This is a genomic window from Pedobacter sp. AJM (assembly GCF_002197755.1).
Lineage (GTDB): Bacteria > Bacteroidota > Bacteroidia > Sphingobacteriales > Sphingobacteriaceae > Pedobacter.
In genome coordinates this window covers 288,358-346,028 of record NZ_NHOT01000001.1, presented here as the reverse complement: position 1 = coordinate 346,028, position 57,671 = coordinate 288,358, and the positions used below count along the sequence as shown (strand labels likewise).

At 37.6% G+C, this 57,671-nt stretch carries 52 protein-coding genes and 3 tRNA genes (1 of these 55 running past the window's edge); 26 read left to right on the top strand and 29 right to left on the bottom strand.

The genetic code is table 11. From position 1 onward, the window contains the following. Positions 1–73 precede the first annotated feature (73 nt). Positions 74–466 (bottom strand): GxxExxY protein, encoded by a 393-nt coding sequence (locus tag CBW18_RS01390; protein ID WP_088299470.1) that lies wholly within the window; start codon positions 464–466, stop codon positions 74–76. 161 nt (positions 467–627) lie between these two features. Between CBW18_RS01390 and CBW18_RS01385 the strand changes: the two genes are divergently transcribed. Together CBW18_RS01385 and CBW18_RS01380 are read left to right on the top strand one after the other, a co-directional pair. Next, complete coding sequence (locus CBW18_RS01385) at positions 628–1,236, top strand: ribonuclease HII (RefSeq protein ID WP_088299469.1); 609 nt, start codon at positions 628–630, stop codon at positions 1,234–1,236. A gap of 22 nt (positions 1,237–1,258) precedes the next feature. Beyond that, positions 1,259–2,461: a glycosyltransferase family 4 protein gene (locus CBW18_RS01380; RefSeq protein ID WP_088299468.1), complete on the top strand. Its 1,203-nt coding sequence runs from the start codon at positions 1,259–1,261 to the stop codon at positions 2,459–2,461. Positions 2,462–2,477: 16 nt separating this feature from the next. On the opposite strand, the gene CBW18_RS01375 is transcribed toward CBW18_RS01380, so the two are convergent. Continuing rightward, entirely contained in the window at positions 2,478–3,041 is a 564-nt protein-coding gene (locus CBW18_RS01375; protein WP_088299467.1) for a DUF4256 domain-containing protein, read from the bottom strand. A gap of 265 nt (positions 3,042–3,306) precedes the next feature. Here CBW18_RS01375 and gcvT point away from each other — a divergent pair, with 265 nt between their 5' ends. After that, the gene (gene gcvT / locus CBW18_RS01370; RefSeq protein ID WP_088299466.1) at positions 3,307–4,386 is read left to right on the top strand and encodes a glycine cleavage system aminomethyltransferase GcvT; all 1,080 of its coding nucleotides are present in this window, start codon (positions 3,307–3,309) and stop codon (positions 4,384–4,386) included. Between the two features lie 80 nt (positions 4,387–4,466). Next, entirely contained in the window at positions 4,467–5,183 is a 717-nt protein-coding gene (locus CBW18_RS01365; RefSeq protein ID WP_088299465.1) for a 2-phosphosulfolactate phosphatase, read from the top strand. Here the strand turns inward: CBW18_RS01365 and CBW18_RS01360 are convergent. The 4 genes from CBW18_RS01360 to gldB all read right to left on the bottom strand — a co-directional run bounded on the left by CBW18_RS01360 (position 5,180) and on the right by gldB (position 9,145). Beyond that, on the bottom strand, positions 5,180–6,109 hold the full coding sequence (locus tag CBW18_RS01360) for a hypothetical protein (protein WP_140418615.1): 930 nt from the start codon (positions 6,107–6,109) through the stop codon (positions 5,180–5,182). The genes CBW18_RS01365 and CBW18_RS01360 overlap by 4 nt on opposite strands. Before the next feature lie 54 nt (positions 6,110–6,163). Beyond that, positions 6,164–6,964, bottom strand: coding sequence for a M12 family metallopeptidase (locus CBW18_RS01355; RefSeq protein ID WP_088299463.1), 801 nt, complete (start codon positions 6,962–6,964; stop codon positions 6,164–6,166). Between the two features lie 282 nt (positions 6,965–7,246). Next, positions 7,247–8,017: a patatin-like phospholipase family protein gene (locus CBW18_RS01350; RefSeq protein WP_088299462.1), complete on the bottom strand. Its 771-nt coding sequence runs from the start codon at positions 8,015–8,017 to the stop codon at positions 7,247–7,249. 93 nt (positions 8,018–8,110) lie between these two features. After that, positions 8,111–9,145 (bottom strand): gliding motility lipoprotein GldB, encoded by a 1,035-nt coding sequence (gene gldB, locus CBW18_RS01345; RefSeq protein ID WP_088299917.1) that lies wholly within the window; start codon positions 9,143–9,145, stop codon positions 8,111–8,113. Between the two features lie 26 nt (positions 9,146–9,171). On the opposite strand from gldB, the gene CBW18_RS01340 reads away from it, so the two are divergent. Then, positions 9,172–9,852 (top strand): porin family protein, encoded by a 681-nt coding sequence (locus CBW18_RS01340; RefSeq protein WP_088299461.1) that lies wholly within the window; start codon positions 9,172–9,174, stop codon positions 9,850–9,852. Positions 9,853–9,867: 15 nt separating this feature from the next. Beyond that, a complete protein-coding gene (locus CBW18_RS01335; protein WP_088299460.1) occupies positions 9,868–11,508 on the top strand; it encodes an NAD+ synthase in 1,641 nt (546 codons plus the stop codon). Positions 11,509–11,631: 123 nt separating this feature from the next. On the opposite strand, the gene CBW18_RS01330 is transcribed toward CBW18_RS01335, so the two are convergent. From CBW18_RS01330 to rsmI, 6 genes are all read right to left on the bottom strand, one after another. Beyond that, positions 11,632–12,048: an OsmC family protein gene (locus CBW18_RS01330; protein ID WP_088299459.1), complete on the bottom strand. Its 417-nt coding sequence runs from the start codon at positions 12,046–12,048 to the stop codon at positions 11,632–11,634. A 204-nt stretch (positions 12,049–12,252) separates the two neighbouring features. Next, positions 12,253–13,002 (bottom strand): M57 family metalloprotease, encoded by a 750-nt coding sequence (locus tag CBW18_RS01325; RefSeq protein ID WP_088299458.1) that lies wholly within the window; start codon positions 13,000–13,002, stop codon positions 12,253–12,255. Between the two features lie 124 nt (positions 13,003–13,126). Continuing rightward, on the bottom strand, positions 13,127–13,636 hold the full coding sequence (gene lspA, locus CBW18_RS01320) for a signal peptidase II (protein WP_088299457.1): 510 nt from the start codon (positions 13,634–13,636) through the stop codon (positions 13,127–13,129). Between the two features lie 148 nt (positions 13,637–13,784). Continuing rightward, a complete protein-coding gene (gene lnt, locus CBW18_RS01315) occupies positions 13,785–15,401 on the bottom strand; it encodes an apolipoprotein N-acyltransferase (RefSeq protein WP_088299456.1) in 1,617 nt (538 codons plus the stop codon). Positions 15,402–15,629: 228 nt separating this feature from the next. Beyond that, the gene (locus CBW18_RS01310) at positions 15,630–16,274 is read right to left on the bottom strand and encodes a PH domain-containing protein (RefSeq protein WP_088299455.1); all 645 of its coding nucleotides are present in this window, start codon (positions 16,272–16,274) and stop codon (positions 15,630–15,632) included. A gap of 24 nt (positions 16,275–16,298) precedes the next feature. Further along, on the bottom strand, positions 16,299–17,009 hold the full coding sequence (rsmI, locus tag CBW18_RS01305) for a 16S rRNA (cytidine(1402)-2'-O)-methyltransferase (protein WP_088299454.1): 711 nt from the start codon (positions 17,007–17,009) through the stop codon (positions 16,299–16,301). A 98-nt stretch (positions 17,010–17,107) separates the two neighbouring features. Here rsmI and serS point away from each other — a divergent pair, with 98 nt between their 5' ends. Then, complete coding sequence (gene serS, locus CBW18_RS01300) at positions 17,108–18,379, top strand: serine--tRNA ligase (protein ID WP_088299453.1); 1,272 nt, start codon at positions 17,108–17,110, stop codon at positions 18,377–18,379. A gap of 130 nt (positions 18,380–18,509) precedes the next feature. On the opposite strand, the gene CBW18_RS01295 is transcribed toward serS, so the two are convergent. The 5 genes from CBW18_RS01295 to fabV form a co-directional block, all read right to left on the bottom strand. After that, on the bottom strand, positions 18,510–18,824 hold the full coding sequence (locus tag CBW18_RS01295) for a hypothetical protein (protein ID WP_088299452.1): 315 nt from the start codon (positions 18,822–18,824) through the stop codon (positions 18,510–18,512). 95 nt (positions 18,825–18,919) lie between these two features. Next, positions 18,920–19,612, bottom strand: coding sequence for an SIMPL domain-containing protein (locus CBW18_RS01290; RefSeq protein WP_088299451.1), 693 nt, complete (start codon positions 19,610–19,612; stop codon positions 18,920–18,922). A 529-nt stretch (positions 19,613–20,141) separates the two neighbouring features. Beyond that, positions 20,142–20,594 carry a cold-shock protein gene (locus tag CBW18_RS01285; RefSeq protein ID WP_088299450.1) on the bottom strand — a complete coding sequence of 151 codons (453 nt, stop codon included), beginning with the start codon at positions 20,592–20,594 and terminating at the stop codon, positions 20,142–20,144. Positions 20,595–20,814: 220 nt separating this feature from the next. After that, entirely contained in the window at positions 20,815–21,348 is a 534-nt protein-coding gene (locus CBW18_RS01280) for a GNAT family N-acetyltransferase (protein WP_088299449.1), read from the bottom strand. A gap of 128 nt (positions 21,349–21,476) precedes the next feature. After that, on the bottom strand, positions 21,477–22,670 hold the full coding sequence (fabV, locus tag CBW18_RS01275; protein ID WP_088299448.1) for an enoyl-ACP reductase FabV: 1,194 nt from the start codon (positions 22,668–22,670) through the stop codon (positions 21,477–21,479). A gap of 240 nt (positions 22,671–22,910) precedes the next feature. On the opposite strand from fabV, the gene CBW18_RS01270 reads away from it, so the two are divergent. Next, the gene (locus tag CBW18_RS01270) at positions 22,911–23,615 is read left to right on the top strand and encodes a DUF2490 domain-containing protein (RefSeq protein ID WP_088299447.1); all 705 of its coding nucleotides are present in this window, start codon (positions 22,911–22,913) and stop codon (positions 23,613–23,615) included. A 96-nt stretch (positions 23,616–23,711) separates the two neighbouring features. Next, positions 23,712–24,602 carry a hypothetical protein gene (locus CBW18_RS01265; RefSeq protein WP_253248930.1) on the top strand — a complete coding sequence of 297 codons (891 nt, stop codon included), beginning with the start codon at positions 23,712–23,714 and terminating at the stop codon, positions 24,600–24,602. Positions 24,603–24,657: 55 nt separating this feature from the next. On the opposite strand, the gene CBW18_RS01260 is transcribed toward CBW18_RS01265, so the two are convergent. The 5 genes from CBW18_RS01260 to CBW18_RS01240 form a co-directional block, all read right to left on the bottom strand. Then, on the bottom strand, positions 24,658–25,107 hold the full coding sequence (locus CBW18_RS01260) for a DUF1572 family protein (protein WP_088299445.1): 450 nt from the start codon (positions 25,105–25,107) through the stop codon (positions 24,658–24,660). Positions 25,108–25,224: 117 nt separating this feature from the next. Continuing rightward, positions 25,225–25,956 carry a head GIN domain-containing protein gene (locus CBW18_RS01255; protein ID WP_088299444.1) on the bottom strand — a complete coding sequence of 244 codons (732 nt, stop codon included), beginning with the start codon at positions 25,954–25,956 and terminating at the stop codon, positions 25,225–25,227. 139 nt (positions 25,957–26,095) lie between these two features. After that, positions 26,096–27,748: a M1 family metallopeptidase gene (locus tag CBW18_RS01250; protein ID WP_088299443.1), complete on the bottom strand. Its 1,653-nt coding sequence runs from the start codon at positions 27,746–27,748 to the stop codon at positions 26,096–26,098. Positions 27,749–27,929: 181 nt separating this feature from the next. Beyond that, a complete protein-coding gene (locus CBW18_RS01245; RefSeq protein WP_088299442.1) occupies positions 27,930–29,795 on the bottom strand; it encodes a CocE/NonD family hydrolase in 1,866 nt (621 codons plus the stop codon). 4 nt (positions 29,796–29,799) lie between these two features. After that, on the bottom strand, positions 29,800–31,665 hold the full coding sequence (locus tag CBW18_RS01240) for a CocE/NonD family hydrolase (protein WP_088299441.1): 1,866 nt from the start codon (positions 31,663–31,665) through the stop codon (positions 29,800–29,802). A gap of 192 nt (positions 31,666–31,857) precedes the next feature. Here CBW18_RS01240 and CBW18_RS01235 point away from each other — a divergent pair, with 192 nt between their 5' ends. The 5 genes from CBW18_RS01235 (at position 31,858) to CBW18_RS01215 (ending at position 37,894) form a co-directional block, all read left to right on the top strand. Then, positions 31,858–32,706 carry a DUF6515 family protein gene (locus CBW18_RS01235; RefSeq protein ID WP_088299440.1) on the top strand — a complete coding sequence of 283 codons (849 nt, stop codon included), beginning with the start codon at positions 31,858–31,860 and terminating at the stop codon, positions 32,704–32,706. 105 nt (positions 32,707–32,811) lie between these two features. Continuing rightward, positions 32,812–34,026, top strand: coding sequence for an esterase-like activity of phytase family protein (locus CBW18_RS01230; RefSeq protein ID WP_088299439.1), 1,215 nt, complete (start codon positions 32,812–32,814; stop codon positions 34,024–34,026). Positions 34,027–34,146: 120 nt separating this feature from the next. After that, on the top strand, positions 34,147–34,812 hold the full coding sequence (locus CBW18_RS01225; protein WP_088299438.1) for an HAD family phosphatase: 666 nt from the start codon (positions 34,147–34,149) through the stop codon (positions 34,810–34,812). 179 nt (positions 34,813–34,991) lie between these two features. After that, complete coding sequence (gene lpdA, locus CBW18_RS01220; RefSeq protein WP_088299437.1) at positions 34,992–36,398, top strand: dihydrolipoyl dehydrogenase; 1,407 nt, start codon at positions 34,992–34,994, stop codon at positions 36,396–36,398. A 296-nt stretch (positions 36,399–36,694) separates the two neighbouring features. Continuing rightward, positions 36,695–37,894 carry an MFS transporter gene (locus CBW18_RS01215; protein ID WP_088299436.1) on the top strand — a complete coding sequence of 400 codons (1,200 nt, stop codon included), beginning with the start codon at positions 36,695–36,697 and terminating at the stop codon, positions 37,892–37,894. On the opposite strand, the gene CBW18_RS01210 is transcribed toward CBW18_RS01215, so the two are convergent. The 5 genes from CBW18_RS01210 to CBW18_RS01190 all read right to left on the bottom strand — a co-directional run bounded on the left by CBW18_RS01210 (position 37,884) and on the right by CBW18_RS01190 (position 45,322). Next, positions 37,884–38,732, bottom strand: a complete 849-nt coding sequence (locus CBW18_RS01210) for a hypothetical protein (protein ID WP_088299435.1) — start codon at positions 38,730–38,732, stop codon at positions 37,884–37,886. The two genes, CBW18_RS01215 and CBW18_RS01210, sit on opposite strands and share 11 nt — an antisense overlap. Positions 38,733–38,904: 172 nt before the next feature. Then, positions 38,905–42,099 (bottom strand): efflux RND transporter permease subunit, encoded by a 3,195-nt coding sequence (locus tag CBW18_RS01205; RefSeq protein WP_088299434.1) that lies wholly within the window; start codon positions 42,097–42,099, stop codon positions 38,905–38,907. A 64-nt stretch (positions 42,100–42,163) separates the two neighbouring features. Continuing rightward, positions 42,164–43,231 (bottom strand): efflux RND transporter periplasmic adaptor subunit, encoded by a 1,068-nt coding sequence (locus CBW18_RS01200; protein WP_088299433.1) that lies wholly within the window; start codon positions 43,229–43,231, stop codon positions 42,164–42,166. A 2-nt stretch (positions 43,232–43,233) separates the two neighbouring features. Beyond that, positions 43,234–44,574, bottom strand: coding sequence for a TolC family protein (locus CBW18_RS01195; RefSeq protein WP_088299916.1), 1,341 nt, complete (start codon positions 44,572–44,574; stop codon positions 43,234–43,236). A 142-nt stretch (positions 44,575–44,716) separates the two neighbouring features. After that, positions 44,717–45,322: a TetR/AcrR family transcriptional regulator gene (locus CBW18_RS01190; RefSeq protein WP_088299432.1), complete on the bottom strand. Its 606-nt coding sequence runs from the start codon at positions 45,320–45,322 to the stop codon at positions 44,717–44,719. 165 nt (positions 45,323–45,487) lie between these two features. Between CBW18_RS01190 and CBW18_RS01185 the strand changes: the two genes are divergently transcribed. From CBW18_RS01185 to CBW18_RS01175, 3 genes are all read left to right on the top strand, one after another. After that, complete coding sequence (locus CBW18_RS01185) at positions 45,488–45,928, top strand: sterol desaturase family protein (protein ID WP_253248929.1); 441 nt, start codon at positions 45,488–45,490, stop codon at positions 45,926–45,928. 74 nt (positions 45,929–46,002) lie between these two features. Next, positions 46,003–47,019 (top strand): UDP-N-acetylmuramate dehydrogenase, encoded by a 1,017-nt coding sequence (murB, locus tag CBW18_RS01180; protein ID WP_088299431.1) that lies wholly within the window; start codon positions 46,003–46,005, stop codon positions 47,017–47,019. Between the two features lie 126 nt (positions 47,020–47,145). Then, positions 47,146–47,676: an RNA polymerase sigma factor gene (locus CBW18_RS01175; protein WP_088299430.1), complete on the top strand. Its 531-nt coding sequence runs from the start codon at positions 47,146–47,148 to the stop codon at positions 47,674–47,676. A 363-nt stretch (positions 47,677–48,039) separates the two neighbouring features. Here the strand turns inward: CBW18_RS01175 and CBW18_RS01170 are convergent, their stop codons facing one another. Further along, a complete protein-coding gene (locus CBW18_RS01170; protein WP_088299429.1) occupies positions 48,040–49,521 on the bottom strand; it encodes an NAD(P)/FAD-dependent oxidoreductase in 1,482 nt (493 codons plus the stop codon). Positions 49,522–49,654: 133 nt separating this feature from the next. On the opposite strand from CBW18_RS01170, the gene CBW18_RS01165 reads away from it, so the two are divergent. From CBW18_RS01165 to CBW18_RS01155, 3 genes are read left to right on the top strand one after another with little or no spacing between them, the layout of a single operon-like run. Then, positions 49,655–50,185 carry a hypothetical protein gene (locus CBW18_RS01165; RefSeq protein ID WP_088299428.1) on the top strand — a complete coding sequence of 177 codons (531 nt, stop codon included), beginning with the start codon at positions 49,655–49,657 and terminating at the stop codon, positions 50,183–50,185. After that, a complete protein-coding gene (locus tag CBW18_RS01160; RefSeq protein ID WP_088299427.1) occupies positions 50,186–50,866 on the top strand; it encodes a lycopene cyclase domain-containing protein in 681 nt (226 codons plus the stop codon). Then, on the top strand, positions 50,866–51,099 hold the full coding sequence (locus CBW18_RS01155) for a cytochrome b5 domain-containing protein (RefSeq protein WP_088299426.1): 234 nt from the start codon (positions 50,866–50,868) through the stop codon (positions 51,097–51,099). Before CBW18_RS01160 ends, CBW18_RS01155 begins: the two co-directional genes overlap by 1 nt. Before the next feature lie 90 nt (positions 51,100–51,189). Here the strand turns inward: CBW18_RS01155 and CBW18_RS01150 are convergent, their stop codons facing one another. After that, complete coding sequence (locus tag CBW18_RS01150; protein ID WP_088299425.1) at positions 51,190–52,110, bottom strand: PfkB family carbohydrate kinase; 921 nt, start codon at positions 52,108–52,110, stop codon at positions 51,190–51,192. Positions 52,111–52,255: 145 nt separating this feature from the next. Between CBW18_RS01150 and CBW18_RS01145 the strand changes: the two genes are divergently transcribed. The 6 genes from CBW18_RS01145 to CBW18_RS01110 form a co-directional block, all read left to right on the top strand. Beyond that, positions 52,256–52,329 (top strand) — tRNA-Asn (locus CBW18_RS01145). An 89-nt stretch (positions 52,330–52,418) separates the two neighbouring features. Next, positions 52,419–52,492, top strand: a tRNA-Asn gene (locus CBW18_RS01140). A 362-nt stretch (positions 52,493–52,854) separates the two neighbouring features. Continuing rightward, a tRNA-Asn gene (locus CBW18_RS01135) sits at positions 52,855–52,928 on the top strand. 1,894 nt (positions 52,929–54,822) lie between these two features. Then, entirely contained in the window at positions 54,823–55,035 is a 213-nt protein-coding gene (locus CBW18_RS01120) for a class I lanthipeptide (RefSeq protein WP_088299422.1), read from the top strand. A 68-nt stretch (positions 55,036–55,103) separates the two neighbouring features. After that, positions 55,104–57,533 carry a TonB-dependent receptor gene (locus CBW18_RS01115; RefSeq protein WP_088299421.1) on the top strand — a complete coding sequence of 810 codons (2,430 nt, stop codon included), beginning with the start codon at positions 55,104–55,106 and terminating at the stop codon, positions 57,531–57,533. A gap of 18 nt (positions 57,534–57,551) precedes the next feature. Beyond that, positions 57,552–57,671, top strand: the beginning of a protein-coding gene (locus CBW18_RS01110) for a lantibiotic dehydratase (RefSeq protein ID WP_088299420.1). Its footprint extends 651 nt past the window's final position; 120 of the gene's 771 nt are visible here — the first part of the coding sequence; its start codon is at positions 57,552–57,554; its stop codon lies off the right edge, out of view.

The following is a 57,671-nucleotide window of genomic DNA, read 5'->3' as shown; positions in this document are numbered from 1 at the left end:
AGTAAGTTATATTTTTTTGATTACTATCATTCAAGATTCAAACACCACTAGTTTAGATCAAAGGGATTTCCAATCATAGTTTTGTGCCTGGTTTCATTACTCGTTTAAACTGCAAACTCCTGCTTCCGAAATTAATTAATAAGCCAACCTTAAAACCCGATGCTTCTAAGTAATTAATTGCTTGAGCCAAATGAGCATCATCCAGTAGAATTACAGCTTTTAATTCAACCATAATTTTATTTTCAATAAACAGATCAACCCGTCGTTTACCTAGAAAGTAGCCTTTGTAATAAATACTCATTTCATGTTCTTGTACGAAATTTATATCCTGACTGTGTAATTCTATAGCGAAAGCTTTTTGATAAATCTTTTCCTGAAAGCCATTACCTAAAGCTTTGTGTACTTCCATTGCACAACCAATTATTTTTCCAGTTAATTCACTTTCAGGATATTGGGTATCAATCATCACTTATTAAATAATAGCTACTACAAATTAGATAAAATATTGCAGGTATTTATTTTTAGGAGTTATCTTTGTATAATAATTGAATCATACTAAGTATGATTTAATCATAGTCCTCATTTAATCATAGTCCTCATAGTATTGAATCATAATAATCATAGTAGATGTTGTTGAGTTGTTATCAGGAAGAATTTTTGGAAGCGGGTTGTGATGAAGCTGGAAGAGGTTGCCTGGCCGGGCCAGTTTTTGCTGCTGCCGTCATTTTACCTAAAGGCTTTGTGCTGGAAGGTTTAAACGATTCCAAACAATTATCGCATAAACAAAGAGATTTATTACGCCCGATTATAGAGAAAGAGGCACTGGCCTGGGCGGTTGCTTCTTGCGATCATGAAGAGATTGATCAGATTAATATTCTGAATGCATCTTTTTTAGCAATGCACCGTGCGATAGAAAAACTACATACGCCACCACAGTACCTGGTTATTGATGGTAACCGGTTTAAAGCTTACCCTCAAATTCCACACTGCTGCATTATTAAAGGTGATGGTAAATATTTAAATATTGCAGCTGCTTCGATATTGGCCAAAACACATCGTGATGAATTTATGACCAATTTACATTATGATTATCCGCATTATAACTGGCAGAAAAATAAAGGCTACCCGACCATTGCACATCGTAAAGCGGTAATGGAAATCGGACTTTCTCCGTTTCACCGTAAAACTTTTAATGTTCGTGATCCGCAATTAGATTTGTTTTCTAAAAACGTTTAAAATTTAGTATTTTCACAGCATTGTGAAGATTTTGTTAATAACTAAGCGGGTTCCTTTTCCGCCAAATAGTGGTTATCCAATTGTGGTTTATAATACCATGAAAGGTTTGCTGCATCATGGTGCGGATATTACTTTGTTTAGTTTAAATCCTTCAAAAGGAAGGATTGATGTGGAAGACATTTATGATCCAGTTTTCGAACAGATAAAGCATCATAACGTTGATCTGGATACCGACGTGAATGTATGGTCTGCCTTTTTTAATATTTTCACCAATCAATCTTACAATGTTTCCCGGTTTTACAATGACGAGGCCGCCCGTCAGCTGGAGAATATTCTTCGTGAGAATGTTTTCGATATCATTCAGTTTGAAGGACTTTTTGTTGTTCCCTATCTGGATATTGTTAAAGCAAACAGCAATGCTAAACTGATTTACAGGGCACACAATATTGAGTTTACTTTGTGGGAACGTCTTGCGCATTCCGAAACTTTTTTACTGCGCAGAAAATATCTTGCTTTCCTGGCGCAGCGGTTAAAGGCTTATGAAACGGATCAGATTAATCGCTTTCATCAGATTTTTGCCATCAGCGAGCCCGACAGGCAGAGTATCCTCCGGTTTGGTTGTGAGGTGCCCATGACGGTTTTTCCGGTAGCTATTGATTTGGACAGGTATAAGGTAGATAAAACTAAAACCAGTTTCCCAACATTATTTCATCTTGGTGCAATGGATTGGCGGCCTAATCAGGAAGGTCTCGAATGGTTTCTGGATGATATCTGGCCTGATATTGAAAAACTGAATAAGGATTTGCGTTTTTATATTGCAGGCAAAAATATGCAAAAGCATTTTTTCGAATATGACTCAGAAAACCTGATTGTGGAAGGAGAGGTATTTGATGCAGTAGATTTTATGAATTCTAAAGCGATCATGATTGTACCCTTAATTTCCGGAACGGGAATGCGCGTAAAAATTATTGAGGGCATGGCCATGAAAAAATGCATTATAGCCACTACTACCGCGGCTGAAGGTATTAACTGTAAGCATGGTTATGATATTCTGATTGCAGATTCTGCAGATGAATTTTATCGCTCAATTTTACAATGTATCATTAATCCTAAACGCTGGATGGAAATTGGAGAAAATGCGCGTAAAACCGTAGAAACCGATCATAGTGTTTATTCAATTTCATCCGGAATGCTTCAGATTTACCAGGAACTGGCGAACACTTAAAAGGTTTATGTAATCATTAAACTTTTAAACATCCTCGAAAAGCCCGTGCTGCGTAATAAGACTGTGCGCCATTATGGTAAATAAAAACGGTATTGTAGCGAAAATCTGCAAAAAGTGCTCCTCCAAGTCCCCTGATGCATTCTGGTGTTTTAATCCAGCTTGATGTTTTCTCATCAAACTTGCCCAGCGTTTGTAAAAAACGGTATTGTTCTTCCGTTAAAAGTTCAATTCCCATTTCTGAAGCCAGATCAGTCACATTATGATGAGGCTTGTTTTCTTTTCTCGCGTCAAGTGCATCACGGTCATAACATAAACTCCGGCGGCCTTTCGGACTTTCAGCTGAGCAATCCATAAAATGGTATTCACCTGAGGCACTATCCAGCAAAACTACATCCGGTTCGCCGCCAGTTTCTTCCATCTCATTTAATGACCGTAGTTTATGGGCGCTCATACTTAACCTGGTTTCTACATCCGCCCATTTCAGATTTGCATGCCGCTGCATATTCGCATTGAAGCGATTTTTTAGTATAGGCATCAATGCTGCTGTTTGCTCAGGTGTTAATGTCTTTTCTGTACTCATAGGTTTTATTTTTCTTGGTCGTAATATTTGCATTAACGAACTTTCGGTATGTTGAATTTACGAAAGAATATAGATGTTCAGCAACGTGATTTTTAAATTTAGGTTTATGTATGCTTTATTGCATGTTTGAATAAGCCTTCAGGTTTTGTTGCTTAGCTGTTGGTGTATACCTAAATTCTACCTTTAAAATGGCTATATATCTCCTGAAATAAGGTATTAAACATTGCTGTTTTCTTAGTACTTTTGCGGCAAATAAAGATTAAGCATGAACAATACGGCATTAACAGAAAAACACATCGCTTTAGGCGCTAAAATGGTTCCATTCGCAGGCTATAATATGCCTGTTACTTACGAAGGCATTAATGCAGAGCATGCAACAGTACGTAACGGGGTAGGGGTTTTTGATGTGAGCCACATGGGTGAATTTATCTTAAAAGGTGAAAATGCCTTAGATTTAATTCAGCGGGTAACCAGTAATGATGCATCAAAATTGTATGATGGCAAAGTTCAGTACTCCTGCTTACCAAACCTTGATGGCGGTATTGTTGATGATCTTTTGGTTTATCGGATTGATGAAAAAACCTATATGCTGGTGGTGAATGCATCAAACATTGAAAAAGACTGGAACTGGATTCAGCAGTTTAATACCAGCAATGTTGAAATGCATAATATATCAGATCAAACCTCTTTATTGGCTATTCAGGGCCCGAAAGCTGCTGATGCATTACAAACTTTAACAGATGTAGATTTGGCATCAATGGAGTATTACACCTTTGTTAAAGGAACCTTTGCGGGTGTAGATAACGTGGTGATTTCTGCAACGGGTTATACCGGCGCAGGTGGTTTTGAAATTTACTTTGAGAACGAACACGCAGACAAAATCTGGGAAGCTATTTTTGAAGCGGGTAAAACCTATAATATTAAGCCGATTGGTTTAGGTGCACGTGATACCTTACGTTTAGAGATGGGGTTTTGCTTGTATGGAAATGATATTGACGATACCACTTCACCTATTGAGGCTGGTTTAGGCTGGATTACTAAATTCTCCAAATCTTTTACCAATTCTGAAGCCTTACTTGCCCAAAAAGAAGCCGGGATTCAAAAGAAACTGGTAGGTTTTGAAATGATCGACCGTGGTATTCCACGTCATGATTATGAAATAGCAGATGCTGAAGGAAATATTATTGGTAAGGTAACGTCAGGTACACAGGCACCATCATTACAGAAAGCAATTGGTATGGGGTATGTAACTAAAGATTTTTCGAAAGAAGGAACTGAGATTTTTATAAACATCCGCAATACACCCATTAAAGCCAAAGTAGTTAAATTTCCTTTTTATAAATAATATTTGAGACAGTAGATATGAGATTTAAGCGCAATAATGCTTTATCTCATATCACAAATCTCAATACTCACATCCAGCGTATGTCTAAAAAAATAGAAGTTTGTCTAACCCCCGCATTGATTGATTTATACGATATTAAGGAAAGTATTGTAGTGGTAATTGATATTTTAAGGGCTACATCTTCCATTACTTACGGAATTGCTAATGGTGCTGAAGCTATTATCCCTGTGGCTAATGTTGAGGATTGCCTGAAGTATAGTGACTGTGGTTTTTTATTGGCTGCGGAAAGAAACGGTGAAGTGGTAGCCGGTTATGATTTCGGAAATTCACCTTTTTCTTATACCAGCGAAAAAGTCGAAGGGAAGACTATCGTCCTTACCACCACCAACGGAACCAAAGCATTGCATCTGGCGCAAAAAAATGCACATCAGGTCGTGATCGGTTCATTCCTGAATCTGGATTCACTCTGCGATTATTTATCTGCTCAACATAAAAATGTATTGCTATTATGTGCAGGCTGGAAAGATCAGTTCAATTTGGAAGATACCTTGTTTGCCGGTGCTGTAGTAAATAAACTGCGGAAACACTTTGAGCATTTCGATGATTCCAGCGTTGCAGCCGAGGATTTATATTCATTGGCTAAAGGTGATTTGAGGAAGTATCTTTATAAGTCGTCACATAGCCACCGTTTAGCTCAGCTTAATATTGAGGAAGATGTCATATTTTGTTTGCAGCTTAATATCTGTTCTGCTATTCCGGTTTTAGCAGGTGATCGCCTGGTTGCTTTGAAGCATTAAAACAAGAAATTAAAGCCGAATGTAATCGTATTTCTGCGGAAGTTTGCGCCATTAAATCGGGTCTCTTCAATGTTTTTACCAATTAGATAGGCACGGTCAATGCCCTTTTTGGTATTTACATTATTTGTTTGATAATCAATGGAGAACTGTAGATCCTTATTAACTGGAATTGATACACTGGCGTAACCTGTTAAAGCGAAAGAGTTGGCTTTTTGTGTAAAACTGACAGGCTTTTCAAAAGCGGGAATCAGGTTCCAGTTGGCTTTAGCAGAATAGGAATAGAAACCATTCAAAATACCTGCGCTGATATAGAATTTTTTCATCTTTAAAATGGCTTCGACCCCGAAATCAAACCCGTTATATTTGGTTTGATACGTGGAATTTAATCCAATAGCCTGTGTGTTACCAGCGTTTTCCAATAGGTTAAATTGATGCTGGTTATAGGTGAATGCAATAATTGGGAAAATACTCACCAAACCGAAATTTACGGCTCTGTATTTTAGTTGTACCTGCGTAGATAACAAGTATCCTTTGCCCGCATCAAAAAGATCGTAATAAAAAGCATTCTTACGGTTATCATCTGCATAATCCGTATCTTCTGCATCACCTTTAACAATGTCTGTGTATTGTGTAGCAGCCTTGATGTAGAGCCTATCAGTAATTTGATATTGAACATCTAATCCAAAATCTGGTCCTCTTAAATTCTTCCAGATCAGTTCTGATAAGATGTTGGGGCTTGTGCCGGATAAGTTACCCGCTATAGACCAATTAAATTCAGCTCGACTTAAACCAATGTTTGGCTTAATTTCCCATTTATGGGTGATCTGCTGTGCTGATGTAACCCTACCAAAAAGCATAATGACTATAAAAAATAAAATGCTTTTGAAAGAAAAAACCTGCAAAGGATTAAACATATAGTATTTCATTCTTAGCCGTTTATATACACATAGTGGAGCGCTCCACTATGTGCAAAATTTAGTTTAAAATGGATATACTGATTTAATGAATGTTTTGTCAGTATCAGATAATACATTGTTCCAGCCTACTTCGAAATCTCCTACGGTTAAATCATTTGAAATAGCGTAATGCATAATCGATTTGGCATCATAAGCACTATAGTTTGTTTCTGCTGTGCTGTATTTTGCAAACAAATTGTTATCAACCTGTGCCTGGGTCCAGAAGTTGGGTGAGCCAGCATAATAAGCGTAAACTGCTGGTTTATCCCATGGAATTGAAACCAGTGGCTGCTGGTGTTCATGGATCATACCTAAAGCATGGCCAAATTCATGAATAACTACACGGCTATATTCAGTATCTGCTGTGGTTGCCGTAAACCATCCAAAATTCATTGTAGCATTTCCGCTGGCAATACTGTTGGCATCTTTACCTATGTAAGACCATGAACCATCTCCGCTGACAAAGCTAACCCGGATGGCTGCCGTATTATCATTTGTTACGAAATTGAATTTGATGTTTGCATATTTTTCCCATTCTCTGGCAAATTGAATCACCTTGTTTCTAATGGCTAAAGTACTTCCATTTAAGCTGACTTTTAATGTGGTTCCGGGTGTCCATTTCTTTGTTTTTACAACGGCGCCTCTCGGGTTAGTTCCATCAGGAAATCTTTCCGTACAAATTTTAATATCAGCAAGTGGATTTGTGCCAAGTTTTTCTTGTTGATCAACAACTGAAGATTCTGTTGCTATATTCTTTTTACAGGCGTAAAATGTGGTACTCATCGCAAATGCGATCAATAGCAATCTATTCAATTTTAATTTCATGTTTTCGGTTTTTAGGTTAGTATTTTAATCTGATGACAAGCTTAGGATCAGATCAAAATATGGCAAAAACCGGAATTTTCCTTTTGTCAAAAAAGGAAATAGTTGAGTGGCACATAAGAAGTTTAGGTTAAGTTGTTCTCCATTTGCAGATGATCCTAATCTAAAACTTTATTCGTTAATCGCCAAAAGATATGTAATATTTATATTGCGTATATGTATTTCAACTAACATATATGAGTATGGTTAAAAATGCTGTAATATGGCGTTCAAATTAATTTCTGATTACTTGCTGATCAATTGAGAAATAGTTGGATTGTTTTTAATTGTAATTAAAGCTTCTTCATGCGCTAACCAGTAAATGTCTTCAGCACGTTTCATATCGAAGGTACTAATGGCACCCAGGCCTTTTGGTTCGATCAGAACATTACAGAACTTTGCTTTTCTTTCCATATCATGGTTAATAGACATAATTCCGGCTCTTCCCATTAAATTGGTAATCCCCGTAATTTTATCTACGGGTTTAAGGTGATTGCATGACGAACCGATAATAAAGTCGCAGTCTTCCATTAAAGGTTCAACAGGAAAATTATTTAAAATTCCGCCATCAACATACATCTGCCCATCAATCATAATGGGCTTAAAAATACCAGGAATACAACTTGATGCATGTATGGCCCTGATTAATGGTCCTTTGGTGAAATAGACCAAACGGCCTTCGCTAAAATTTACTGCTGCAATGGTTAGCGGAATCTTTAATTTTTCAATGGCATTTTCAGGAAAGTACTCCTTCAAAATCATAGCCGTATTTTCAATATTGATTAAACCTAATGAGCCAACAGCAGGTCTTACAAATCGCCACAATTTGGTTTTAAGAAAAATACTTAATCCTTCTTCCGGGTCAATTCCTGCAGCGAAGAATGCACCGGCAATTGCACCGGCACTGGTACCACTGATGTGGCTAAAAGTAATCCCTAAGTTGCTAAATGCCTTTAGAACACCTAAATGAGCAATGCCCCTTATTCCTCCTCCTGATAAAACGATGCCTACTTTCATAAAATTAATTAATGGCTTAATGGATGGTTAGATAACTGAATTGATTAATTGTTGCAAGATGAACATCACCTTTATTGGTCAGCTATTACTATTTCATTTCTGCTTCGGTTTATATTTCGACTGATTAAGGATTTTCTGTGCATCATGGTCAGCCATCAATTGTTGTAGTGTCACTTTAGGATTTTCATCCATATATTTTCTCACGATCTGCCAACCTGTCCACACGCCTAATTTAGGTGCCGAATCCCTGTTTTCGCCTAAACCTGGAGTAAAAGGGCCTTCAGATAGAAATACCTGAATTTTCTGATCGTCTGTTTCATAGAGGTAATTTTTTTCCAAAAAATATGCCCAGATATCGCCTTCAAATTGTTGAGCCCACTGCAGCTGTTCGGTGCTGTACCCGATTTTAACTGAATCAGTAATGTTTTCCGGTAAAACCTGATCAAGAAAGTATAATATCTTTCCCTGGAAAATCATTTTGGAGAGTAATGTCCGGTTTTCATCAGGTTCAGGAAAGAGCTCTTCGTGTGCATAGGTTTCTGCCACACGCGGAACAATATATTCGGGTGTAAAACGTCTAGACAGGTACAACGGAACACTCTGAACAATTGCTTTATAAAATTTGCTGTCCTTGCCTAAAAACATATCCAAACCAATGCCCAGATACTGATCACCCACTGGCATCTGATAGGCAAAACCAGAAACAAATGAAATGAATTTCGGAATTTTAGCCTTAGGATAATAGTATTTAATGTATTTGAAAGTTTGGGTCAGGCCTGCCTCCTGTGGTTTGAGGTTGGGGAAAACACTGTCCACATCCTTTGTTAAGTCTGTATAAGCCTGATCTTTAAATAATGTGCTTAATACTTCATCATTACTATACTCAGGTGAGCCAATCATCCGGTGGATATAATCCTCATAAAACAAACCATAGCTTTTGGTCAGCATTTGATTCACTTCACTGGCATTTCTGTTTTTAGCAGCATAAAGTATATGATCGAACCGATCAATTTTAATATCCAGGTTTATGTTGCTCACATCAGGCCTGTTTGCCTGTTTGCATGAAATAAATGCAATGGCAAAAAGAAAAATTAGATAGATTTGTCTGTGTTTTACGTTATCAATCATGTTAAACAAATATAAACACATCCAGCATGAAAAAAATATCAACAATTTTAATTTTCTCATTACTCAGTTTCAGTGCTTTTGCTCAACTTCCAAAGTTAAATAATTACGGATTCCGGTTAGGCTTAACAGCATCGCCAACCTTTGGCTGGGTAAAACCTGAACAAGGTAAAACCGATGGCGTGGCTTTAGGCTTCTCTTACGGATTAATAGGGGATTTCAATTTTGCGCCCAATTATAGCTTTTCAACAGCATTAACCATTACGACTATGAATGGAAAAAGCACAGAGGTTGATCCGGCATATATTAAAAGCCTGGATGTAGGAGCCAATAAGAGTATCCCCGTAGCTTACGATTTAAAGTATAAAGTTCAGTACCTGGAATTGCCATTAACGATAAAACTTAAGACTGAAAAGGATAATGGGAGACGTTTTTATGGTCAGTTTGGTTTGTCGAATGCTATTTTATTAAGTGCTAAACAAGATGCGGTAAGCAGTACGGTTAAGCTAAATGATGTAAGAATTGGTGATCGTACTAAGTTTTACCGGGCCGGGCTAATCATTGGTGGTGGCGGCGAATTTGATATTTCAGGAAATACCAGCATAGTGGCAGGCTTAACGTTAAATAACGGGTTTACCAGTATTACCACCGAAAAAAACAGGGATGTTAGAAGTCACTATTTAGCGTTAAATTTCGGCGTATTCTTTTAAAAATTATCAATTATTATGAAAATAGCATTAGCGCAACTTAATTATCACATCGGCAACTTTGAGGCAAATACTCAAAAAATAATTGATCATATTAAACTGGCTGAAGATAAGGGAGCTGATTTGGTTGTATTTGCAGAACTGGCCATTTGCGGCTACCCACCCAGAGACTTTTTAGAATTTGATGAATTTATATCTCTTTGTGAAGAAGCTGCACAGAAAATCGCTGCGCACTGTAAGCACATTGCTTGTATTATAGGGTTGCCTGTTAAAAATAATTTCCCCCAAGGTAAAGACCTGCATAATGCGGCCTATTTTATTGAAAACGGGCAGATAAAAGCAGTTGTGAAAAAGGCCTTGTTGCCTACTTATGATATTTTTGATGAATACCGATATTTTGAACCATCCACATCATTCAGCTGTATTGATTTTAACGGGAAGAAAATTGCCTTAACCATTTGTGAAGACCTTTGGAATATTAACGACAATCCATTATATGTTTCAAACCCGATGGATGAGCTGATAAAGGAACAGCCAGACATGATGATTAACATTGCCGCCTCACCTTTTTCTTATACTCACGACGATGAACGCATAAAAGTGCTTTCTGATAATGCTAAAAAATATCATCTGCCTGTTTTCTACGTGAACCAGGTGGGTGCACAAACGGAAATTATTTTTGATGGCGGATCCCTTGTTTTCGATGCAGACGGAGCAATGAAGGCGGAAATGAAATATTTTGAAGAAGATCTTCAGGTTTTCGATCTGGAAGAAGTTGAACATGTACGGAACAAATATCCAGAAGCAGAACGTTTAACTGATATTGAGCAAATTCACGATGCATTGGTACTTGGTATTCAGGATTATTTCAAAAAATCAGGATTTACAAAAGCTGTTTTGGGCTTATCAGGAGGGATTGATTCTGCCGTGGTTTGTGCACTGGCCTGTCGCGCTTTGGGTGCAGAAAATGTGATGGCTGTATTAATGCCTTCTAAATTTTCTTCTGATCATTCTGTTCAGGATGCCCTGGATTTAGTCGATAATTTTGGCTGTATGCATGAAATCATTCCGATTAAAGCAGTTGCTGATGCATTTGATGCAGCGTTGGCACCAGCCTTTAAGGGTTTGCCTTTTAACCTGACGGAAGAAAATATTCAGGCGAGGTCTCGCGGAACCATTGTAATGGCCATGAGCAATAAATTTGGTTATATCTTGCTCAATACCTCTAATAAAAGTGAATGTGCGGTGGGATATGGTACCCTGTATGGCGATATGTGTGGTGCCATTGGTGTAATTGGTGATGTATACAAAACCCAGGTTTTCGAACTGGCAAAATATATCAATAAAGAGGGCGAACTCATTCCGGTAAATACTATTGTAAAGCCACCTTCTGCCGAGCTCAGGCCAGATCAGAAAGATTCGGATTCCTTGCCGGAATATGATGTCTTAGACAAAATTCTGTACCATCATATTGAAGAAAAACAAGGCTCAAAAGCCATTATTGCAAAGGGGTTTGATGAAACTCTGGTGCAGCGGATTTTAAAAATGGTGAATATTGCTGAGTTTAAACGTTATCAAACACCTCCGATTTTAAGGGTCTCGCCAAAAGCATTTGGAATGGGAAGAAGAATGCCAATTGTTGGAAAGTACATGGCATAATATAAAATCAATAACTAACTCTATCGAATAAAGTGATTTTGTTGAATTAGCTAAGGTGTAATTTAAAACTTTGACAGCTTTAATAAGCATTATGCCCTTAAAGTTGTCAAAGTTTATGGAGATTTAGGCTAATGTTGCATCAACTTTGATTGAGGTATTAAGCAATTTTGAAATCGGGCAGTTTTTCTCTGCATCCGCAACCAATTCATCAAATTTTTCCTGGGATAAGCCTGGCACAGTGGCGGTTAATGTCAGGTGAGATTCTACAATTTCACCTTTTGAAGGATCTAAATTGATATCGCATTTGGTTTCCAGTTTATCTGCGGTGAATCCGGCTTCACCAAGATTGGCGGATAACTTCATGGTAAAACAACCCGCATGCGCAGCGGCTATTAATTCTTCGGGGTTAGTGCCCACACCTTCTGCAAAGCGTGAATTAAATGAATACTGGGTGTTGTTTAACGTGGTACTTTGTGTGGTAATGTTACCAGCGCCTTCTTTAATAGATCCTTGCCATACGGCTGTTGCATTTCTTTTCATGATTGGGTTTTATTTTGGTTGTTTTTTGTTTGTTAACACTTAAAGATAATTATATGTTTGTTTAAGGTGGCAATTCCGGTTATAAAAAATACCGGTCAACTCCATTTCAAATCACATCAATCTATTCCAAAAAAAGAAGCTGTCTCAGAGAAACAGCTTCCATTACATTACGATCTTTAGGTTCTTAATTATCTGGTTGATTCATTATAAAGGGTACAAGGCTGCGGTAGCCAACTTATCTTTTGATGATAACACGGTGGCACCACTTCCGCATTGTCCGCCATTCATGAGGGATTGGGCATCTGTTCCGCCAACTCCGGGTACATTAATGGTGGTAGATTGATTGGTATGTCTGAAAGAAATGGTATGTCCGAACTCATGTGCTATTGTTCTCTGGCGTTGAGCAAAAGAATTGTTTTGAATCAGTGCCTGGTTAATCCAAACCGTATTGCCTGCAAGGCCATTAGATGTTGACAGATAGGCCTGCCCGCAGGTAGAACTTCCAATGGAATTGTCAACTTTAATCAGAATATCATAAACAGTACCGGTGGTAATTACAAACCTGAGCCTGGAGTTCGGTACGGTGTTCCATTGGTTAATGGCACCATTAATCTCACTGGTCATGCTGGTGATAGATGGATCGATTTTAACACGTATGCTCCTGCTGTTGGTTACAACATATCCATTGTAATACTGCTCGGTTATCTGATTTCCCTTATCTGCAGGAATATCCATGTATTTACTAAACACCATGTCTCCGTCAACGATATAGTTGTCTCCTTTTTCAACAATTTGTGCCTCTGAAAACCCTAATTTTTTAATGTAGGCCAAAACTTTATTGGGTTGAGCGGTTTCTGTTTGCTGTTCCGGGAGGATTTCATTTTTCTTGGAACACGAAATAATGAAGATTGAAAGTAGCGCAATTAATGCGGCGTTTTTAAATAGATTTTTCATAGTTTAGTTTTAGGTTGACCGTAATGACTGATATCACTATCGTAAATATAGTATAAAAAATACAAAAATGTATTCTTTAATCTTGATGAGTGTAGTTCATTTTGTTCAAACTAATTTTCTATAGCTAAACCAACCCGTTTTGCTTGATCAGATTTCCCTTAACAGATTGAAGAAGTAAAATTCCTATACCGATCATAATGGAAATATCAGCGAAATTAAATACGCCTGTTTGAAAAATATGGAAATCCATATGCATAAAATCCGTAACTGATCCATGCACCATCCGGTCGTATAAATTACCGATGCCGCCACCAATTAAAAAACATAAAGCGATTTGCATGGTCGATGGCAGGTCAGGCTTAGCAAACAGGTAATAAAGACCATAGCCCAGAAATAAGAGAGGCAAACCCGTTAAGATAATTAGCCTGAAAGCATAAGGCATGTCGTCACCTAAGCTTAAGAAAGCACCACTATTTTCAACCTTCGTTAGGGTAAAGAAATTTTTGATCAATACAATGTGCTCATAATCAGAAATCTCCAGTCTTACAATAATCTTTGAAATCTGATCTACTGCAATATTTAAGATTAACAAAACGATAAGGAAAAATCTGGTAAAGTTTTTATGGTACTGCATAAGTTTTTAATAAGGGTCATTGGTTATTTGCTGTGGAATAACCAATTCTTTATTGAACTCTGGAATTAATTTTTAGGTTTAATTTTATTTCTTGGCATTTATAAAGTACCTGTCTTTCTACCCAATATCAGATAGACAATCTATCTTATTATTTTTTTACCCATTTTTTATAAGGTATAATCAATACCAATAAAATGGCCAGGAAGCTTAATACTTTTGCAATGATATCACCACTTTTTACATAAAATGTAACCTCATCATTCAAGTTGATATCGCCCTTCAATGCAGTTCTGGTCCACCACTTGGTGCTTTGGGTTACATCGCCGCGCTGATTGATGAAACAAGAAATGCCGGTGTTGGCTGACCTGGCAATATCCCGGTGTGTTTCTATTGCCCTAAGCTTGGCGTATAGGGCATGCTGGTCTTTCCCGGAGGTATTGCCCCACCAGCCATCGTTGGTAATAATGGCAATAAACTGGGCCCCATCCTTAACCTGTTGCCCGATCCAATCCCCCCACAGACTTTCATAACACACTACGGGGGCTGCGCCAATTCCGCTTTGCGCATAAAGCACACTTGGTTTTTCCTGCCAGCCCCATCCGCCAACAGTGCCTCCCAATTGCGCAAAAACACCATCCAAAAAGGAAAATACTTTAGGGAAAGGCATTTTCTCTACACCAGGTACCAGCTTTGATTTATGGTAGAACTGAACGTTTGATGAGTTTTCGACCTGCATTGCCGCATTGAAATTATCAAAGTATAGCCTCTGTCGTTCATCATATTTGGCTGTAATGGTCTTTTTATTGGGATAAACCTTAATACTTTCTATTCCGGTAATCAGGGTGCCGTTTTTATATTTACTTAAGAAGTTTTGCAATGTAATAAAATCAGTGTTGCTGCGAATCTGATCTTCATCGGCATAGTTCGGAATAGCCGTTTCGGGCCAGATAAAATACTCGGTATTGGGTTGAGCAACCGAATCAGACAGCTGTGTGAGGATTTTAATTTGTTCTGCCGGAGGAATTTCGCTCAGTTTTAAATAAGGATCAATATTGGGTTGCACGACTACAACGTTGCTGGGTGTGCCTTTTTGCGTTGCAGTAAAATATTTGGTGAGTGATATGGAAACAGGAATAATAACGACCAGGGCCCAGGTAATAACCGGTCTGAATTTTAAATATCCGGAGGCTGATTTCAGCTTTTTATACGCTTCAAAGGCAAGGATATTGCTGGTTATAATCCAAAGCGAACCGCCATAAATGCCCGTATAATCATACCATTGTGCCAATTGGTGCATTCCTGCCAATCCATTACCAAGCGTCATCCAGGGAAAGGCTAAATCCCAGGTTTGTTGTAAGTATTCCAAAGCAATGTAAAAGGATATTAAGCCCAGGTAGGCTATTTTTTTATTTACGTATTTACCCAGGCGGTAATATAACCAAAAGGCAAAAGTCATGAGGAGCGCACCTAAACCAAATGGAATTAATGATACCGGAATGGCAACAATTGCACCATTATAAGCACTAATGGCATTATAAACCCAGTAAATAGATGCCGAATTCCATAGCAAAAACGTTAAACCAGCTGTTAAGAAGATGCATCTGCCTTGTTTTTTTTGTTCGTTCTTAGCGATTTCATCCAGCGCGATGAATAAAGGAACCCATGCTACCAGTAATAATGGTGTTGAAAACGGCATGGGTGGCCAGGCCAGCCAAAGCAAAAATGCACTTAACAAGGCAAGGAGGTAAGTCTGTTTGGGTTTCATTTTAAGGTAATTTGTTGTGCTGAAGCATTATTTATTTATCATGGAACATTAAAAATGCTAAAAGGCAATCTTTGTGGGGTGGGATGAAGCAATCTCTTTCGCTAAAATAATATCTTGAATGAAATTGCTTCAGTTGATGAAGACTGATTTTGAAGGTTGAAATAAAAGTCAACGGTAGTGATGAGATAATAGTCCGTACACAAAGGGGCGAAATGGATCGTCCAAGGGCTACAAACTATCTAAAATATCCGCTTTTTTTGCTTCGTATTCTTCCTGAGTAATCAGGTGCTTGTCATATAAAGTTTTCAGTTTACGCAACTTTAATGTGGTTTCATCTTCTGGTTCTTCCACTACTTCAGCAATCTGAATAGGTTCCGGAGCTTTTGGTTCTTCTATAGGTAATTCAACAACTGGTTGTGCGCTCATGCTTATTGCTGATGCCGTAGCACGGTTTTCTTCCAGCTTTTGCTGATGCAACAGTTCTTTATATTCTTCCAACTGCTGGTTAGCTGCCTGATGTAATTTTCTGGCCTGTATTTTCGGGATAAACTCTGTTACGATATTCTCACCATATTGTGGAACGCATATAAATTTCGAACCAAAAAGTTCTTCTTTAAAGGAAACTTCCTTGATGCTTTTCCAGGAAATATCCTTGAAATTCATGGTCAGACCCAAATTGCCCGGTTCACAATAAAAAATCCTTTTGTTGGAGATGGCAATACTATCCGGAAGTAAGTTTACAGCCGGTTTTTTCTGTACCGCCAGGTAAAGGATTTCCTCTCCGGTAGTTAGAAGATCATTTAGTTTTCCAATTACTTTTTCTACTGCTTTTGGATCCTGTTCATCGCTCAAGAATCTATCTATGCTAATCATATGTTACGTTTATTTGTGTTAGTGCTATTCAGCATCTTCATATTTGTTTTTACTTTTTGTTGCAGGTTTGCCTGCTATGCAAATTACAAATTCTCCCTTTAAAGTATTGTTTTCAAAATGAGATTTTATTTCCACTAAAGTGCCACGAACTGTTTCTTCAAACATCTTAGTTAATTCCCGACTAACGGATGCCTGTCTGTCTTCGCCCAGATACTGTGCAAACTCTTCCAGAGTCTTCAATAAACGATGCGGACTTTCATAAAGTATAATGGTACGTTCCTCTTCAGCCAGTTTTCTAAACTTTGTCTGGCGACCTTTTTTAACCGGAAGAAAGCCCTCAAATGCAAAGGCATCAGCCGGTAAACCAGAATTCACCAATGCAGGTACAAAAGCAGTGGCACCCGGAAGGCATTCTACCGGAATATCATTTTTGATCGCCTCGCGGACCAGGAAAAAGCCTGGATCCGAAATGGCTGGCGTACCTGCATCAGAAATCAGGGCAATTTTTTGGCCTTCCTGCAGGAATTTAATAATTTCTGAAGTAGCCTTATGCTCGTTATGCTGGTGATGGGAGAAAACGCGTTTATCAATGCCAAAGTGCCTGAGCATAGGTGCACTGGTGCGGGTATCTTCCGCCAGGATTAAATCACACTCTTTTAAAATCCGAATGGCCCTGAAGGTCATGTCTTCTAAATTCCCTATTGGTGTGGGTACGAGAAAAAGTTTGCCACTCATATTTCAGTTTTCAGTTTGCCATTCACAGTTTACAGTTTTTTCCAAACTCCTTACCCCAAACTCCAAACTCTTGCTATCTTTGCTTAAAAAAATTAATAATGCTGCAAGTTAACTATATCCGCGAAAATAGAGAGAAAGTTTTAGAACGTTTAAGTGTACGTAACTTTAAACAACCAGAGCTGGTAGATGAAATCATTAAAATTGATGAAGAGCGCCGTTCCACTCAAACGTCCTTGGATGCCATTTCTGCGGAAGCCAATGCAGCAGCCAAACAGATTGGTGATTTAATGCGTGCGGGTAAAAGGGATGAAGCTGAAGTCATTAAAACACAAACCGCATCCCATAAAGAAAATATAAAAAACATGGGTGAGCAGCTGGCTGAACTGGAAGCAGCACAGTTTAATTTACTTGTTCAGCTGCCAAATTTACCACATGATCTGGTACCGGAAGGTACTACACCCGAAGAAAATAAAACGGTTTATACTTTTGGTGAACCGGCTGAATTGCCCGCTAAGGCTTTGCCACACTGGGAACTTGCTGCAAAATATGATATTATCGATTTTGAACTGGGTGTAAAAATTACAGGAGCGGGCTTTCCGGTATATAAAGGAAAGGGCGCAAGATTACAAAGGGCATTGATTAATTTCTTTTTAGATCAGGCTATCGAAGCAGGATACAATGAAGTGCAGGTGCCTCATTTGGTTAACGCAGCTTCTGGTTTTGGTACGGGTCAGTTGCCGGATAAAGAAGGTCAGATGTACCATTCTACTGTTGACGATTTATATTTAATTCCTACAGCTGAAGTTCCGGTTACCAATTTATATCGCGATGTTATTTTGAAAGAAGAAGATTTGCCGGTTAAAAACACGGCTTATACACCTTGCTTTCGCAGGGAAGCTGGCTCTTATGGCGCACATGTTCGTGGTTTAAATCGTTTACATCAGTTTGATAAAGTGGAATTGGTGCAAATCACACATCCTGATCAATCTTATCAAACCCTTGAAGATATGAGTGCCTACGTGCAATCGTTATTGCAAAAATTAGGTTTGCACTACCGCGTGTTATTGTTGTGTGGTGGTGATATGGGCTTTGGTTCTGCCATGACTTATGATATGGAAGCCTGGAGTGGAGCGCAAGGAAGATGGCTGGAAGTTTCTTCAGTGTCAAATGTTGAAACTTTCCAGAGTAACCGCTCAAAAATCCGTTTTAAAGGGGCTACAGGAAAAACACAGTTGGTACATACCTTAAATGGAAGTGCTTTAGCTTTGCCTCGTATTGTGGCATCCATTCTAGAAAACTATCAAACAGAGAACGGAATTAAAATTCCAGAGGTATTGGTAAAATATACAGGCTTCGATTTTATTGACTAAACTTAGTAAACGTCAGCTCTGAGCTCACCGTCATTGCGGAGAAGGCTTTTTCAGCCGACGATATTGTAAAAACAAAAAGCTTTGCAGCAATGCAAAGCTTTTTGTTTTTTATAGGTAGATGTTATTTTAATTATAAAATCAGGATCAATAATAAGATGATGATGATAATTGCACCAACAGAAAGATAAACACCACCTGATACCGCACGTGCCTGACCTTTCAATTCTCTTAATTCGCTGCGTAAAGCTTTACGCTCTGCTCTCGTTAAGTTAGATTTGTCCATGTCTCTGATTTCTTCCACACGGGTTTTAATTTTCTCTAATTTTAACGTCTGCTCGGCCGTTAATTCGGTAGGATTTTTTGCAGGTTTATCAGCAGCCTGTACTGAATTGAAACTGATACCCAAAGTGAAAATCAGAGCTAAAGTGTAAATGAATTTTTTCATAATTTTATTTTTTTTAGTGTTCGATGACTACTAAACAAAAAACCTATCAAAATGTTCTGATAGGTTTTAAGTCAATGTTAAATTATTATCACGTATTACTTAATTTCAAAAACCACATTAACGGTGAAGTTTAGTTTGATTTTCTTGAAGTCGATTTCCGGAGCGGTATCTGCAGAAGTTTCAGCCATTGCAGATTGAGCCATGAAATTTCTGTACACGGGCTGAATAATATTATCGCCACCATCCTGAATTTCAATGACACTGCCCAACTTACCATTTAATGCCTCTACCATATAAGTTGCCTTTTCTTTGGCAGATAATAGTGCTTTAATTTTGAGGTCTTTTTTCAGGCTTTCAATTTTAGAGTAAGAATAATTCTCGATGTTGGTATTCGCAACGCCTTTAGGATCCAGTTCATCAAGGATGGCATTAAATTTATTTAAATCGCTCACTTTTAAACGGTACTGTTTACTGGCCAGAAAATCAGGATTTTTTTTCTTTGATGTCTGATCGTTCCAGCTGCTTAAATTGCTCACGGTTAAATTTTCTTTGGCGATTCCGGCTTTCTGTACAGCGGCATAAAGCTTATTTTCCAGTTCAGTGATTTCTACCTTTTTCTTCCCGTTTAAATATTCCTTTAAAGAAATACCGATGTAAATGATGTCGGGGGTTACTTCAGTTTCTGCGTTACCGCTCACACTGATTTTTCTGCGTAAATCTGCTTGTTGAGCCATGGCGGTGGATAATCCTAAAAATGCAACTAGTGCAATTGCTATTAACTTTTTCATAATTCTATTTTCTATGTGTGTGCAGTAATGATGTAAGCAAACAGCAAATTCCACACCGGGATTATAAAAATTTTTAAATAAAGGAAAAGTAAAGATTAAAACTGATGTTTATCGTTTGCCTTAAATGTATGTTTGTTTATAACAATGGCTTCTTCATAAGTTAGTTATAGAATATGCCTGTCTAGGCAATATTAGATCACAAACCGTAAATACTTAAATTGAAGTTAGAAAAATAAATCTGGATAATTGCTTACATATCCTGAATGCGATGAAATAGTTGTGAATAAATCTGTAAATAAAGTTATTCATCCGCAAAAGCAAACTCAACAAAGCAACGTTGCCTCGTTTATTTTAGATGAAGGGAAGAAAAATGATTTTTTTGATTGAAATGAAAAAAAATGCGCTAGGTTTTATGCTTAAATAGACGGAAATATAAATGTTTATAAAACCTGGCGCAGCAGAATTTGATCTGCATATTTTTTATCTTATTGCTGTTTTTGAGAAAGCAATATGGAGCGTTTAATAACGATTAAACTTTAGATACCTTAACAGCTGTCGGACCTTTTTGACCCATTTCTACTTCAAAAGTAACTTTATCACCCTCTTTGATTTGAGTAACCAAGCCATTTGCATGTACGAAAATACTATCCTGAGTTTCGGTGTTTTTTATAAAGCCGTAACCTTTACTGTCATTAAAGAAAGTAACAGTACCTTTTTTAACCGGATTTTCGTCGATAATATCTTCCTGTCTGGTGATACCGATCTGAACATCCTCAATGTTAAATACTTTTTTCTTTTTCGGATCTGGTGGAGTAGAAGAAATGTTTCCGTTTTCATCAACGTAAGCCATCATGTCTTCAAGTGCCAAACCTTTTTTAGCGTTAGACTGACGCTCTTCTTTTTTCTCTTGTTTGTCTTTTTGTTTCTTTAATCGTTTTTTTTCGTTCTCTTTTTTACTGTATGTCGCCTGAGATTTAGCCATAAATATATAATTGTTTTGTTTTTTTAAAAAGGTGAGTGGAATTGAGATTGATACAAATATAAGAATACTAAATCAGAAATACGATTTTATTCATATCAACATGAACACAGATAACGGATTGTTGTTTGATTTTTGTTGTCATAAAACATTCAATAGGAGTGCTTTATTAACTTATGCATAGTATGTAAAAGCATTGTGTTCAGCCCTAGGTGAAGAACAGCTATCTGCTATTCCATGCTATTTTATTAATTTGATAAAGAAAGTTCCATTTTACAGGTTCGCCATAATAGGCAACCTCAATCTCGGTCGTTTTTATTGCTCCTAATTTTTCTATTGCCTTTTGTGAGCGAAAATTAGTTGCACCAATATACAGAATAATCTGGTCTGTAAACTGAAAAGCATAATTGAACATCAATTTTTTCAGCGCAGTGTTATAACCTTTACCCCAAAACTTACGACCTATAAAAGTGTAACCAATTGCAATGGATTTTTCTTCTTCATTCCATTCATAATATCTTGAGCTGCCTACCACTTCACCAGTAGCCTGATCATAAATGATAAATGCTCCTTTTGAATCCATTGCCCCCTTGAAAAAAACTTCGAACACTTCTCTTTTGTAGCGGTCTTTATTGGGATGCTGTTCCCATATTAGTGGGTCAGCAGCTACTGCATAAAGATTTTCAAAATCACTTTCCTTTAATGGAACAACTTTTATTAAAGGATCTTGTAATGTGGGTTGTAAATCGAAATTCATTTTTTTTCCAGATCGAAAACGGCCGGCAAATGCCAGCCGTTCCTGTAATTAATATTGTTGGATCATGCTTTTCTTCTTTAAAGGATTGATGCTTTCGGCAACCCTTATAAAAATGATCGCAAAAAATATTAGTTGGCCAGACCTTCTATTTCTACCATTTCATTGGTGTCTTTCTGATAATCAACCTGATCAACTTCAAAACCAAAAAGGCTTAGGAAATCAGAACGGTAACCCGGTAAATCGCCTATTGCTGGTAAAGTTTCAGTTGTGGCTTCTTCCCAGAGTTGTGCAACTTTAGCCTGTACATCTTCACGCATTTCTAAATCATCAATTCTGATTCTGCCTTTTTCATCCACAGGAATATCGGCACCGGTATATAATCTTTCGGCATAAAGGCGTTGAATTTGCGCTATTGTTCCCTCATGAATACCTTCTTCTTTCATGATTTTATACAGCAAAGAGATGTATAATGGAATAACCGGAATCGCAGAGCTGGCTTGTGTAACCAAAGCTTTATTTACAGAAACGAATGCTTTTCCGTTAATATCTTTTAATTTATCACCAATTTTAAATGCAGTGGCCTCTAAATCATCTTTAGCCCTGCCAATGGTTCCTTTACGATAAACCGGCTCGGTTAAAGCAGGGCCGATGTATGAATAAGCAACCGTGGTAGCACCTTCAGCCAATAGGTTTTCTGCTTTTAAAGCATCAATCCACATGGCCCAATCTTCTCCACCCATTACCGCTACGGTATTTGCGATATCGTCTTCCGTTGCTGGTTCAATAGAGATATCAGTTACATTACCGGTATGGAAATCAACTGTTTTGTTGGTATATGTGCTTCCAATAGGTTTTAATGTCGAGCGGTGCACTACTTCTGTATCCGGGTGTTTTCTTACCGGAGAAGCCAGGCTATAGATTACTAAATCAACCTGCCCTAAATCAGCTTTGATCAAGTCGATCGTTATTTGTTTAATCTCTTTAGAAAAAGCATCACCATTAATGCTTTTGGCATATAAGCCGGCGGCATGTGCCTCTTTTTCAAATGCTGCAGTATTATACCAGCCAGGTGAAGCTGTTTTGCCTGCAGATGGTGCCTTTTCAAAAAATACCCCAATTGTTGAAGCATCAGAACCATAGGCCGCAGCAATGCGAGATGCCAGGCCAAAACCTGTGGATGCACCAATAACCAGTACTTTTTTAGGACCGTTAATGGCCCCTTTAGATTTTACATATTCAATTTGGTTCTTTACGTTTTGTGCGCAACCTTCCGGGTGTGCAGTTAAACAGATAAAGCCCCTCATTCTCGGTTCAATAATCATTTTGTTCTTATTTTACGTTTTGTAATGCTTAAAAAAAGGATCAATCTCAGGAATTATGCTAATATCGATATCCTAATTCTTCAACGAAGATAAATTTTTAATTGCGTAACATTAAATGAAATTCAAATAAAGCAATTGTATTGGCCCAAAACAAGTTCGAAATTTTAGTTAAATTAATTTAAGGTAAACTCCTTAGCTTTACATCTTTTATTAGGTCATTACTATGCACATTTATCATTCATGAGAAACGTTTTATTATTTTCCTTTCTACTCTTTATGCTAAATGGAAAACTTTTGGCACAAACGCAGCATCAGAACACAGGTTGGTTCATGTTTTTAAACAATACAAAGTTTAATGATAAGTGGGGTTTACAGTTCGACCTTCAGTTGCGCTCGGCAGATGATTGGAGTAATGTAAGAAATACACTGGTAAGGCCTGCAATACAATATTTTATTAATGATAAGAGTAATGTGGCACTAGGTTATTTATGGCAGACAACTCAAAATCGGCTTGATGGAACTTCAAATAATTTCTTACATGAACACCGCATTTTTGAACAATATATTTTTAACCACAAATTAAAATCTATATATGCCAGCCACCGGTTCAGGGTAGAGCAGCGTTTTATAGAACGCACAAATGATGATGTATTTGCACAGCGTTTCCGTTATTTTTTTAGACTTATTCAGCCCTTAAAAAAAACTGAGCCCACCTTTACCAGGGGAGCATTTGTAGCTTTACAAAACGAAGTTTTTTTGAACTTTCAAAATAAAGATAAGCTCAACAATAGTGTTTTTGATCAGAACAGGCTTTATTTAGCTGCAGGATACCGGTTTTCGAAAAAGATAGATCTTGAAGTGGGATATATGAATCAGTCGGTGAAAAACATAAACAATCATACTAACAATAATATTATCCAACTGGCGGTATATACCAGATTCTAATTACGTTTTAATATCTTAAAGTCATTTTTTATGTATTAGCGGTATCGATATGTTAAAATTATTGTAAATTGATTTCCTTTTTGCTCAATTTGCTGCGTGAATAAATATTTTATATTGGTTATTGCGCTTTTGTTTGCAAGGCGGATGCAGGCGCAGGAAAACCAAGACTCCCCGAACCCCAATACTCCAAGTTCTAAAAGCATTTTTAACCCTGAACATAAAAGGAATTTTTCCCGTAAAGGCGATTTTTATGTTCATTGGGGATACAATCATTCCTGGTATGATAAGAGTGATATCAGGTTTACCGGACCAAACTATGATTTTACGCTGAAAGATGTAGTGGCGCATGACAGGCAATCGAAATTAAGCTGGGATTGGTTAAACCCGGGCTTGGTAACCGTTCCGCAATATAACATTCGCGTGGGCTATTTCATTAAAGATAATTACAGTATTTCTATTGGCTGGGATCACATGAAATATGTGATGGATATTCCTCAGACAGTTGCCATAACGGGTCATATCGGTGCCAATATCACGCCTGAAAATGTAGCAACGGGTGTTTTGGCAGGAGATTATAACGGACAGCAGATCAATGTGAAGGAAAGCATGTTAACGTATGAGCATACTGATGGATTTAATTATGCCAATATTGAAGTGGAGCGCTATGATGATATCTGGGTAGCGCCTGCCGGTAATACCTCTTTAACATTAGAAACCGGTTTAGGTGGTGGATTAATGATTCCCCGATCGGATGTTCGTTTATTTGGCCTAGGGAGAAATAACCATTGGAATATTTCTGGCTATGGCGTGTCTGCCAAGGTAGGATTGAAGTTTTATATCTGGAAACACATATATCTTCAAAATACAACGAAGTTTGGTGCCACCAATTTAACTCAGATTCACACTACTGGCTGGGATGAGTATGATAAAGCTAGCCAGAAGATTAATTACATTGAAAATATGTGGTTGCTTGGGGCTCAATTCTAATAACTACTCTTTATAGAAATTCAATTGGATGTTTTGATTAATTTATCTTTTCAAATTAATCAGAACCTAATAACCTTCTGTGATAGTTTATTTGTCCTAAGTGGTAGCTTAAATGTGTAGTCAAGTGAGCCAGAAAAAACATCAACGATGTTTTTTCCGCTAATACCAATATTGGATATTCGGCTTCAATTTCTTCCTGCGTAATGCTGTTTAATGATTCGTTAACCACAGTTATTGTTTCTTCAATTTTTTTTATAAGTTCTTTTTGCGGAATATTTTTTAAAGAAAATTCAAGTTCGCGGTTTCTAACATAGTTGGTGCCGCCTAATGTTGCACCGATGTATGTATTGAGGTTTCCTATTAAGTGAAGGCATAGGTTACCTGCAGCATTAGCAATGTTTGGCGCTACCAGCCAAATTTTAGATTCATCCTTATAGGATTCAATTTCGATTTTAAGTCCGTTAAGGTCTCTTTCGAAAAGTAGCTTGATGGTTTCTATGAACATAGCGGAAAATTCTTCGATTAAAATATAGAAAAGTTCTCTAACCAGGGATTGAAATAATAATTAAAGCAAAAAATGCCTGTAATTTCTTACAAGCATTTTTCATTTACATATTTATGGTTATATTTTTCTCACCCTTCCAGATCCGATGATGGTCTTATCAACAGTGGCATTTCCGGAATAATTTACGCTTCCTGATCCGCTGATAACAGCCCTGATGGATTGATCAGTTTTAATATTCACAGTTCCTGAACCACTGATTGTAGCAGATAAGGTTTGGGATGAAAAGCTTTTTCCGTCAAATGAACCAGAACTACTGATCACAATTTTAGCACGATCTGTGCTACCAGTAATATTTAATGAACCAGAGCCACTGATTACGCCATTGTAGTTGTCTACATCTGCATTGGCTTTAATACTACCTGATCCACTCAATGTAGTTGTCAAATCACCGGTGCTGATTTTGCCGTTTACCACCATGCTTCCGGAACCACTCATGGTTAAGCTGGCAAGTTCACGGGCGGAAACATAAGCTGTAATCTTTTTTCCTTCATATTTTTTTGACCAGCTGGTAATACTATTTTTTGGACGTATAATTAATACATTTCCTTTTACTTCAGTGATAATGGAGGCAATGGCTTCTGCGTCACCATCTAAACGGCAACTTTCTTTGCTGCCTAATGTAATTACCACATTAATTGGCCCGGCAGCGGCTACGCCATTGAAGTTTTCTACGTCCCGTTCATCATTGCTGTATGTTGATGGCGTAATATTGATCTGATCTTTTGCGATTGCATGGATACTTATAGTTAAAGTAAGTGCTGCAAATAAAATGGTGAATAATTTTTTCATCGATTAAAATCTTTAGTTTGTTAAATGCCAATCATTAAAAAATGATTGTGTTTTTATTATAAGACGGCAGAAAAATAAAAAAGTTGCACAACCATTGCCATTTCATGAAAGAAAAAATCATCACTACAAGCGCTTTAAATTAATCTTTTCTGGTCTTGATATAAAACTGCGGATCGCTCTTAAAATTATCTGTGGTTATACCTGGATCTACTTTAATGGTTTTCCATTCATTTGTGGGTTTAATTAAAGTATATTCACCCGCTTTTAAAGTCACCTTAACGGGCATGTCGAAGCCTTTTACATCCGTGATCCACCGGTAAGATAAAACACCATCATTAATTTTATAGGCTAACACCGGGATATTGGCGTGGCGGAGATACTGATCAAAAACCTTGTCTAGTTTAAGTCCGCTTTGTTTGGCAATATCATTTTCAATATCGGCAGTCGTTACCGTTTTATGATAGAAAGTTTTATTTAGTCCTCTTAAAATTTGCCTGAATTTCTCGTCATCATTGATCAACTGGCGAATGGTGTGGATCAGGTTTGCGCCTTTTGCGTACATGTCTCCGCTACCTTCTTTATTTACGCCATAAGGGCCAATTATGGGTATATCATTTTTAATCCCGTCTCTGATTCCGATAACATATTCACTTCCTGCTTTTTTGCTGTCTGTGCATTCGGTAAAAAGGGTTTCGGAATAATTGGTAAAACCTTCATGAATCCACATGTCTGCAATGTCTTTTGAAGTGATGTTATTTCCAAACCACTCGTGGCCACTTTCATGAATAGTGATGAAATCCCATTTTAAGCCATGCCCGGTTCCGCTTAAATCCCTACCCAGATAGCCTTCTCTGAACTGGTTTCCGTAAGCTACGGCACTTTGATGTTCCATACCTAAGTGTGGCGCCTGAACCAATTTATAGCCATCTTTATACCATGGATAGGGACCAAACCAATACTCGAAGCATTTAAGCATAGGTTTAACATCTGCATCCCAATGCGGACGGGCTTTGGCACTATCCACTTGTAAAGCCCAGTAATCGATGCTTAAATTTCCATTTTCACCGGCATAATTATCCTTCCAATGGGCATATTTTCCTATATAAAAAGTAACATCATAATTGTTGATGGGATTACTCACAAACCAGTTATACTGTTTGTAGCCATCCGGCTGATCAACAGTATTTCTTAATCTTCCATTGGATATTTCCTGTAAGGTTTTAGGAACGTTGATGCTAATGAGCATGCTGTCTACCTCATCACTCTGGTGGTCTTTATTTGGCCACCATACACTCGCTCCCAGGCCCTGGCAGGCTACTGAAACAAATGGATGGCCAGCAGCATCTTTTTTGAAAATAAAACCGCCATCCCAGGGGGCATTTTTCGCCACTACCGGATTTCCTGAATAAAATACGGTAAACCTATCTTTACTGCCTTTCTTAACGGCCTTCGGGAAGGTTACAAAAACGGCATTGTATTCACGGGTAAACGGCATTTCCTTTCCTTTATAAAGCACTTTTTCAACCTTTAAATTCGAGAAAAGATCGAATTGGAGTTTGGTAAAATCCTGGGTGGCTGTAAAGGCAAATTCATTACTTCCGGCCACAGATTTTTGATCAATATCGATTTTAACATCCAAATGGTAGTAATTGATATCATAGCAGGTACGTAAAGGGGTGAGTGTTCCGCGAAGGGTATCTGCACGGGCGTTTACCTGGTTTTTCCCCAGCATTTGGGCATTTGCATTACCTAGACAAAGTGCCAGCGCAAAAAGGATAAATAGTTTTTTCATCTGTGTTTTATTTGCCACCCCTGACCATCTCTAAATTTAGAGGGAGTTAGGTCGTGCTTTTACTTTATGTTGTGCTTTTATTCAGTTGCTTATTATATATCATCTCTATTACTTGCTAAGCTGTTAGGTCGCTTCCTCCTTATTTTTCGAATAGAGCTTGGAATTGGTTAATTTAGTCCAATCATTTTATCACATCAACCTCTACAAAACTATCATTAAAAATCGTTTGAGTAGCTTTAATATAATCAGCTGCTGTAGCTTTATAAGGGTTTTCAACAAACCTTTGCGGGTTACGGGCAAATAAAGGAAAAGCTGTACTCTGCACCTGGATCATCAACCGGTGTCCCTTTTTGAAAGTGTGCAACACGTCCTGCAAGCGGAAATTCACATCCGTTTTTTGATTCGAAACCAAGGCTTCCGGTTTTTCAAAACTATTGCGGAAACGGGCGGGCATAATCTCCGAACGAACCATTTGCCAATAGTTACTTAAAATGATGTTTTTATTGGGCATATACGGATTGTTCGGTTCATCAGCAGGATAAACATCAATCAGTTTCACCATAAAATCAGCATCTGTTCCGGTGGTGGCAATTTTGAGGTGGGACATGATTTCTCCGCCAAGCGTGATGTCATTTTCAAGAATATCCGTCTGAAAAACCAGTACATCAGGTCTGCGACCAGCAAAACGTTGATCTTCACTCATATAATTATGAGGGGTGAAGCCTAGTGTGGTGGTTAAATCTTCGGTATAAGGAACGGGTTTCGCAGGGTCACTAATATAGTCTACAGATCCTGCTTTAGCTGGCGCAGTCAGGCTGAGTTTACCATCAGCACCTAAGTATAATTTTTGTTTGGTCGCTTTTTCAGCTGGCCATTTTGTAAAGGTTTGCCACTCTTTTTTGCCGGTATCAAACATATAAGCTTCCGGCAAACCAGCATTTTTATCTCCATTCCCTTTGAGGAAGTGGTTAAAGAATTTCAACTCAATTTCCTTTTGATAGAAGGTCGCAATGCTATCTCCAAAGTACACATTGCTGTGCATGGTATGGCCTGTTTCGCGGCTCCATCGGCCATGACCAAAGGGACCCATTACGATGGTGTTGTAGGCATTTGGGTTTTTCTTCTCAATGCTTTTATAAATGTTTAGCGGGCCGGATAAATCTTCTGCGTCATACCAGCCACCTACCACCATCACTGCCGGTTTGATGGTGCTGTAATGCTTGAGTAAACCCCGTTTCTGCCAGAACTCATCATAATTTGGATGGTTTACGGTTTCCTGCCAGAAAAAATTGTCTTTATAATATTGATCTGCATTTGTTAACGGGCCTAAATCTAAAGCAAACTGATAACCATCTTTGGTTTTCGGGTTAATCATTTGACTATTGTACCAGGGTCTGGAAGTGGTATCTTTTTTCTGTACACCAAACAAAGGAAAGGTAGAAAAATAGCTCTGCAGGAAAGCACCATTATGGTGGAAATCGTCGAAGAAGAAATCTGAAATTGGCGCTTGCGGCGAAGATGCTTTTAATGCCGGGTGATTGCTTAAAATTCCGGCGGCAGTATAAAATCCGGGATAGGAGATTCCCCATTGACCCACCTTACCATTATTGTAAGCTACATTTTTAACTAGCCAATCGATGGTGTCATAAGTGTCTGATCCCTCATCCACATCTTTTTTGGTTTTTTTGTGATCAATTACGGGTGTCATGTTGGTCCAGGTGCCTTCACTTTTCCACCTACCGCGAACATCCTGCATCACCACAATATAACCATCTTTCATCATCAAATCAGAAGGACCTAAACGGGCAGGAATTTGATCTTCTCCATAGGGCGCAACGCTGTAACAAGTGCGTTGCATAATCATCGGATACTTTTTGCCAGTACCAGCATCTTTTGGGGTATAGATTGCAGTAAAGAGTTTTGTGCCATCCCGCATAGGAATGTATACTTCTTTCTTCGTGTAATGGGTTTTGGCATAGTTCGCATCTCCCTGCGCAAAGGCTGTTGATGTGAAAAGAAGCAATAGGATGAACTTAAAGTATTTCATGTGTTTATTTTAATACTGAAACGGTAATAAATGAACTATTGTGTACGTCGTGATAAATCCGGTGTGTGGCCTTTTGAAAATCGGCTGGTTCAGCCTGATAAATATCCATGAATTTCTGCGGATTGCGATCTGCCAATGGAAACCAGGAATTCTGGATCTGAATCATGATTTTATGTCCTTTTTTAAAAGTATGTGCCACATCCGGCAGGGGATAATTCACCTTGGTAATGGCATCCGGTGTAAAAGGCTCAGGCTTTTCAAAACTATTGCGGTATTTCCCCCGCATAATTTCACCTCGTACCAACATTTCATATCCACCCATGATTAAGTTTTTAGGGTTTGGTTCAGGGTTTGGTGAATCTTCCGGATAAACATCAATCAATTTTACGACATAATCAGCATCAGTTCCGGTAGTGGAAACCACGAGGTTGGCCAGAACGGGGCCTGTAATGGTGATATCTTCCGTAAGTTCATCAGTTTGATAAGTTTTAACATCCGGTCTGCGGGCTGCAAAACGCTGATCGTCGATCATATATTCTCTTGTACGTCTCGCCTGAATGCCATCCTGATAGGGCACAGGATGATTTGGATCGCTTAAATATTCATCCCAGCTATCGGTTCTGCCTACTTTTTCAAAGCTCAGTTTTCCATTGGGTTGTAAATAAAGATTCTTGTTCTCTGTATCTTTTGGCGGCCAGCTTGCAAATTTTTTCCATTCATTTGAACCGGTTACAAAAATATTAGCCTCAGCAGGATGGAAGTTGCCTTCTCCTTTTAAATAGTGTTTAAAAAATGGTAATTCGTATTGTTGCTGATAATCCATACTGGTCTTTTTTCCAAATGAAATATCTCCTAAAGAGGAACCATCGCTACGCACCCAGCCTCCATGATACCAGGGGCCTGCAACCAGAATATTATTGGCTCCAGGATTTTGTTTTTCAATGGCTTTATAAGTGGCGAAGGTTCCGTAGGCATCTTCCGCATCAAAGAAACCACCAACCACCATTACCGCAGGTTTTACTTTTGTTAAATGCGGTGTAATTAATCTTGCTTTCCAGAAGGTATCCAGATTGGGATGTTTAAAGAGGTCATTCCAGAAGACGATGCTATCTGCAAAATATTTATCCTTCAGGTTTTTAACTGAGCCGGCTTCCAGGTAAAAGCGGTAATTATCCTGAATGGGAAATTTAAATCCTTTCGGGCCTTTATCCGGTGTGATGGGTTGCGGACGAGGCACTCCGAAACCGCTCATAAAGCTGAAAGCATCCATTAAAAATAAGGTGCCGCGGTGGTGAAAATCATCACCCATAAACCAATCGGTTACCGGTGCCTGTGGTGATACCGCCTTTAGTGCGGGATGTGCATTTGGTAATGCGGCTGTAGAATAAAACCCGGGGTAAGAAATGCCATAAATGCCGGCATTGCCGTTATTGCCTTTTACATTTTTTATCAACCAGTCAATGGTGTCGTAAGTATCGGTGCTTTCATCAATATCTTTTTTCCCTTTTCTGGTGGTTTGCGGACGGATATCAGCAAAAGTGCCTTCACTCATCCATCGCCCGCGAACATCCTGATAAACAAAGATAAATCCTTCCCGCATCATGGCCGGAAAATTGCCCAAACTCAGTTTATATTGATTTGCGCCATAAGGCGCAACCGTATAGGGTGTTCTGTTAATCAGAAAGGGATATTTTTTGCTTTGATTTTTAGGGATATAGATGGAAGTAAAAAGTTTAACTCCATCCCGCATTGGAATTTGCCGCTCTATTTTAGTGTAGTTTTCTCTAACATAGGCAGAATCGCTCTGGGCCAGTAAGTTGTTAGCAATACATAGAAAAAATAAGAGGCATAAAAATCTGGGAAAGTTCATTTAAGTGTTTTTTAGGAATAAAATTTAAATATAGAAGATTAGGAATTGATTAGAAAAAACATCCGGTAAATAGTTTGTTAATATTGGAAAAAAGGGCATTCGTCATCACTTTATCAAAATTTAGTTAAAATAAGGATGTAAATAATCTTTTGATCAGTTTCATCGTCATATACACAATTGAATCAATTAGAGATGAAAAGGTTGTTAAATAAAGGTTTTGTAATCATGGCTGTAGCAGCGATGATGGCCATGTTAAGTACTGAAAATGTTTCTGCCCAAAGACCAGGAAGGGGCGGTGGAGGCTTTCACGGCGGCGGCAGATCGGGCGGGTTTTCTGGCTCAAGAGGCGGTGGTTCATTTTCAAGACAATCAGCTATGCCAGGCAGGGGGACATTTTCGCCACGTGTTAATAATACAAGCATCAGATCAAACCGCACTACCTATGTATATAACAGGTCTGTTTATAGAGGCGGTTTTGGGTATCGGGGCTACAGACCTGGTTTTGGCTACCATTATGCTTACGGAAGACCATACTATCGTCCTTATTTCAGTTACTATAATTACTACAGGCCATTTATAGGTTTTAGGATAGGCGTATTGCCGCTTGGTTATTATCCATTTTACTTCGGCGCAAGCCAGTTTTATTATTCAGGCGGATTATTTTATCAGCAAAATAATAACCAATACGAGGTAGTGGTTCCACCGGTAGGTGCAGAAGTTCCGAATTTACCTGAAGAGGCGAAACGGGTAACCATTAATGGTGTTGATTATTATGAATATAAAGGAGTTTATTACACTCAGTCGCAAAATGCTGATGGTAAGACAGTTTATATCGTAGCTGGTAAAGATGGCGTATTGAACACCCCAAATGGTACGGTGGATTCGCATCAGATTGGCGATATTATTGATCAGCTCCCTGAAGGTTGCCGGGAAGTCACCATTAAAAACGAAAAATACTTTGTTTCTCCTGATGATATTTATTACGAAGAAGTTGTGGATGGAAATCACATCACGTACCGGGTAATTGGCAAGTTGTTTTAAGGGAAATATATTTTATAAAGCCGTTTCAATCTGAATTGAAGCGGCTTTGTTTTTTGCCATTGCTACTGTCTGAAAAGTAAAAGGTATTTCATAATTGCATTGCTGATGAAATTTATTAACTCCTTTTCTATACTTTTACGCAAAACTTATGCTGATTTGAAAATATTATTACCAAGATTTTTCATTTTATCCCTTGCTCTTATCACTGTGCTATCTGCCTGTACGGCAAGCAGAACTTTATCTCGTGATTCGCAAATTCAGTCAGTTTCATCCATCAAATTTCTGAATGAATACATTTTACCGCTCAATGATACTTTCAAAAATACCATTATTGGCGGTTTATCAGGAATAGATTACGATGTGAAAAACAATCAGTATTACCTCATCAGCGATGACCCCTCTCAGTTTAGTCCCGCGAGGATTTACACGGCAAAGATTGACATTCGAAACCATAAAATAGACACCATTAAATTTACGGATGTTACTTTCATTCTTCGGGAAGCTGGAGCACCCTATCCAAAATATCAATATGGCAAAAACATTAAGGCTGATGGAGAATCCCTTCGTTACTACCCTTTGAAAAATACGTTGGTTTGGAGTAATGAGGGCGAAAGATTATTCCGTAAAACGGATACAACGCTTGTTCAGCCTGCACTGACATTCATTTCTATCGCTGGAAAATTTTTAGATACCGTGCCTTTGCCGCCTGGTTTTCACATCAGCAAGCAGGACTATGGTGTGCGGAAAAATGCTTTTTTCGAAGGCTTAACCTATGCTGATCATTATAAAACTTTATATGCCAGTTTGGAAGAACCACTTTACCAGGATGGGGAACAATCCCATTTTGGATATGATAAAGCGCTGACCAGAATACTTAAATTCGATGTTAAAAGTAAAAGAAATACAGCTCAATATGCCTATAATCTTGATGCATTGCCCATAAAACCTACGGTAGAAAGCGATTGGAATATCAACGGTATCTCAGAAATTTTAGCTGTAAACGATCATACTTTAATGGTCATGGAGCGGGCCTGGGCGAAAGGGCGTGATGATCATTCCTTTGTTAAGCTTTACCTGGTTGATTTGAGTCAGGCAGAAAATGTGATCCATAATCCATCCTTTATAAAATTTCCACCAAAACCTTTAGCCAAGAAATTGCTTTTTGATTTTGATACCTTAAAGATGCATATTGATAATATTGAAGGCGTAACATTTGGACCTAAGTTACCAAACGGGCATCAAAGCCTGATTTTTTGTGTGGATAATAATTTCAGCAAAACACAGGTTCAGCAGTTTTTCCTGTTTGAAGTGATGCCGTAACCTGAAAGTTGGGAGTAGAAAAGAAATCTCCATTGGTGATTGCTTCCTCGTTCCTCCTCGCAAAAATGACCTCTCTATTGTAGCCTCTTAACGATAAGGGAATTAGTTAATAAAAATAAAATGAGTAAAATAAAAGCATTGTTGTTTGATTTAGATGGGACTTTGATTGATTCTGAAAAGTTTCATTTCAATTGCTGGAATGAGTTTTTGCTTCCTTATGGTGTAACGCTTGAACTTAAAGACTGGCTAACCAATTACGCCGGGATTCCTTTGCCTCAAAATGCGAAGACCTTAATAGAGCGGTATAAAATTGATGCCGATTTAACAGATTTCATTGCTAGACGGGAGCACCTTACCTACGAAGGATTTAAAACGAAAGACATCAGTCTTATGCCTTTTGCCCTGGAGTTTGTTCAATATTTTTATGAGAAAGGACTTACACTCGCAGTGGTAACGGCAAGCCCCAGGGTAGATGTAGAAGCTGTTTTCGAACGCAACGGCCTGGCAAAATATTTCAAATTGTTTATTACCAGGACGGATGTCAGCAAAAGCAAACCAGATCCCGAAAGTTATAATGTGTGTGTAGAACGGCTTGGTTTACAGCAAGATGAATGCCTGGTTTTTGAAGATACGGTAAATGGTGTTAAATCAGCAAAGGCCGCCGGGATTACCTGTTACGCCATTCAAAATAATGTAAGGGCGCATCTTAAACTTAAAATAGCCGATGAATTATTCCTCAGCTTTGTTCATGCAAAAGCATTTATACTTCAAAACGAACTGATTTAAAAGAATTCATCTCTAACTTTTGATTGTTTTTCTGCAGGATTAAAAATGAATTAGAAAGTAACCTTTTGCAATACACTTTCAATGTAAAATTGTCATTTCAGCCCTAGCCTTAAACAGTTGATCCTTCAGCTTTCCGCCTTTTTTCCCTACATTTGAACAATCAAAATTCTAAAGAAATTATGCAATACGATGTCGTTGTTATCGGTTCAGGGCCGGGCGGTTATGTTGGCGCAATCCGTTGTGCTCAGTTAGGTTTAAAAACTGCGGTTATTGAAAAATATAAAACTTTTGGAGGTACCTGCTTAAATGTAGGCTGTATTCCATCTAAAGCGTTATTAGATTCATCAGAGCATTTTCATAATGCTGCACATACATTTACAACCCACGGGATTAATCTGAAAGATTTACAGGTTGACATGAACCAGATGATTGCCCGTAAAGATGATGTGGTCGCACAAAACACTGCTGGTATCACTTATCTGTTTAAAAAGAATAAAATTGATGCTTTCGAAGGCGTAGGATCATTTGTAGATAAAAATACCATTTTAATTACCAAGGCAGATGGTACTACAGAAACCTTATCTGCCAAAAATGTGATCATTGCTACGGGTTCAAAACCAACAACGTTGCCATTTTTACCAATTGATAAAAAGCGGATCATCACTTCAACTGAAGCTTTAAACATCAAAGAAGTTCCAAAATCAATGGTTGTAATTGGTGGTGGTGTAATCGGTTTGGAATTAGGTTCTGTATATGCCCGTTTAGGTACAAAAGTTTCTGTTGTAGAATTTTTACCATCTATCATTGCCACTATGGATGCCAGCTTAGGTAAAGAGTTGCAACGTGTTTTAAAGAAAAACCTGGGAATGGACTTTTACATGGGACATAAAGTTACAGGTGCAACCAATAATGGTGAAACCGTAACTGTAACTGCCGAAACCCCGAAAGGACAAACCATATCATTAGAGGCAGATTATTGTATCGTTGCGGTTGGTCGTACTGCATATACAGAAGGTTTAGGTTTAGATAAAATTGGCATTACGATAGAAGAGAGAGGTAAAAAAGTTCCGGTAAACGAACATTTAGAAACTTCGGTTAAAGGTGTTTATGCTATTGGCGATGTGATTACTGGCGCTATGCTGGCACACAAAGCTGAAGATGAAGGAATATATGTTGCTGAAACCATAGCAGGACAAAAGCCACACATCAATTATAACCTGATTCCTGGTGTTGTTTATACCTGGCCAGAAGTAGCCGCTGTTGGTTTAACGGAAGAGCAGTTAAAAGAAAAAGGAACAAAATATAAAGCGGGTTCATTCCCTTTCAAAGCGAGTGGCCGTGCAAAAGCAAGTATGGATACTGATGGTTTCATTAAAGTTCTGGCTGATGCCTCAACTGATGAAGTTTTAGGTGTGCATATGATTGGTCCGCGTGTGGCTGACGTAATTGCTGAAGCCGTGATTGCAATGGAATTCCGTGCATCAGCTGAAGATATTGCCCGTACTTGCCATGCTCACCCTACCTATACAGAAGCTTTAAAAGAAGCTGCACTAGCTGCAACTGAAAACAGGGCGATACATATTTAAGGTATTTGCAAAGAATAGCATTCCAAACCTCATAGGCTTAAAACCTGTAAGGTTTTTTTATGGAGCATTTAATTTATAAATAGATGGCGGGAAGACAAATTACACCGTTTGTTTCAGGTTCATGAAACAGTAAATTTCTATCAGCCCAAAATATAATCAAAGCCATTTTCTAACTAAAAGGCCTGCCGAAAGGTTGGTTTTTTTGTTAATTGATATGTATATGATAATAATTTTTTAATTTTCAATTGATTTGAGGACCTTTGCATAGGTATTAACGTTCATATAAAAATCAGGAGTTGGAAGAAATTAAAGCAGATCAGGAAAACATTCACACCATTAACCAGCCTGTATTAGCCAAAAGCTCTCCTAATAGAATCCGGTTAGCCGTTTCACTTTTTTACTTTGGTCAGGGCATTGCATTTGCATCATGGGCCAGCCGCATTCCGGATATTAAACATTCCCTGCATCTATCTGACGGTGAGTTAGGCAGTATTTTACTGGCCCTGCCTTTAGGACAGTTGGTTACTATGCCTATTTCCGGCAGATTGGTAACCAGGTACGGAAGTAAGAAAATATTAACCATTACAGCACCTTTGTATGTTTTAGCTTTATGTAATTTAGGTTTGGCTACTGCACCCTGGCATTTGGCTGTCTTTCTTTTTATGTTTGGTGTGGTGGGTAATATGTGCAATATTGCAGTGAATACCCAGGGTTCTGAAGCTGAAAAGCTTTTTGGCCGACCTATTATGACTTCCTTTCACGGTGCCTGGAGCATTGCCGGATTTACCGGTGCCCTGGTGGGTTTACTGATGGTGAATCTGCACCTCATCCCATATTACCATTTTTGGATCATTACTTTCCTCATCTGGATCAATGTATTTCTAAACTACAAACATTTGGTGCCTGGAAAGGGCGCTAAAACAGAGCGGAAACCGAAACTATTTACCATGCCGGAAGGTTCACTCCTGCAATTGGGTATCATCGGATTTTGCAGTATGGCCACCGAGGGCGCTATGTTCGACTGGAGTGGTGTTTATTTCAAAGAAATTGTGAAGGCACCAGCCTCATTGGTTATTTTGGGTTATGCATCATTTATGATCATGATGGCTACGGGGCGCTTTATTGGAGACAGGATCATAGCCAAACTGGGGAGGAAAAAAACCATTCAGATCAGTGGCTTAATTGTTTCTACAGGCATGTTTCTATCTGTATTCCTGCCTTATGTAGTAACCGCAACCATTGGCTTTATGCTGGTTGGTGTAGGTGTTTCGAGCATTGTACCTACCTTATACAGTGTGGCTGGTAAAAATGGAAAAGTATCTCCAGGAATTGCCATCGCAATGGTGTCCAGTGTGAGCTATTTTGGTTTTTTAATGGGGCCACCTTTAATCGGTTATATTTCTGCTTTATCCAGCTTGCGGTATTCTTATGCTGTAATTGGTGTTTTTGGTTTATTAGTGAGCTTTCTGGTAACTAAAATGAAAGCTATTGAGTAGCGGTTTTCCCCAAGCTATCTTTTTGTACCGGCACATAATCCTTTTTAATTAAGCCATGTTCTTTTAGTGTAGCCACGGCGATTTCTATCAGTCTTAAATTTTCTTCCTGATGCCCGTGCTGAACTTCTACATTGATGTAAGGGATATGATTGATCATGGCATAAACCGATAAAGAGCCATCATTCTCGGCAAATTTAGATTGTAAAATGACATTTACATTTGCTTTTTTTAAACTTGTAAATAACCTGGGCTCGGTTACATATAAAAGATCATCGCCATCCATTTCAAAGTTTATGAAAACTGAATCTGCTGTGCTGGATAAATCATATCCGGGTAAGTAGGAGGAAATCCCAAAACCACCATCAGCATTATTGTGCAACGTTAAAAAATAGCCGGTGGCTTTGGGATTATAGAAATCAACAATCTGTTTACCTGCATTGAGAATAAGCTTTTCTACTTCGTTAGAACTGTACGCATCCTTTTTTAAGCGGGTTTTTACACCGGTTTCTGTATAAATGGCATTCGGATCAATACGGTAAGGATCGTCCATATAGGTAAATGTATAATCCCTGACGCCTCCATACTGGCTGTCTATTAATTCTCCGCCGTTCCAGCGGATATAATCAAATCCTGCCTTAACGCCTGTATCTTCATTGTCATGAACCACTAAAAATTTTACGCCATTGGGTTTGTAACTATATTTTACCAGTGTAATGTCAAGATCAGATACTTTAATAAATGAAGAATCGCTGGTCATGGCATCAAAAACAGGTGGATGTTGCGCTTTAACTAAAATTGAAGCACAGATCAGGAGGAGAGATAAAACAATTTTAAACATATGACTAATATACAATGATGCCCAATATTTTGTTTGAAGCCCTTTCATTTACACTGAATTTTCATGTTCAATCTTTTTTTAGGCTGTTGTTCAGTCTTTTGTGGTATTGCAAATTTGATTAAAAAAAAGGTCGCCTTTGTGGGGCGACCTTAATTGATTGTTCATCTTTTTTTTAATGTTTGGCATCTAAATCATATTCCAAAACGTCTTTATGGTCATATGGTTCAACCATTAACTCATCAATGGTTTTTCCTTTTTTGTTGAATCCGAATCTATCCAGAATTCTATCAAATATCAGATAGATTACCGGTACAACAATTAAAGTTAAGAATAACGAACTGGTTAAACCACCAACAATAACCCATGCTAAACCATTTTTCCATTCGGCACCTGCACCACTTGCCAATGCAATTGGAAGCATACCGAATACCATGGCAATGGTTGTCATTAAAATAGGGCGTAAGCGGGCATGATTGGCCAATACAAGTGCTTCCTTGGTCTCTTTACCTTCTGCTTTTAGCTGGTTGGTAAAATCGACCAGGATGATTGCATTCTTTGCCACCAGACCCATTAACATAATCAAACCTAAAATGGTGAAAATACCAATGGAATTATTAGTTAAAGCCAATGCGAGCAATGCGCCAATTACAGCCAGGGGAAGTGAAAACATCACCACGAGCGGGTAAACAAAGCTATCGTAAAGCGCAACCATGATCAGATAAACCAAAATTAACGAAGCCAGCAAGGCAATCCCTAAAGTTCCGAAACCTTCCGATTGGTTTTCCTGATCACCAGCCCAGGTATAACTTACACCGATAGGCGTTTTCATTTTGCCGTTAGCCTGCAGTTGTTCCAGTTTTTCCTGGAATTCTGCTACAATAGTTCCTGTAGGACGACCAATTGATTGTGCCTGTACAGATACTGAAGTAGACTTATTTAAACGCTCCAGCTGACTTGGACCAGAGCCTTCTGTAATGTTTGCAAACTGTGATAATTTAATTTGTGCGCCCTGATCGTTCACAAAGATAAGGTTCCGTACATCATCAATGTTTTTCCTGTTGAAATCCTGATATTGAATGTTGATGTCGTACTCGTACTCACCTTTTCTATACTTTCCATCCGTGTTACCGGCAAAGGCAGTTTGCATGGTAGAACCTACGGTAGATAATGTCAATCCAACAGCCGACATTTTATCACGGTCTACCTGAACATTAATTTCCGGTGTACCTTTCTCTACCGATAATTTAATCTCTGTTGCACCAGAAATCGTTTTAAGTACTTTTTGAGCACCCTCTGCGTATTTTAAAGCACTATCCAGATTGGAACCCATTACCACTAAACTAATAGGTGCATTTTCAGCAATACCCAAAATACTAATCGGCACGGTTTTAACTTTCGCACCAACCAGTTGTTTGGCCAAAGCACGGCTCATTTTGGTTGCAAAAACGTCAGAAGACATGCCTTCACGTTTATCACGTTCTACCAACTTCACGTTAATTTCAGACTTGTAAGCTGTAGCCTGCGTACCGCCAAAATCACCGCTGGCCTGACCAACAGTTGTAATTAACTGGGTAATTTCAGGCTGTTTGCTTAAGAAAGCTTCGGCTCTTTGTGTAAAGAAATTGGTTTGTTCCAAAGGCGCATCTTTTGGTAATTCAATCTGTACCAAAAATTCTCCCTTATCTGATTTTGGAAAAAACTCAGAACCAATAAAACCAGCACCCAATAAACCACATGAACTCAGGAACATCACAAACACAATAATCAGCGTTAATGCTTTATGGTTTAATGACCAGTTTAAAATACTGGTAATCCACAAGGTGAATTTTTTCAGTTGCTTTTCAAACCAAAGGATGAATCTGCCAAACAGGTTTTTACCTTCAATGTGTTCCAGCTTACCATATCTGGAGAAAAGCAATGGCACGATGGTAAAGGAAGCAACTAATGATAACAGTGTGGCTATAATCACCACGATACAAAACTGACGGAGGATGTTTGATACTAACCCGCTACTTATTGCAATCGGGAAGAACACCACTACAATTACGAAGGTAATGGATACTACCGTAAAACCAATTTCACGAGTCGCATCGGATGCTGCACGTACCTTGTTTTTACCCATTTCCATGTGGCGTTGAATGTTTTCCAAAACCACAATCGCATCATCCACCAGGATACCCACTACAAGTGATAATCCCAGTAATGACATTAAGTTTAACGTAAAGCCAAATAAATTGATGCCTATAAATGTTGCAATTAATGAAACCGGAATGGAAACCATTACAATTAATGCATTACGGAAGCTATGCAGAAAGAAAAGCATTACGAATGCCACTAAAATAACGGCTAAAATTAAATCGTGAATAACGGCATCAGCAGATTCAAGGGTAAAAATAGAGCTATCGTTTACAATTTTAATGTCTAATTTATTGGCTGCATATTCCGTTTTAAGTTTTGCGATAATGGCATGTGTACCTTCACTTACTTCTACCGCATTCGCATCACTTTGTTTAATAATTTGTATGGCGATAGATGCTTTGCGGTTAATACGCGCCAGTTTTTCAGTTTCTTTTTGCGAATCCTGAACATCAGCCACATCACCCAGGCGAATTTGTGAACCATCTTTCGATGTCGTTAATACCAGGTTCCGCAGTTCTTCAATACTTCTGTATTTACCAGATAAACGGATTAAAACATCCTGATTTTCAGTTTTAACGCTTCCGGTAGGGAAGTCTAAGTTAGAGCTTAAAATCATTTGTTGTACCTGAGGCACTGCAAGGTTATACCCCTGCAATTTATTGGCATCAAGCATCACCCTGATCTCCCTTTCTGAACCCCCAACTAAATTTACCTGCGCAACACCTGTTACCCTCGAAATCACCGGGGCAATTCTTTGGTCAATTAAATCATAGAAGGAAACATCATCCATATTAGCCGAAGCCGTCATGGTAATTACCGGTAAATCATCTAGCGAGAATTTACTTAATGAAGGTGTTTTAACATCTTCAGGTAAATCTGAAAGAATGGCGTTTACCTTACGCTGTGCGTCGTTCAAGGAAATATCGATGTTCGCTGCATCCGTTAGGGTTATGGTAACGGTTGATAAACTTTCGAATGATACGGAATTGATTTTTTTAATATTTTCCATGGAGGAAACCGCATCCTCAATTTTCTTCGTTACCGTATTTTCTACCTCGGCAGGAGAGGCACCAGGATAAATGGTTGAGATGGATACTACGTTGTTTGAGAATTTTGGTAATAATTCATAACCCAACGAAAAGTAACTCAATAGCCCAAGAAGCGTAAGTGCGGTAAACACCACAATTACCAGCGAGGGCCTTTTTATAGAAATGTCTGTTATTTTCATTTTTAATTTTTATGCTGGTGGTATAGCCACCGCGTGTTCTGACTAATGATTTTAGACTTTCAGCTTATTTAACAATGCTTACGGCAGTACCTTCAGCTAAGTTAATCTGTCCACTGGTAATTACAGTTTCACCTTCATTTAAGCCTTCAACTATTTCCACATTATCACCTAAAATACGTCCTGAAACTACCTTGCGTACCTTAGCCTTGTTATTTGATTTATCATAAACAAATACTTGATTACTACTTACACTACCTACGAAAGAGGTACGAGGGATCAGGATACTTGGTGCTTGTTTAGGGAAGTTAAATACGGCTGTTCCGTACATACCCGCTCTTAAACTGTTTTTGGTATTATTGGTTACTTCAATTTCAATCGGGAAATTTAAAGTTGCATCCGCTTTTGGGGCAATGAATGTAATTCTGCCTGAAAATTTCTCATTAGGGAAAATGGTTGATTTTATGCTGATCTGATCGCCAACTTTAATATTCGCTACCTGCGATTCATTAACGTTTACTTTTAGTTTCAATTTAGAAACATCAACCAGTTCAAATAACTGTGTACCTTGTGCGGTTACAAATGCACCAACTTCAATATATCTTTTATTTACAATACCGTTGATTGGAGATTTGATGTTTGCATCACTTAATTTTCGCTGTGAAGCCTGCAGGCGTAATTTTGCATTTCTGGTAGCCAGTTTAGCCTGGTCCAACTGTTGCTGGGTTACACCGCCGGTTTGAAAAGAGCTCTGGTATCTGGCTTCATCTCTAACTGCATTTTGATAAGTAGCTTCAGCAGTTTCCCTGTCGGTATTAATAATTTCAGCATCAAGGCGTGCCAATGGCTGTCCTTTGGTCACTTTATCACCTTCATCTACATAAATTTTAGTTACGCGACCGGCATTTTCAGATAAGAAGTTTAATTCTTGCTTCGGTGCAAAGTTTCCGTTTGCCACAAAATCTACATCAACTACTTTTTTCTCTACTGTTGCCACACGAACGGCAACTGCACCACCGCCTTCGGCAATGTAAGCCGTTTTGGCTTCGTTCTTTTTCTTATTGTTGGTTAAAACATAGGCTATTGCACCCAGGGCAACAACAATAACGATAATTATGGTAATTATTCTTTTCATTTCTATTGTACTAGCGATTTAATATTTCCGTTTGATTTGATGAGCTGTATTTCGGCAACCTTAAAGTTTAATAATGCCTGGTTATAACTGTTTTGCGCCTGAGTCAGGGAGTTTTCGGTATCCAGTAAGTCAGTTAAAGAAGCTAAACCATTGTTATAGTTATTCTGTGTGCTTTTATAAATTTCCTGTGCCAGTTCGGCATTTTTACGTTGTGAAGTGATGGTATTTAAATTATTGCGAAGTTGAATTTTAGCGTTCTCGTAAGCTAAATTTAATGAATTTGTAGATTCCTTTCTGTCTTCTTTTGCTTTTTTGATCTCCACATCAGCCTGGCGGATTTTTGAACGGGTTAAAAAGCCATTGAAAATGGGTACTTTTAAAGTTAAACCAATCGCCGATGCGCCGTAACCGATAGATGCAGCATTTGAAGATAAGAAATCAAATCCATCACTCTGACTGGAATAAGTATAATTTCCTGTTAAAGATAGGCTGGGGTAGTATTCAGCTACATAGGCCTTCCGTTGAAGCGATAAAAGCTTATCCTGGGTGTTTAACAATTTCACTTCTGTACGGTTGCCGAAGTCAATGGTTTCTGCAAATTCCGGCAATTGCGATACATTGGTCAATTCTGCTTTAGGTAATTCAATAGGTGTAGTAACAGGCATACCCATTGAAAACTTTAACTGATTTTCCAATTGTGTGATGGCATTAACCGTTTGTTCCCTTTGCGTAGTCAGGTTCGTGATATTCACATTGATCCGGTCTACATCAATTTTTCTGGCCAGGCCATTTTGGTATTGATTGGAAACAATTTTTTCGACAACCTTAACATTTTTAATATTAGTATCAATTACACTTAACTGCTCTCTGTTAACCAATACCTGATAGTAATTGTTGGCCACCAGTTCTATAATCTGTTCTTCTGTTAATTGAGCGGTTAGGTTATAATATTCTTCGCTTGATCGGGCAGCCTGCAAACCGGTAAAAACCTGCTGGTTAAATAACTGTTGCGAAAGTTGCACGCCGGCAGAAGAATTCCAGTTCTGACCTAATTTAATGGCCTGTGTCTGACCGCCAAAATTGGCCACCAACTGGCCGATAATCGGGTTATAGGTTAGTCCGGCGTTACCTGTAATTTGTGGTAAAGCCTGCGCCCTTACTTCCTGGACTTTATATCGACCGTTTTCAATATCCAATCTTGATTTACGCACATTGGCATTGTTCTGAAGCGCATAGGTCAGCGCTTCTTTTAGGGTAATCTGCTGCTGCGCAGATACCAGTTGTGGTAAAGCCATGCCAACGATCAGGACGAGCATTAATTTTACCATTTTTACTCTAAGCATCATGTATTGTTTTTTGTTTTGGGTTCTTATCTATGACTATTTTTCCGGTATCAATATACCAGTATTTTAAACGATTAGCCTTTGGGCCTTTATACTTTCCACTTTAAGTTTTGCACTTTAAACTTCCCACTCCCTCATGCTTTCAGCAACTTAATCCCCTGGTAAAGATGGAAGAAAGGTCTTTCTGTTTCTGTTTCATTCTGTTTACAGCTTTTTTATCCGGAAGGAGGTCTTTACCCAGTTCCATAATGCACATATTTGTTAAACCCATCAAGCTTTCCAGGTAAAGTTCTGCTATATGCGACATGTTTTCGTGTTTGATCTCTCCCTTCTCTTTTGCCCTTTCAAAAATCTCTGCATAAAAAACTTTCTCTGAATCTTTTAATGCGGTTAGTTTCTTTTTCATAGAGTCATCGTTAAAAATATCAGGTAGTCCTTCTGAGATTCTCAACATAAAATATTTCATGAAAAAGGTATTTCTGATTTCTATTGTCTGGAATAAAACAGTTTCTAAAGGGGCATCTGGATTATATTTCTTTTTTAATAAGTCGAAATAGTCTGTAAATACCTTTTCAATTACACCAACTATCAAACTTTTCTTATCAGGGAAATAATAATAAAGAGAGGGCTTAGATACGGAAAGATCTTCAGCGATATCATTCATGGTGGTTTTGCCTATCCCAAAATGGCTGAAACGTTTGATCGCCCCGTCAATAATTTGTTCTCTTTTTTTATCAGCTACAATCATTCTACTTTTCTACTTTCTGACTTTTTTAATATTTTAGTCAAAGTTAGATTTAAATTTTCATTTCTTAATCAGCAGGCTAAAATTTGAATTAACAACTGACGCATGGATGACAATCAATTCTCGTTTTAAATGATTTATATATCTTTACAAACCAATAACTTAAGAATGATGCATGTTATATTTGGTATTCTAATTACATTATCTACCCTGATTGTAATGGAATGTTTGTCCTGGTTTATCCATAAGTACTTATTTCATGGCCCTTTGTGGTTCCTGCACAAAAGTCACCACCAAAAATCGCATTCCTTTTTAGAGTGGAATGATGTATTTGCCCTGCTCTTTGCCGCGCTTGCTTTATACCTCATGTATCTGGATCGAAAAAGTTATGGTTATCGCTTTTTTATTGGTTTAGGAATTACTTTGTATGGCATCATTTATTTCGTAATTCACGATTGGTTTGTGCACAGAAGATTTAAAACTTTTAAAAGCAAGAATACTTATTTGCAAATGGTGAGAAAAGCACATAAAATTCACCACAAAAATCAGCGCAAGGAAAAAGGAAAGGCATTTGGATTGTTGTTTGTTAAAAAGAGTTTAGTGAAATAGGTGTTTTATTATTATCAGGGCACTTCTAACATAGTTAAATTTTATTTTAATTTTGCAGCTTAACACCCAATACCATGCCTCAGATTTTGGAAAATATTTCATTAAAGCCTTATAACTCATTCGCTATTGATGTTAACGCACGCTATTTTACTGAAATAGAAACAGAAAGTGATTTGAAGGAATTGTTTCAAAACCCACTTTTTAGTAATCAAAAACGATTAATTGTTGGCGGTGGAAGCAATATGCTGTTTACGCAGGATTTTGATGGCTTAGTGGTGAAAATGAGTATCAAGGGGATCGAATCAAAAAATGAGGGAGATCAGGTGTTGGTAACGGCAGGAGCTGGAGAAGTTTGGAATGATTTTGTGAATTATTGTGTTGCAAACCATTTTGCAGGTGTTGAAAACCTGAGTTTAATCCCAGGAACTGTTGGGGCATCACCTATTCAAAATATTGGTGCATATGGCGTGGAACTGAAAGATGTATTTGAAAGTTGTATTGCTTTTGAAATTAAAAGCGGTCAGATCAAAACCTTTCATTTTGATGATTGCCAGTTTGGTTACCGCGAAAGTGTTTTCAAAGGTGCATTTAAAGGGCAGTACATTATTACCAAAGTTACTTTCCGTTTATCATTAAAAGCAGTGTTAAATACCAGTTACGGTGCCATAGAGACTGAGCTTCATCATCGTGGCATTGAAAATCCTGGTATAGCAGATGTTTCAGCTGCTGTTGCACACATTCGGGTGAGTAAACTGCCGGATCCTTCCACAATTGGCAATGCCGGAAGTTTTTTCAAAAATCCAGTAATAGAAAAGTATGAATTTGCCGATGTGGTAGCCAAGCATCCTGATGTGGTGCATTATCCTACTGTAGATGATAAAATTAAACTTGCTGCAGGATGGTTAATTGAACAATGTGGTTGGAAAGGCAAAAAAATTGGTCAAACCGGTACCTGGAAAAACCAGGCTTTAGTTTTAGTTAACCATGGACATGCTTCTGGCACGGAAGTGTATCAGTTATCTGAACAGATAATAGACAGTGTAAAGTCCACTTTTGGAGTCACTCTTGAACGTGAAGTAAATATTCTGTGACGAAAACTCGCCTGACTAAGGCTGAATGAGGATATTGCCGTGCCAGTTATTTTTGGTATTAAGTTTGATTATAATATTATAAATGAACATCAATTCATTTTATTTAATCTCCTAAAGCTATATATCATGACAAAATTTGAATTCAACCATCTGGTTAACCATCACGCTGTTTCACTTAGATCATACGCTTTAAATTTTACAAAAGATGCCGAAGATGCTAATGATCTTGTTCAGGATACGATGCTTAAGGCGATAACTTACTACAATAAGTTTAAAGAAGGTACGAATTTAAAAGGCTGGTTATTTACCATCATGAAAAACACCTTCATCAATAATTATCGCCGTTTGGTTAAAACAAATACTTTAATCACGCAAAGTGAGGATATTTCTTCCGCAAACCTTTCTTATAGTGCAACTAAAAATCAGGCTGAAAGTAAATTTGTATTGGGTGATATTGATAAAGCACTTTCTCAATTGCCTCAGGAATATTATATTCCGTTTATCCGTTATTTTGAAGGATATAAATATCATGAAATCGCAGATATGCTGGAGATTCCAATCGGAACTGTAAAAACCCGTATTCACGTAGCGAGGGGTATTCTTAAAAAATATTTAAAAACATATTCTAAAGATATTGCCATTGCAGAAATGGCTTAAGATACATCTACTTAAAAACTAAGGTCCTGATTTAATCGGGACTTTTTTTTGCCCTGTTTTTTGAGCGTTATCATTATTATATGATGATTTGTAATAAAATAATAAATAGAAAATGAAATAAGTATTTTCGACAAACGGGGCTATGTATTTCCGGTCAGTGAGGTAAAAAGCAAAAAGGCCCGGAAAAACCAGGCCTTATTTGCTTATCATATATTTGGTTAGTTGATTCTTATGTTTACTTTCAACAATTCGCCTTCTCTTTCGTTTCGAAACAAATGCAAACCCTGAACAATATTGCGTTTAAAAGGTTATTAGCAGTGTTTTTGTTTTGTGGATATAAAGATAAGGGAAATTTTAAATTTGTCAAGCTTTTTTTAGCTTTTTTATTATTTCTTTTGCCACCACTTGTCCGGATATGATGGCAGGAGGCACTCCAGGGCCTGGAATCGTTAATTGTCCGGTGTATAACATGTTTGTTACTTTGCTTTTCATCTTTGGTTTTAAAAAAGCAGTTTGTTTCAATGTGTTTGCCAGGCCGTAAGCATTTCCTTTGAAAGCATTATAGTCACTTACGAAATCATTCATAGCGTAACTTCTTTTGAAAAGAATAGCATCCCGGATTTCATTGCCAGTCAAGTCTCTGAATCTATCTGCCAGAATTTCAAAGTATTCCGCTCTTTTCAACTCGCTATCTTCCAGACCTGGTGCAAGCGGAATTAGAAAGAAAAGATTTTCACAGCCTTCCGGAGCCACGCGATCATCAGTTATAGATGGGCAGCAAGCGTAGAACAATGGTTGAGATGGCCACTGCGGATCAGTATATATTTCTTCCGCATGCTGATCAAAATTCTGGTCGAAAAATAAATTGTGATGCAGAACATTCTTAAGTTTTTTATTTAAGGCGATGTAAAAGAGCAGGCTTGAGGGGGCCATTGTTCGGCTTTCCCAATATTTTTTGTCGTAATTCCGGTAAGGTTTATCCAGTAAATGTTGCTCTATATGGTTATAATCTGCATTTCCTATAACATAATCAATCTCCAAATCGCCTTTGTTGGTTTTGATTGTTTTCGCAATCTTACCTTTTACTTCAATTTTAGATACAGTAGTATTAAATAAAAACTTAACACCTTCCTGTTCGGCAATGGTTTGCATAGCCGAAACGATTTCATGCATTCCGCCCATCGGATACCATGTACCCATAATAAGGTCTGCATAATTCATCAGGCTATATAGTGCTGGGGTGTTCCCGGGTGTTGCACCCAGAAACAATACCGGAAATTCCAGCAGTTTCCTTAGTTTTTCATTTTTAAAGAGTTGGTGAACATGATTACGCATATTGCCCAGAAGCTGTAATTTAATACCACTTATGGCCAGCCGGGGATCAAAATATTCCATTACACTGTGTGACGGTTTAAACACATATTCATTCATACCGACGTCATATTTGTATTTCGCCTGCTTCAGGAATACCTCAAGGTTCTTTGTGCTTCCGGGTTCTAATTCTTCAAACAGCGCATACAATTTTTCGATTGTGGCGGGTACATTTAGGGTGTCTTCTCTGTTGAAATAGATTCTGTAGGAAGGGTCCAGTCTTTTCAGCTCATAAAAATCAGAGGTGGTTTTATTGAATAATTGATAGAAGTTTTCAAAAACATCTGGCATCCAATACCAGCTTGGCCCCATATCGAATGTAAATCCATCTTTTTCCCAAGTTCTGGCCCTGCCACCGGCCATCTCATTTTTTTCGATTACAGTCACTTCGCAGCCATGTTTAGCTAATAAAGCTGCGGCAGAAAGCCCTGCGAAACCAGCGCCAATAACTGCAACCTGCGGTTTTTTATCCATGATGTAAATAAAAGGATTTTATGGGATTTTGTTTGGAAAATAATGATGCGAGTGCAATTCTTTTAATTCACAGTATTGATCGCCGATGTCAGATCATGTATTTTCATTCCTTTTATTACATTTGCATCTAACCATGTCAAAAATTCGATTTTTAATTCTTCTATTTACCATTAGCGTAAACCTTTGTTATGCACAGTTATCTCCCAAAGAACTTTCAGCACTTAAGAACGACCTGGTAAAGGCAGTAGATGATTCCAAATTAACCGATTCTTTATTTGTTAAACTAAATAAGTTAAGTGGTAAAACGGCTTTAACAACGGCCTATCTCGGAACGCTGGAAGCACTAAAAGCAAAACATGCCTGGAGCCCGTATAATAAGATAAAGTATGTAAAGGCCTCGCAGAAAGCCATGCAACAAGCGGTTAATATGGATAAAGAAAACCTGGAAATTCGCTTCATGCGTTTTTCTATTGAACACTTTACCCCATCTTTCCTGGGGTTTAGTAAAAATTTGAGCATAGACCGCAAACAAATTGTTAAGCACTATCAGCATGGTAATTTTGGCAGCGCTGATCAGGCCCTGATTAAAAATGTAGCTAAGTTTATGGTCGAAAGCAAACGTTGTACGCCTGAAGAAGTTAAAGTCCTAAAAAAATATGTTTAAATGAATTATACCTATTTACTCATCAATATTGCTGTAATTTTCTTCCCTCTGGTATTGTCATTTGATAAGAAGGTTCATTTTTTCAGTAAGTGGAAATTCATTGTGCCGGCGATATTAATTACCGTGATTGTTTTTCTGATCTGGGATTTACTCTTTGTAAAATTGAATGTATGGTCTTTTAATCCGGATTACATTACAGGCATCAATTTGTGGGGTTTGCCTCTTGAAGAAATGCTGTTTTTCTTAACAGTGCCCTATGCCTGTGTTTTTATTTACGAATGCCTAAATGTTTATTTCCCTAAAAATGGTTTACAAAGATATAGCCTGGCGCTGAGCAACCTTTTTCTGGGCTTATGTATCGCCATTCTTTTCTTTGGTTACCGCTATTGGTATACAGTTATTAATTTTGGGTTTTTATTTGTTGTGCTGGCCTACGTAGAATATATTAATACAAAGCTTCGTTTTATGTATCGGTTTTACAGGGCCTACCTTGTAGCCTTGATTCCATTTTACATTGTAAATGGATTTTTAACAGCAATACCTGTAGTGATCTACAACAACAAAGAAAACTTAAGTTTTAGGGTAGGTACAATTCCTTTTGAAGATCACTTCTATTTAATGAGCTTATTATTAATGAATATTTATTTATACGAATGGTTTAAAAATAGGGCGATAAAATAATGGAATTGCCAGTGTACACCAAGCAGCAATTGGCTTTGCGGAACGGACAGGATAAACCTCAGATCTGGGTGGCTTATAAGGGGTTTATTTATGATATGACTGATAGTCGCTTGTGGCGTAACGGTAAGCATTACGAACATTGGGCAGGGCAGGACCTTACTGATGAGTTGCCAGATGCACCTCATACAGAAGCGGTTTTTGAGAAATTCACTCCTGTTGCAAGAATGATATAAATAAGAATGCCGCAGATGTACAAATCATCAAGATTTGCAAGTCTGCAGCAATAATTAAAGACTGGAAATTTTGATTGCTATTTAATAAATTTAAGCTTCGATAGTGAAAGCACTCAGGTTAACAAACTCCTGGATTCTATCTGCAACCTCTTGATCTGTTAAATTTAATAACCTTTCCGTTCCAAATTTTTCTACACAGAATGAAGCAAGTGCTGATCCATAAATAATGGCATTTTTCATGTTGTTAAAATTAATGGTACCCACTTTAGCCAGGTAACCAATAAATCCGCCTGCGAAAGTATCGCCTGCGCCAGTCGGATCGAAAACTTCTGCCAAAGGTAATGCCGGTGCTGAGAAAATCTGATTTTCATGAAATAACAATGCACCATGCTCACCTTTTTTGATGATTAAATATTTTGGCCCCATGGTCAGGATTTTTTTAGCGGCTTTAACCAGTGAATATTCGCCGGAAAGCTGACGTGCCTCTGCATCATTAATGGTTAAAACATCCACCATTTTAATGGTCTCCAGCAGGTCATCCATCATAATGTCCATCCAAAAGTTCATGGTGTCCATTACAATGAGTTTAGGGCGGTTTTTAAGGCGTTTAATCACGGTTTGCTGTACTTGTGGCGTCAGGTTGCCTAACATTAAAAATTCGCAGTTCTGGTAGCTTTCCGGAATAATAGGGTCGAAATGTTCCAAAACATTAAGTTCGGTTATTAAGGTGTCGCGACTGTTCATATCGTTATGATATTTTCCACTCCAAAAGAACGATTTTTCGCCGGTTTTAATTTGTAAGCCTTCCGTATCTATGCCATGCTGCGTAAGGATCTCAATATTTTCTTTTCCGAAGTCATCACCTACAACAGCGACAATTTTTGCTTGATTATAGAAGTAAGATGCAGCTAAACTGGCGTAAGTTGCAGCGCCACCAACAATTTTATCTGTTTTTCCGAATGGCGTTTCAATAGCATCGAACGCTACAGTACCTATGATTATCAGGCTCATATATTTTTATTTGAATTTTTTTAAAAATTTTTCACTGCAAATATTGCATAAATAATTTAAAAGCCCTAATATTGCATTCCCAAAACGAACAAGGGTATGCAGGCTGAAAAGCCTTAATAACCTCGATTTGGGAAACAACCAGCACTCCTTCTTAGCTCAGCTGGTTAGAGCATCTGACTGTTAATCAGAGGGTCGCTGGTTCGAGCCCAGCAGAGGGAGCAAAAATCCTCACAGTAATGTGGGGATTTTTTATGACAAACTTGCTAAATGATTTTAGCAAAACATACAGTACCAACCAGAATAAATATTCCTTCTTAGCTCAGCTGGTTAGAGCATCTGACTGTTAATCAGAGGGTCGCTGGTTCGAGCCCAGCAGAGGGAGCAAAGATTTTTAAGTCTGAAAATCACATAAAAACCCCATTTCTAGCTAATAGGATGGGGTTTTTTATTTTCATAATAGGAAGTATCCTACCTCCAGAAAATTTTTCAATCGCCATTTTCCATCGAGTTCAACAGCAAAAATTGCTGAACTTGACGAAAATATTCTACAAATATTTAACAAGAAAAATCCCGTTTTTTCCTATGATTATCAGGCTCATATATTTTTATTTGAATTTTTTTAAAAATTTTTCACTGCAAATATTGCATAAATAATTTAAAAGCCCTAATATTGCATTCCCAAAACGAACAAGGGTATGCAGGCTGAAAAGCCTTAATAACCTCGATTTGGGAAACAACCAGCACTCCTTCTTAGCTCAGCTGGTTAGAGCATCTGACTGTTAATCAGAGGGTCGCTGGTTCGAGCCCAGCAGAGGGAGCAAAGATTTTTAAGTCTGAAAATCACATAAAAACCCCATTTCTAGCTAATAGGATGGGGTTTTTTATTTTCATAATAGGAAGTATCCTACCTCCAGAAAATTTTTCAATCGCCATTTTCCATCGAGTTCAACAGCAAAAATTGCTGAACTTGACGAAAATATTCTACAAATATTTAACAAGAAAAATCCCGTTATCTAGGACTTCCGGTATCCGTAAACGCAATTTTTCAACTTAAAAAAATGGCAACAGTAGATGCAAAAATTTACGTGCACCATTTAAAAAATGATAAAAAGAATTCATCTTTTTTCACATCATTCTGCTCAGGGAATATTTTGCTCATTGATATCATAAACTCCCCGAGTGTAAAAGGTTTCAGTAAATAATCATCTGCGTACACCTTAAAAGCATCATAACCATACTTAATATGTCCAGTAGTGAATAACTAATTTATCTGTCTTGTTTCTAATTGCTTTAGAAAGCTCTATACCATTAATCTTGGGCATATCAATGTCAAGAAGAATAAGGTGTCTACGGGTTCGGCTTTAGCTATAGATGTAAGTGCCTTTAATGGGTCTATATAACTTTCAACCAGCTCAAGTCCGGGAAACGAATCGATATATTTTTCTAGGCTCAATATGGCATGGCGGTCGTCATCGATTATAATGCATCTAAACATATCTTGTAAAAGGTAAGAAGCAACTTATATAATCTTTTTATTTTTTTATATGAAAAATGGTTTTAAAGGAAATAGGGTTTAATATAGAAAAAAGATGTCTTTGTATAATTAAATCATTAAAAAATTATAGGTTTTGACTAGTTTTTAAAATATCTTTTCTAAAGAATTATGTCTAAAATGTTTTTTAGTTATTTCTCGCAAAACTTCCTGTAATAGATCCAAAACATATTATAAAGTAAAATTCGAATAATTTTTTCATAAAACTGCTGAATCCTATCATTATAGGTTTCCACTTTTTCAAAATTGACCAGAATATTTTTAATAAAGAAAGGTGAAATAACATTCCGCCGATAACCTTCTTTGAAAAATCCCAAAAGTATTCCTCAAAATGCAACATTGTATATAGAAAAATATATCTTTTATATAAAAAAGTTTAAAAATTGATAAATAACTATTAATTATAATTAATTATTTCGAATTAGTAAATAAATTAGTAAATAAATTAATACAATGAATTTATATTAATTATACTTTCATCGTAAGCCTCTGTCAATACTAATTTAGTTATAAGAGTTTAATTTTCAGATAATTAATTTATTGATGTATGAAATTGCAAAGTGTTAAAGTTTTTAAAAAGAATCATGTTACCCAATTTAAGTTAATCAAATATTTATTCAGTTATTAATGATTTCATTTGGCTTATAAAGAAACATATTGCAAAGGTGCTTAAAAAGTTTGCTGCTAGCTGGTTTAATCTATTTTAGTGGATTGACAGTTTATGGACAACAAAGCCTACGTTTAAATCTTAAACTAATTAGTAAAGAATACGATAGGCCAGTTGCATTTGCTAAAATTTCCTTAATTAATATGCGAGGTGAGACACACTGAGCTGGCTTATCTGATACTTAAGGAAAATGTCTATAGGATAAATTAAACGGTAAATTTAAAATATTTACAAGTCTAATAGGTTATGAAAGCTATACTTCCTTATCCTTTGTTTTTAAAATAATAGTTACAACTTAATGGTAATGATGAAGTAATGGTTTTGGTTGATGGCAAAGGGGAATTAAAAATCCAAAATGAATAGTTAGAAATGTTTGTTGGACTAAATAGAATCAATGACATTATAAAGACATCATAGATATTGTTGCGCGACGATGGGAGTAACTCGAAAATTCCCAAAAGAGTAGAGATAAACATCAAAAAATATAAGAACCATGAAAAAAATGGAATTAAGCCCATTGGTGTTGGACAAAGAAACAATTGCCAGACTTGACGAAAAACAATTAAATGACATCCTTGGTGGTGGAGTGGATTATGATGCAACATCTACAGGCTGTGGATCAGGTGGTAGTACCTGTGGTAAGGAGAATGATGCTACTTCGACCGGATGCGGCACGGGTTCTAGCACTTGTACTGCGATAGCATAGTTTGAGACAAACAGGATCGGTTAATTCCGATTCTGTTTGTTCTATTTATATCCATCGAACCAATATTTATGATCAACTGGAAAAGACATTTCATTTTAAAGATTTTTATAGCCGAGGCATTTTTTTTTATTTTTTTCCTTTCAAGCTCTACTGTAAGAGCGCAACATAATATTTTGGGGAGTGTTTCCGATGGTAGGAATCAGCCAATAGCAGATGCAACAATTTATATCATTAATGCTCGGTCTGCAGAAAAGATAACACAAACATTATCATCAGATAAAGGAAAATTTAACTTTTCTGTTAAGGATACGGGGAGTTACAGAATACGCGTGAGTCACCAAATGTTCGAAGATGGAAAGTTAGAGTTAAAGCTTTCAACTAAGGATACTACTCTATCAGCCATTGTACTTATACCTATGACCGTTTCATTAAAGGATGTTACGGTTGAAGGTAACCGACCAATTTTAGAGCAGAAAACAGACCGGTTAGTATTTAATGTTGAAAATAGTGTTTCAATGACGGGCTCTACTGTATTGGAAGCCCTGTCTAAAATTCCAGGCGTTCGAGTAAATCAATCAAATGGCGTATCACTAGTTGGAAAAGGACAGGTAAACGTAATGATTGATGATCGACTGATACAGATGTCTGGTGATGATTTGGCGAATTATTTACGATCTATGTCTTCTAATGAGGTTTCCAAAATCGAAGTAATTACGAATCCACCTGCTAAATATGATGCTGCAGGGAATTTTGGTCTAATTAACATTGTAACGAAGAAAAAGAGACAGCATGGTTTCAATGGTAGTTTTTCTGGCGCACTATCTAAAGCAACCTACTTATCTGGCAATTCGGGCTTACTATTAAATGTAAACTCTGGAAAACTAAGTGTAAATTCAAGCTTCAACATTAGTAATAACATTTTTCAAGAGAGTACCCGTCCAAGTATATTTTATCCTTCTCAAACCTGGGATCAGCGCAGAGAGTCAAAAAACACCAGCGAAAGTTTCCTTGGCAGATTGTCGTTGGACTACCGAATTACTAAAAGGCAGGCCATTGGACTAATTTATTCTTATGGGGCTAGATCTATTCCGGCAGAAGAGGAATCTACCACAAACATATTTCCTGCTTCGAATCCAAACTTGATTGATTCTGTTATCAATGCTCGAAATGGTTTATCAAAAACCTCGAATAGTAATAACATCAATCTTCATTATGAATATCTCTTGGATACATTGGGCAAAAAATTCTCTATAGATGGCGCTTATTTTACCTTTAACAGTACAACGGCCCAACAATCTGTCAATGAATCTCTTGTAGATGGAATAATATCAAACGTTAGCAATACTTCCAGCTACGCTCCACAAAATGTAAATACTTATACCATACAATCTGATATATCCTTTCCGAATAAAATTATGGATTTTAATTTTGGTGGAAAATTGTCTTTTATCAAAACAGCGGCCTCATCAAACTATTATTATAATGTAAATACAATCACATTCGAAAACACTTTACTCAATAATGCCTTTAATTACAGCGAAAATATACAAGCTCTCTATATCAGTGGTTCAAAGGAACTTGGGCGATTCAGTCTTCAGCTAGGCCTTAGAGCAGAGAATACCTTGACTACTGGTGAATCAATTACCGCTCAACAAACTACAAAGGTCAACTATCTTAAAATCTTCCCAACAGCATATTTGATGTACCAGAAAGATCAAAATAACTCATTTGTTCTATCATACGGCAAGCGTATCAATAGGCCAAGTTATTGGTATCTAAACCCATTTAAACAATTTGTAAGCCCTTATTTTTATTATGAGGGTAATCCATTTTTGAGGCCATCGTTTAACAACATCTTTCAGCTTACATTTAATCATAAAAACAAACTAATAACAAAAGCAAATGTCTATTTGCTCAATAATATTTTTGATCAGATTGTGATTAATGATAATTCCACCAAAATATCCAAATTAACAAGGCTTAATTACTATTCCCAAAGAAACTATGGTATTAGCCAGAATTATATCTTTAGTGATTTGAAGTGGCTTGAAAGCTACAATTCTGCATCTATCAATTATATTTCTACAAAATCGAATATTGATTATGCGTCAGGTCAGAGCGGTTTCGGCGGTGATTTATCTTCAAACAATACTTTCAAATTGAATAAGGCACGAACAATTACAGCTAATGCAGACTTTAGTTATACGTTTCCTATGGTATCTGGAATTTCAAAATTCGAAGCGTACTATTCTTTAGATGCTGGTATTAAGGTTTTACTTAACAAAAAAAATCTAGCGCTCGCTGTCAATGCTGTTGATATTCTGAAGACATCTAAAGTGCGATTCAGTTCTGTGACAAACAATATTCAAACTAGTTATAATAATTACTTCGACAGTCAATCTCTACGCTTTTCATTAAATTATAGTTTCGGTAAAGTTGCAAAAACTAATAGGCAAATAAAAGAGGTAAACAATGATGAATCAAGAAGAGCTAATTAAAAACAAAAATGACCTCTAATGAAAAATATATTGAACCCTTCAAAACAATTAGATAAAAACCCTAGCGGGCACTTCCTTTATGACTTTTGTATTGTAAGAACCCCAACTTTTCCTATAGAACGTGCTATTAAGTTGAAT

Bases quoted from the DNA above. Each gene is read 5' to 3' on its own strand.
- CBW18_RS01390 (WP_088299470.1), bottom strand. From the start codon at position 466: ATGATTGATACCCAATATCCTGAAAGTGAATTAACTGGAAAAATAATT.
- CBW18_RS01385 (WP_088299469.1), top strand. From the start codon at position 628: ATGTTGTTGAGTTGTTATCAGGAAGAATTTTTGGAAGCGGGTTGTGAT.
- CBW18_RS01375 (WP_088299467.1), bottom strand. From the start codon at position 3,041: ATGAGTACAGAAAAGACATTAACACCTGAGCAAACAGCAGCATTGATG.
- gcvT (WP_088299466.1), top strand. From the start codon at position 3,307: ATGAACAATACGGCATTAACAGAAAAACACATCGCTTTAGGCGCTAAA.
- CBW18_RS01365 (WP_088299465.1), top strand. From the start codon at position 4,467: ATGTCTAAAAAAATAGAAGTTTGTCTAACCCCCGCATTGATTGATTTA.
- CBW18_RS01360 (WP_140418615.1), bottom strand. From the start codon at position 6,109: ATGAAATACTATATGTTTAATCCTTTGCAGGTTTTTTCTTTCAAAAGC.
- CBW18_RS01355 (WP_088299463.1), bottom strand. From the start codon at position 6,964: ATGAAATTAAAATTGAATAGATTGCTATTGATCGCATTTGCGATGAGT.
- CBW18_RS01350 (WP_088299462.1), bottom strand. From the start codon at position 8,017: ATGAAAGTAGGCATCGTTTTATCAGGAGGAGGAATAAGGGGCATTGCT.
- gldB (WP_088299917.1), bottom strand. From the start codon at position 9,145: ATGATTGATAACGTAAAACACAGACAAATCTATCTAATTTTTCTTTTT.
- CBW18_RS01340 (WP_088299461.1), top strand. From the start codon at position 9,172: ATGAAAAAAATATCAACAATTTTAATTTTCTCATTACTCAGTTTCAGT.
- CBW18_RS01335 (WP_088299460.1), top strand. From the start codon at position 9,868: ATGAAAATAGCATTAGCGCAACTTAATTATCACATCGGCAACTTTGAG.
- CBW18_RS01330 (WP_088299459.1), bottom strand. From the start codon at position 12,048: ATGAAAAGAAATGCAACAGCCGTATGGCAAGGATCTATTAAAGAAGGC.
- CBW18_RS01325 (WP_088299458.1), bottom strand. From the start codon at position 13,002: ATGAAAAATCTATTTAAAAACGCCGCATTAATTGCGCTACTTTCAATC.
- lspA (WP_088299457.1), bottom strand. From the start codon at position 13,636: ATGCAGTACCATAAAAACTTTACCAGATTTTTCCTTATCGTTTTGTTA.
- lnt (WP_088299456.1), bottom strand. From the start codon at position 15,401: ATGAAACCCAAACAGACTTACCTCCTTGCCTTGTTAAGTGCATTTTTG.
- CBW18_RS01310 (WP_088299455.1), bottom strand. From the start codon at position 16,274: ATGATTAGCATAGATAGATTCTTGAGCGATGAACAGGATCCAAAAGCA.
- rsmI (WP_088299454.1), bottom strand. From the start codon at position 17,009: ATGAGTGGCAAACTTTTTCTCGTACCCACACCAATAGGGAATTTAGAA.
- serS (WP_088299453.1), top strand. From the start codon at position 17,108: ATGCTGCAAGTTAACTATATCCGCGAAAATAGAGAGAAAGTTTTAGAA.
- CBW18_RS01295 (WP_088299452.1), bottom strand. From the start codon at position 18,824: ATGAAAAAATTCATTTACACTTTAGCTCTGATTTTCACTTTGGGTATC.
- CBW18_RS01290 (WP_088299451.1), bottom strand. From the start codon at position 19,612: ATGAAAAAGTTAATAGCAATTGCACTAGTTGCATTTTTAGGATTATCC.
- CBW18_RS01285 (WP_088299450.1), bottom strand. From the start codon at position 20,594: ATGGCTAAATCTCAGGCGACATACAGTAAAAAAGAGAACGAAAAAAAA.
- CBW18_RS01280 (WP_088299449.1), bottom strand. From the start codon at position 21,348: ATGAATTTCGATTTACAACCCACATTACAAGATCCTTTAATAAAAGTT.
- fabV (WP_088299448.1), bottom strand. From the start codon at position 22,670: ATGATTATTGAACCGAGAATGAGGGGCTTTATCTGTTTAACTGCACAC.
- CBW18_RS01270 (WP_088299447.1), top strand. From the start codon at position 22,911: ATGAGAAACGTTTTATTATTTTCCTTTCTACTCTTTATGCTAAATGGA.
- CBW18_RS01260 (WP_088299445.1), bottom strand. From the start codon at position 25,107: ATGTTCATAGAAACCATCAAGCTACTTTTCGAAAGAGACCTTAACGGA.
- CBW18_RS01255 (WP_088299444.1), bottom strand. From the start codon at position 25,956: ATGAAAAAATTATTCACCATTTTATTTGCAGCACTTACTTTAACTATA.
- CBW18_RS01250 (WP_088299443.1), bottom strand. From the start codon at position 27,748: ATGAAAAAACTATTTATCCTTTTTGCGCTGGCACTTTGTCTAGGTAAT.
- CBW18_RS01245 (WP_088299442.1), bottom strand. From the start codon at position 29,795: ATGAAATACTTTAAGTTCATCCTATTGCTTCTTTTCACATCAACAGCC.
- CBW18_RS01240 (WP_088299441.1), bottom strand. From the start codon at position 31,665: ATGAACTTTCCCAGATTTTTATGCCTCTTATTTTTTCTATGTATTGCT.
- CBW18_RS01235 (WP_088299440.1), top strand. From the start codon at position 31,858: ATGAAAAGGTTGTTAAATAAAGGTTTTGTAATCATGGCTGTAGCAGCG.
- CBW18_RS01230 (WP_088299439.1), top strand. From the start codon at position 32,812: ATGAAATTTATTAACTCCTTTTCTATACTTTTACGCAAAACTTATGCT.
- CBW18_RS01225 (WP_088299438.1), top strand. From the start codon at position 34,147: ATGAGTAAAATAAAAGCATTGTTGTTTGATTTAGATGGGACTTTGATT.
- lpdA (WP_088299437.1), top strand. From the start codon at position 34,992: ATGCAATACGATGTCGTTGTTATCGGTTCAGGGCCGGGCGGTTATGTT.
- CBW18_RS01210 (WP_088299435.1), bottom strand. From the start codon at position 38,732: ATGTTTAAAATTGTTTTATCTCTCCTCCTGATCTGTGCTTCAATTTTA.
- CBW18_RS01205 (WP_088299434.1), bottom strand. From the start codon at position 42,099: ATGAAAATAACAGACATTTCTATAAAAAGGCCCTCGCTGGTAATTGTG.
- CBW18_RS01200 (WP_088299433.1), bottom strand. From the start codon at position 43,231: ATGAAAAGAATAATTACCATAATTATCGTTATTGTTGTTGCCCTGGGT.
- CBW18_RS01195 (WP_088299916.1), bottom strand. From the start codon at position 44,574: ATGCTTAGAGTAAAAATGGTAAAATTAATGCTCGTCCTGATCGTTGGC.
- CBW18_RS01190 (WP_088299432.1), bottom strand. From the start codon at position 45,322: ATGATTGTAGCTGATAAAAAAAGAGAACAAATTATTGACGGGGCGATC.
- CBW18_RS01185 (WP_253248929.1), top strand. From the start codon at position 45,488: ATGATGCATGTTATATTTGGTATTCTAATTACATTATCTACCCTGATT.
- murB (WP_088299431.1), top strand. From the start codon at position 46,003: ATGCCTCAGATTTTGGAAAATATTTCATTAAAGCCTTATAACTCATTC.
- CBW18_RS01175 (WP_088299430.1), top strand. From the start codon at position 47,146: ATGACAAAATTTGAATTCAACCATCTGGTTAACCATCACGCTGTTTCA.
- CBW18_RS01170 (WP_088299429.1), bottom strand. From the start codon at position 49,521: ATGGATAAAAAACCGCAGGTTGCAGTTATTGGCGCTGGTTTCGCAGGG.
- CBW18_RS01165 (WP_088299428.1), top strand. From the start codon at position 49,655: ATGTCAAAAATTCGATTTTTAATTCTTCTATTTACCATTAGCGTAAAC.
- CBW18_RS01160 (WP_088299427.1), top strand. From the start codon at position 50,186: ATGAATTATACCTATTTACTCATCAATATTGCTGTAATTTTCTTCCCT.
- CBW18_RS01155 (WP_088299426.1), top strand. From the start codon at position 50,866: ATGGAATTGCCAGTGTACACCAAGCAGCAATTGGCTTTGCGGAACGGA.
- CBW18_RS01150 (WP_088299425.1), bottom strand. From the start codon at position 52,110: ATGAGCCTGATAATCATAGGTACTGTAGCGTTCGATGCTATTGAAACG.
- CBW18_RS01120 (WP_088299422.1), top strand. From the start codon at position 54,823: ATGAAAAAAATGGAATTAAGCCCATTGGTGTTGGACAAAGAAACAATT.
- CBW18_RS01115 (WP_088299421.1), top strand. From the start codon at position 55,104: ATGATCAACTGGAAAAGACATTTCATTTTAAAGATTTTTATAGCCGAG.